Origin of the sequence: Streptomyces sp. NPDC051041, assembly GCF_044456065.1 — a bacterium.
Taxonomy (GTDB): Bacteria; Actinomycetota; Actinomycetes; order Streptomycetales; family Streptomycetaceae; genus Streptomyces; species Streptomyces glaucus.
In genome coordinates this window covers 1-57,251 of record NZ_JBITFM010000007.1, presented here as the reverse complement: position 1 = coordinate 57,251, position 57,251 = coordinate 1, and the positions used below count along the sequence as shown (strand labels likewise).

Below are 57,251 nucleotides of genomic sequence, written 5' to 3'. Positions count from 1 at the left end.
CGGAGACGAAGTGGCGCGGCCGGATGAGGACTTCGGCAGGGATGTCGGCCTCCCGGAGGACCGAGCGCACCTCGTCGGCGACCTCGGCGAGCGGGTCGTCCGCGCGGGCCTCGTTCTCGGCGATCAGCTCCCGTGTGCGCTCGTACTCCCCGGGGTGCAGGATCGCGAAGACGAGGTCCTCCAGTTCGGTCTTGAGCGCCTGGACGCCGAGCCGTTCGGCGAGCGGGATGAGGACGTCGCGGGTGACCTTGGCGATGCGCGCCTGTTTCTCGGGGCGCATCACGCCGAGGGTGCGCATGTTGTGCAGCCGGTCGGCGAGTTTGATCGACATCACGCGGACGTCGTTGCCGGTGGCGACGAGCATCTTGCGGAAGGTCTCGGGCTCGGCGGCGGCGCCGTAGTCGACCTTCTCCAGTTTGGTGACGCCGTCGACGAGATAGCGGACCTCCTCGCCGAACTGCTCGCCGACCTGGTCCAGGGTCACGTCCGTGTCCTCGACGGTGTCGTGGAGCAGGGAGGCCGTCAACGTCGTGGTCTCGGCGCCGAGTTCGGCGAGGATGAGGGTCACGGCGAGCGGATGGGTGATGTACGGCTCGCCGCTCTTGCGCATCTGGCCGCGGTGCGAGGACTCGGCCAGCAGGTAGGCGCGGCGCAGGGGTTCGAGGTCGGCGTCGGGGTGGTGGGCGCGGTGGGCCTCGACGACGTGGCCGATGGCGTCGGGCAGCCGGTCGCGGGCGGCGGGGCCGAGCAGTGCGGCGCGGCCCAGGCGGCGCAGGTCGATCCGGGCGCGGGCCTTTCTGCGGGGCGCTGCCGGCGTCGTCGCGCCCGGTGCGACCGGGCTCGGCGTGACCGGGCCCGATCTCACCGGGCCTGGGCTCGCAGGGTTCGTGACCTCCGCGCTCATGGGCACCTCCGGCTGCGTGGACCGGCGGACGGGTACCCCTGGCGCACGGGTCCAGGGGATGGTGTCGGTCCCCCGTCCGGGCCGGTGCTTGATGCTACCGAGCCCATCACGTCCCGCTGACCGGCTCTCGCCGAGCCCGAAACGGATCACCCATTCGAGCGAAGGCGGGTGGGTTCGCGTTTTCGCCCCGTCTGACCTGCGGCGAGGCGTGGTTTCCGGCCAGGCGGCCGTGCGGCGACCGCTCCCGCGAGGCGCTCCGCCCTGCGTCGGAGATCACAGTTCCGGGCCCGGGGAGGGAGGCCGTCAGGCCCTGCGGCGGGCGGCGTCCGCCAGCCACTCCGCGTCGATCTCGCCCTCGGCGACGATCACGGCGGGACCCGTCATCTCGATCTCGCCGTCGGGCCGCTCGGTGATCACGAGGGTGCCGCCGGGGAGGTCGACGGTGTAGGTGGCCGGGGTGCCGGTGACCGCCGGGTCGGCGCCGTCCCGGCGGGCGGTGGCGACGGCGACCGCGCACGCGCCCGTGCCGCAGGAGCGGGTCTCCCCGGAGCCGCGCTCGTGCACGCGCATCGCGACGTGTCCGGGGCCGCGGTCCACCACGAACTCGACGTTCACGCCGTCCGGGTAGGCGGAGGCCGGGCTGTACGGCGGCGGCGAGAGCAGGTCGCCGGCGTGGGCGAGGTCGGCCACGAAGGCGACCGCGTGCGGGTTGCCCATGTTCACGTTCCGCGCGGGCCAGCTGTGCTCGCCGACGCGGACCGTGACCTCCCCCTCGGGGAGCAGGGCCTTGCCCATGCCGACGGTGATGTCGCCGTCCTCGGCGATGTGCACGGTCTTCACGCCCCCGCGCGTGGCCACCGCGATGTCCCCCTCCGCCACGTGCCCGGCGCGCTGGAGGTAGCGCGCGAACACCCGTACGCCGTTGCCGCACATCTCGGCGACCGAGCCGTCGCCGTTGCGGTAGTCCATGAACCACTCCGCCTCGGCCGCCATGTCCTCGGCCTCGGGATGGGCGGCGGACCGCACCACGTGCAGCACTCCGTCACCGCCGATGCCCGCGCGGCGGTCGCACAGGGCGGCGACGGCGGCCGGGGAGAGGTCGATGACGTTCTCGGGGTCCGGGACGATCACGAAGTCGTTCTCGGTGCCGTGCCCCTTGAGGAAGGCGATCCGCGTGCTCATGCCCCGATCGTACGGGGTGGGGGCGACGGCGCGGCGGGCCCGTCGACGGCCTCAGCCCCGCAGCCGGGCCACCCGCCACACGGCCAGGACGACCACCGCGGCGACCACCACGACGTACGCGAGGATCACCCGCCAGTCCGGGCGGCGTCCGGAGCCGCGCTGCGGCAGGCCCGGCCAGGTGTAGCCCACCCGGCGGGCGGCCATCATGCCCCAGCCGGCCGCGCACGAGCAGATCAGCAGCCCCAGCATCGCGATCACGGCTCCGCTGTCGCCGAAGTCGAACGCCAGCGGGAAGGCGAACATCAGGGAACCGACCGCGGCCAGGCCGACGATGGGCGCGAGCTGCCAGATGCGCAGCCGGCGCTGCGGCCGCAGCTCGACCTCGACCTCGTCGCCGCCCGCGTACATCTCCTCGGGCTCCGGGCCGTCGGCGGTCACACCGTCCTGCGTCTCGTCGGGCCCGTCCGGGCTGAGACGGCCGCCGTCCGGCTCCGGTTCGCCGGGGCCGGCGGTGAGGTGCTCGGTGCCTTGTGCGGTGTCGCGAGGGCCGGCCTCCATCGCCACGCGCCCTCCCAACTCAGGACTCCACTTGGTCGATCGAAGCTCGATGATGGCACGGCGCCGGAGGCCGGGATGGCGGCCTGGGCGTCCCGATGCCATCACGTGATCAGGCTGTAACCGGTCGTTCGACCAACGACAGGGCGAGGTGCGGGAGATCCGTGCGATCGGCCGCGGCCCCGCTCAACCAGTGCACCCGGGGATCGCGCCTGAACCACGAGTCCTGGCGGCGCGCGAAGCGTTTGGTGGCACGCACCGTCTCGGCCCGGGCCTCCTCCAGCGTGCACTCCCCGGCGAGCGCCGCGAGAACCTGCTGGTAGCCGAGCGCGCGCGAGGCCGTACGCCCTTCGCGCAACCCCTGCGCCTCCAGAGCGCGCACCTCGTCGACGAGGCCCGCCTCCCACATCCGGTCGACCCGGCGCGCGATGCGCTCGTCCAGTTCGGGGCGGGAGACGTCGACGCCGATCTGGAGGGTGTCGTAGACGGAGTCGTGGCCGGGGAGGTTGGCGGTGAAGGGCTTGCCGGTGATCTCGATGACCTCCAGGGCCCGGACGATCCGGCGGCCGTTGCTGGGCAGGATGGCCCGCGCCGCCTCGGGGTCGGCGGCGGCGAGCCGGGCGTGCAGCGCCCCGGAGCCGCGCAGCGTGAGCTCCTCCTCCAGCCGGGCCCTCACCTCCGGGTCGGTACCGGGGAACTCCAGGTTGTCGACGGCGCCCCGGACGTAGAGACCGGAGCCGCCGACGAGGATCGGCCAGCGTCCGGCGGCGAGCAGCGCGTCGATCCGCTCCCGGGCCAGCCGCTGGTACTCGGCGACGGAGGCGGTGACGGTCACGTCCCAGACGTCCAGGAGGTGGTGCGGGACGCCGCCGCGTTCCTCGGGTGTCAGCTTGGCGGTGCCGATGTCCATTCCGCGGTAGAGCTGCATGGAGTCGGCGTTGACGACCTCGCCGCCGAGCCGTTGGGCCAGGAAGACGCCCAGATCGGACTTTCCGGCCGCGGTCGGCCCGACGACGGCGATGACGCGGGGGGCGGGGGGTGCGCTGCTCACCGCCCCAGTCTCGCAAACCTCGCACCGTGCCCTCGAACGAGTTATGTGACGGTGCGACCGCGGGGTCGTTGCCCGTTGCGGGGTCTCCGTCCGGCCGCCGCAGGCGGCGGCGCGCCGGACGCCCCACCGGGTCCGGTCGGACGGGGGACGCCCCGAGCTGCGCGGGAAGTCATCCGCACGAGTAACGTAGGGAGTTGGCATGGGCGTTTTTGCACGTTTTTTCCGGAGGTCGAGGAGCGCGGAGGAGGCGACGGCCGCCGGGACCGGGGCGCGGGACGGGGGACCGGCGGCGACGGGGACCGCCGGTGCCGCCGCCGCGGGGAGCCCGGGGATCCCCAGGCAGCGGTCCGCCGGCACGGCGACCGACCGCGGGGCGGGCAGGAGCGCCCGCACCTGACCGCCCCGTCGGAGAAGGCTAACCACGGGAAAGGTGAGCCATGGGTCTGCTGGACAGCATGAAGGACAGGCTGGGCCCGGCGAAGGACAGGGTCTCGGACCTCGCACAGCGGCACGAGGGCAGGATCCGGCACGGCCTCGACAAGGCCGCGCGGGTCGTCGACGAGAGGACCGGGGGCAAGTACAGCGACAGGATCCAGCGGGGCACGGGCAGGGCCAAGGAGGCCGTGGACCGGCTCGCGCACAAGGGCGGCCCCGGGGCCGGGGCGCACGGGCCGGTCCCGGAAGCGGACACGGACGGCAGCGCGCCGCCTCCGTCCGCACCGCCGCCGGTTTCCTGACCGGCATCGGGTTTCCCGGCCGGCGCAGCGGCGGACGGCCGCGGGGCAGGACGCCCCCGGCCGTCCGCCGTTCCCCGCGGCGGGCGGCACGCCCCGGCCGGACTACGGCCGGTGCCCCACCGGGATTTCGCTCCGGGACCAGGTGGCCACGAGGTACCCCACTCCGTACGGGGCGTCCTCGTACAGCAGCGCGCCGTCGAGGGCCGTGTCCTCCGCCGCGCCGGCGAGGACCTGCCAGGGTGCCCTGCCGGACGCCCGCAGTGCGCGGGCGAGCCCGGCGTCCAGCGCCGCGAGGGCGGGCGTGTCCGCCGCGCCCAGCGCACGCGCGACCGCCGCGTCGAAGGGCGCCGCCCGCTCGTCGAGGTATCCGGGGGCCTTGAGCGTGCGGCACGCGCTGGCGTCGCCCATCACCAGCAGCGCCACCCGCCCGGCCCGCGCGGCGATCTCCCGGCCGGCGCCGAGGCACCGCTCGGCCGCGAGGGCCTCCCCCACCGCCAGTCCCTCGACCGGGGCAGCGGCCCACCCGGCCCGCTCCAGCAGCCAGGCGGCCACGGCGAGCGCGTACGGCAGCTCCGGCCCGGCTCCCGCGTCCCGGTCCGGCCGTCCCAGCCGTACGCCGAGATCCACGCCGAAGCCGCGGAACGACCCCCGGGCGCCCTCCGGATACGTCCGCGGCCCGGCGTCCCCGGGCCCGGCGCCGTCGTCCGGCCCGACGACCACGAGCCGGTCAGGCCGGGCGGCGGCGAGCACGTCCAGCGCGTCCGCGCACGCGGCACGCGCGGTGTCCAGCTCGGGCGCGGCGCCCGCGGCGATCTCGGGCACCAGAAGCGGCGGACAGGGGCAGACTGCTGCGGCGACAAGCATGATCGGCAGCGTAACCCCGTACGGCCGCCCCCACGCATCCGGCACCCGCCGCGTCCGGGGCCGCCGCTGCTCCGTCAGTCCTCGATCAGCACGTCCGTCAGGTCGATCAGGGTCAGGACGAGCACCACGAGTTTGCCGTCACTGATCACGTACTCCACGAACAGGTTCCGGGACAGGGCGATCTCGCGGGTCGACTCGTCGTCGCCCACCGGGTGCGAGAACTTGTGGCGCGGGTCGGCGACCAGGATGGCGAGTCCCCGCTCCAGCACCTCGCGCCGGTCGGCGGGGAGGCTGTCCCGCACGCGTGCCGCGCGCTCCGTGTACTCCACGCTGTACGGCATGGGGCTCTCCTTCCCGCCGTGCTCCGGGATCAGTCGCAGCCGCAGCCGCTCGCCGCGACCGGCAGCGGCTCGGGCGCGCCGATCTTCGGCAGGCCCAGCATCACGCCCGTCGGCCCGGCCTTCTGCGCGGCGTTGCGCTTCTCCCAGGCGTCGCCCGCGCGCGTGCGGCGGACGCTGCGCACCGGGCCCTCGGCGAGGAGGTGGTGCGGGGCCGCGTAGGTGACCTCGACCGTCACCACGTCGCCGGGGCGCACCTGCTGCTCCGGCTTGGTGAAGTGCACCAGGCGGTTGTCGGGGGCGCGGCCGGAGAGGCGGTGGGTGGTGCCGTCCTTGCGGCCCTCGCCCTCGGCGACCATCAGCTCCAGGGTGCGGCCGACCTGCTTCTTGTTCTCCTCCCAGGAGATCTCCTCCTGGAGGGCGACGAGCCGCTCGTAGCGCGCCTGGACGACCTCCTTGGGGATCTGGCCGTCCATCTCGGCGGCCGGGGTGCCGGGCCGCTTGGAGTACTGGAAGGTGAACGCCTGCGCGAACCGCGCCTCGCGCACCACGTGCAGCGTCTGCTCGAAGTCCGCCTCGGTCTCACCGGGGAAGCCCACGATGATGTCGGTGGTGATCGCCGCGTCCGGGATGGCGGCCCGGACCTTCTCGATGATCCCGAGGTAGCGCTCCTGGCGGTAGGAGCGGCGCATCGCCCTCAGGACCGTGTCCGAGCCGGACTGCAGCGGCATGTGCAGCTGCGGCATCACGTTCGGCGTCTCGGCCATGGCGGCGATGACGTCGTCGGTGAAGTCGCGCGGGTGCGGGGAGGTGAAGCGCACGCGCTCCAGGCCGTCGATCGTCCCGCAAGCCCGCAGCAGCTTGCTGAACGCCTCCCGGTCGCCGATGTCGGAGCCGTACGCGTTGACGTTCTGGCCGAGCAGGGTGATCTCCGAGACGCCCTCGGCGACCAGGGCCTCGATCTCGGCGAGGATGTCGCCGGGGCGGCGGTCCTTCTCCTTGCCGCGCAGCGCCGGGACGATGCAGAAGGTGCAGGTGTTGTTGCAGCCGACGGAGATGGAGACCCAGGCCGCGTAGGCGCTCTCGCGCCGGGTCGGCAGCGTCGAGGGGAACGCCTCCAGCGACTCGGCGATCTCGACCTGCGCCTCCTGCTGCACGCGCGCGCGTTCCAGCAGGACGGGCAGCTTGCCGATGTTGTGCGTGCCGAAGACGACGTCCACCCAGGGCGCCCGCTTGACGATGGTGTCGCGGTCCTTCTGCGCGAGGCAGCCGCCGACCGCGATCTGCATGCCGGGGCGCCTGGCCTTCTTGGGCGCGAGGTGGCCGAGGTTGCCGTACAGCTTGTTGTCGGCGTTCTCGCGGACCGCGCAGGTGTTGAAGACGACGACGTCCGCGTCGCCGTCGGAGCCCTCGGGGGCGCGGACGTAGCCCGCGTCCTCCAGCAGCCCGGCCAATCGCTCGGAGTCGTGGACGTTCATCTGGCACCCGTAGGTGCGGATCTCGTACGTCATGGTGTTTCGAACGTCCACTGCCGGGCTCCGGTCGCTGCTGCTGGTCATGGCTCAAGAGTAGGCGGTGACCGAAGGGCCCCGTCCCGGCCGTGGCCGGTACGGGGCTTCCCCCGGCGGTCCGCGTCGGGGGCGCCGGGGCGGACCGGCGGCGAACGCGCCGCCCCGCCGCGGGCGGCCGTCGGCCCGGTCGCCGGCGGTGCGGCGCGTTCGCCGGTCCCGGACGAGGACCGCGGCGGGCAGTTTGGGCGGTCCCGGACGAGGGACTTGCCCCTTACCAGGAGGGGCGGCTTCCGGAAAGTCCGCCGGTCAGCCGGAGGGAACACCGCCCGAGATCCGCAGGCACGCCGGCGCAGAAAGGACGTGCTCATGTCCGAGGAAAAGACCAGGACACAGGTACCGCAGCACGAGACGCTGCCGCTGCCGGACTACGACCACCTTCCGCTGGGCAGTCTCCAGCACCGCATCCGCACCCTCGACGAGCCGGGCCTGCGCGAGGTGCTCGCCTACGAGGAGGCGCACGGCAACCGGCTCCCCGTGGTGCAGGCCCTCCGGACCCGGCTCCAGGAACTGGAGGGGGGCGCGCAGCCGTCGGAGGGCTCGCCGCTGGCGCCCGCTCCCGAGCACGCGCCCGCCGCCGACACCGGGTCCTCGGTGTCGCCCGTCACCTCGGGGCCGAAGATGAACCCGCCGTCCCAGGGCGCCCCGGAGAACCCGACACAGCCCCGCTCCACGGGCTGACGCGCGCGGACCGCCCGCTCGCGGTGCCGAAGGCGTCCCGGGCCCGGGCGGGACCGCGCCCGCCACCGCGCCCGGGCGGACGGCACGCCGCCCGGCTCCTGTCACACACGCACCTCGCACGCCGTACCGGACCGAACCCGGCCGCGGTGGGCGGGCGGCGACGGCCCCGCCCCGGCCCGGCGCAAGCGCGTCGCGGGCGTGCCCCGGTCCGGACAGCGGGCCGGGCGGCACGGCGACGGCCGGGCGGACCGCACCGCGTGTCCCGCGCCTCCCGTCGGGCACTCGGCTCATCGGCCGGAACGGCTCCCGAGATCCGGAATGCACAAGGAGGAATCGTGCACCTGTCATTCCTGCAACCGCTCTTCGAGCGTCGCGGCCCGTGGGCCACGGTGTACTTCGATCCCGCCCAGAACGACGAGACGGGGGCCAAGCAGCGCGAGCTGCTGGTCCGGCAGGCCTGCCGGACGCTGGAGGAGGAAGGCGCCGACGCGGCGACCGTCGAGGCGGTGCGTGCCGCCCTGATGAGCGTCTCCCCCGAGGAGGACCCCGCGGGGCGGGTCTTCTTCGCCACCGGCGGGGAGGTGGTGCTCAGCCACCGTCTCTCCCGGCCGCCGCAGCGCCCGCTCGCCTGCTGGGCCCCGCTGCCGCGCCTGACGCCGCTGCTGGAGCTGTCCGGCCAGGACCCGGCCTGCCTGGTGGCGTACATCGACCGCACCGGCGCCGACTTCGAACTGCGCGCGGCGGCCGGCCCGCAGGACGCCGGGCAGGTCGAGGGGCGGCAGCACCCCGTGCACCGCACGGGCTCGGCCCAGTGGAACGAGCGGCACTTCCAGCTCAAGGTCGAGAACACCTGGGAGCACAACGCCGGCGAGATCGCCGAAGCGCTGGCCGCCGCGTTCGAGGAGTGCGGAGCCGACCTGGTCGTCCTCGCGGGGGATCCGCGGGAGCGGTCCTCCGTGTACGACAGGCTCCCGGAGACGATCCGCAAGGTGGCGATCGGGACCGAGCACGGGGGCCGGGCCGCCGGCTCCGACTCCGTCCCCCTGGAGGAGGTCATCGAACAGGCCCGTCGGCAGTACATGCACCGCCGGGTGGAGGAGGCACTGGAGCGCTTCCGCGCCGGACGGGTGGGCACCGACCGGCCGACGGACGCGGTGGAAGGGGTTCCGGCCCTGGTGGAGGCCGCGCAGGAACACCGCATCGACACGCTGCTGATCCGGCCCGACGGGGCGGAGCTGGCCCGTGAGACGTGGGTGGGGGCCGAGCCCGACCAGGTCGCGGTCCGCCGCACCGACGCGCAGACCCTGGGCGAGAGCGAACCCATCCTGGTGCGCGCCGACGACGCGCTGCTGAGGGTGGCCGCCGTCACGGCCGCCGACGTCCTGGTCGTCCCTCCGGCGGAGGAGCGGGAGGACGACTCGGACCTTCCCACGGGGGGCCTCGGCGCACTGCTGCGCTGGACCTACGAGCCGACCGGCGCGTGACAGGGGGCGGTCCCGCCGGCATCCGCCGACGAGCCGGGAGGCGCGGTGCCGGCGGGCGGCGCGGCGTGCCGGGGCACGGCGGACGGGAAGCCCCGGCCGGCTCGGGGGAGGGCCGGCCGGGGCGGTCGGGGGCGGGGCGGAGGGCGGTCGCCTCGCGGCGAGTGGCTCCGTGGGGCTTCAGCCGAACGATCGTCCCCACGGGCGATAGGTGAGGCCCGGGGACACTGTCCCCTCCGCACCCGCACACAGTTGAACCATGAACCAAAGTCGTTTCTTTCCCCGAAGGGTGTGAGCCGCGCCACCCCTCCCCCGTCCGCCGTGGCCGGTCACGGCCCGCTGCGCGCCCGCGGCGGTCGGCGGCCCGCCACCCGCGGGCGCGCCCCTCGTGCGCGCGTGCCGCCCGGGACGGGTCCGCCGCCCCGCCCGCGTACGGTGCGCCCCTCGTGCGCGCGTGCCGCCCGCCGGCCGATGCGCCTCGCCGCGCGGCGTCCTCACGGCTCGATGAGCCCGGCGCGGATCGCGTAGCGGGTGAGTTCCAGGCGGTCGCGCACGCCGAGTTTGCGGAGCAGGTTCGCACGGTGGCGTTCGACGGTCCTGGCGCTGATGAACAGGAGTTCGCCGATCTCCCTGGAGGTGTGCCCCTCCGCGACCAGCTTGAGGATCTCCTCCTCGCGCTCGGTGACGGCCCGGGCCGGCAGGCCGTCGCCGCGGTGGAGGCGGTCCAGGTAGGAGCGGACGAGGGCGCGTTCGGCGCCCGGGTAGATGAACGGTTCGTCGCGTACGGCCGCCCGGCACGCCTCGACCAGGTCGCGGTCGGCGACGGACTTGAGGACGTATCCGCAGGCGCCGGCGCGCAGCGCCTCGAAGAAGTACTCCTCGTTGTCGTACATGGTCAGGATCAGGATGCGCAGGGCGGGCAGGCGGCGGGAGAGTTCCCGGGCCGCCTGCAGGCCGGTCATGCGGGGCATGGCGATGTCCAGGACGGCCAGGTCCACGGCGGTCTCCCGGGCGCGGGTCACCGCCTCGGCCCCGTCCCCGGCCTCGGCGACGACCTCCAGGTCCGGTTCGCCGTCCAGGATGAGCCGCACCCCGCGGCGGACGAGCGTGTGGTCGTCGGCGAGCAGGACGCGGACCGGCGCGGTCACCGGCCGGCCTCCGCGCCCGCCGGTATTCGCGGGCGCGTGCGGGCGGGCGCGGGGCCGGCCGGCACGCGCAGCCGCACGTCGGTGCCGCGCCCGGGGGCCGGTCCGAGCGAGAGGGCCGCCCCGGTCAGCAGGGCCCGCTCGCGCATACCGCGTATCCCGGCCCCCTCCGGGGCCGCGCCCAGACCGGTGCCGTTGTCGCGCACGAGGAGTTCGACGCCGCCGGGAAGCGGCCGAAGGTACAGGTCGGCGCGGTCGGCGGCGGCGTGCCGGGCCGTGTTGGTCAGGCTCTCCTGCGCCACCCGGTACAGGACGAGTTCCGATTCCGCGTCGAGCGGGGGCAGGTCGCCGGAGAGGTGGTGGCGCACGGTGAGCCCGTGGGTGGTGAACTCGGTCGCGAGCGAGCGCAGCGCGCTGGCCAGGCCCAGCTCCTCCAGGACGCCGGGGCGCAGCCGGCGCGCGATGCGGCGGATCTCCTCCAGGCCGGCCCGGGTCGCCTCCTGCGCCTGGCCGACCTCCTCGCGCAGGTCCGCGGGGACGCGGTCGGCGACACGCTTGAGCTGCAGGAGGACGGCGGTGAGGGTCTGGCCGACCTCGTCGTGGAGTTCGCGTGCGACGCGGTGGCGTTCGCGTTCCTGGGCGCCGAGGGCGCGGGCGGCCCCCGCGGCGCGTTCGGCTTCGAGCCGGTCGAGCATGGTGTTGTACGTCGTGATCAGTTCGGCCGCCTCCGCCGGACCGGCGACCGCCGCGCGGACCCCGGGGCGCAGCAGGTCCGCGGCGGCCATGGCCCGGCCCAGCCTCCTCAGCGGGGCGAGGCCGAGCCGCAGGACGACCGCGTTGCCGGCCAGCAGCAGCACGAGGCCCGCCAGGAGCAGCAGGGCCTCCCCGGGCAGGACGGGGGTGGACACGGTGACCGGGCCGAGCAGCAGCGCGGTGGCGGCGACCAGGCCCGCGGCGTTGAGCGAGAAGATCCGCCAGAACAACGACACGGTTCCGTTCCCGCTCCCTCCGGCCCGCGCGCACGACGCCGCCGGGCCCAGTCTCGCCGCCGCCCGCCGGTCGCGTATATCCGTGATGACACCCATGTCGCCACCGTACGGGCGGATGACACCATGCGAGGACGCCGAGGTGATCACCGGCGTCACCCGCCTCGTCCACCTCGGCGACGAACCAGAGGTGCGCCGAGCGCGCCGCACGCGAGGAACAAGGGGAAGAAACGTGTCCGCTCCACGTCTGAAGGCGACGCCGCTGCCGGGAATCGGGGTTCAGTACGACCTGGTCACCCGGGAACACCGCCACCTGTCGGTCGTGGCGCACCGGGACGGCACCCGCACGGTGAGCGTGTACCGGGCCGACGACCCTGATTCCTGCGCCCAGTCCCTGCGGCTGACCGGTTCGGAGGCGAGCGCCCTGATCGACGCGCTGAAGCCGTCCCACCACAGCGCGAGCCTGCTGTACACCTCGGACCTGGGGCTCGTCGCCGAGCGGATCGAGGTGGGCGCCACCTCCCGCTGGAACGGGCGGGTGCTGGGCGACACCCGGATGCGGACCGAGACGGGCGCGTCGGTGGTGGCGGTGCTGCGGCGCGCGGAGGCGATCCCGTCGCCGGCGCCGGACTTCCGGCTGGTGGGCGGTGACACGCTCATCGTCATCGGCACCCGCGAGGGCGTGGACGCGGCCGCGGCGATCCTCGGACAGGGGTGATCCGGATGCACTCGTCCGCGGTCCTGCTGATCGAGTTCGGTTCCATCATCCTCGGTCTCGGCCTGCTCGGCCGGTTCGCCGCCCGCTTCCGTCTCTCGCCCATCCCGCTGTATCTGCTCGCCGGTCTCGCCTTCGGCGAGGGCGGGCTGCTGCCGCTCGGCGCGAGCGAGGAGTTCATCGCCATCGGCGCCGAGATCGGTGTGATCCTGCTGCTGCTGATGCTGGGGCTGGAGTACACGGCCGGTGACCTGGTGACCAACCTCAAGGCGCACTATCCGGCGGGTCTGGTCGACTGCGCGCTCAACGCCCTGCCGGGCGCGGCGGCGGCGCTGCTGCTCGGCTGGGGACCGGTGGCCGCGGTCGTCCTGGCCGGTGTCACCTGGATCTCGTCGTCCGGCGTGATCGCGAAGGTGCTCGGCGATCTCGGCCGGGTCGGCAACCGGGAGACGCCGGTGATCCTCAGCGTGCTGGTCCTGGAGGACCTGGCGATGGCGGTGTACCTGCCCATCGTCACGGCGCTGGTGGCCGGGGCCGGGCTGCTGACCGGGAGCCTGACGCTGGCGATCGCGCTGGGCGCGGCGGGGCTGGTGCTGTTCGTGGCGGTGCGCTACGGGCGGGTGCTCTCCCGGTTCGTCTCCAGCGACGACCCGGAGAAGCTGCTGCTGGTGGTGCTGGGCCTGACGATCCTGGTCGCGGGCGTGGCGCAGCAGGTGCAGGTGTCGGCGGCGGTCGGTGCGTTCCTGGTGGGCATCGCGCTGTCCGGGGAGGTCGCCGAGGGCGCGCACACGCTGCTGAGCCCGCTGCGCGACCTGTTCGCCGCCGTCTTCTTCGTCTTCTTCGGGCTGCACACGGACCCGGCCAGCATCCCGCCGGTCCTGCTGCCCGCCCTCGCGCTGGCCGTCGTCACGGCCGCGACGAAGATCGCCACCGGGTACTGGGCGGCGCGGCGGGCCGGGATATCCGTCAGGGGACGCTGGCGGACGGGCGGCTCCCTGGTGGCGCGCGGCGAGTTCTCGATCGTCATCGCCGGGCTGGCGGTGACGGCCGGCGTCGAGTCGTCCCTGGGTCCCCTGGCCACGGCGTACGTGCTCATCCTGGTGATCCTCGGGCCCCTCACCGCCCGCTTCACCGAGCCCCTGGCGACCCGCTGGACCCGCCGCCGCGCCGCCGGGAGCGGGCGGACGGGCGAGAGCGCACCGCGGCCGGCGGAGGCGGAGGCGTCCGTGGGGGACTGACGGCGGCACCGCGTACGGCCCCGTCCGGGCGGCGGTGCGGCGTGCCCGGGCCCCGGCGGGCGGCCGTACGGCCCACGCGGGTCGCGGCCGGTGCGCGTACGGCGGCCGCGGCCGCCGGCAGGCCACCGCCCGGCGTACGCGGCTGCCGTCGGCGGCCCCGCCGCGGCCCGGCGTCAGGCGTCCCCGCCCGGTGTCCACCCCTGCCGGCGCAGCACCCCCGCCACGTCCGGCGCCTCGTAGTGCTCGCCCTTGAGGACCTTGCCGTCGGGGCGGCGGGCGATCTGGCCGTCGGGACCCCGCTTGGTCATGTTGGAGCGGTGGACCTCGGCGATCACCGCGTCGAGGTCGATGCCGTGGACGAGGGCGGTGCCGTACGCGACGTAGACGACGTCGGCGAGTTCGTGCGCCAGCCGGTCCAGCGGGCCGGTGACGGAGACCTCGGCGACCTCGGCGGCCTCCTCGGCGAGCAGCTCCGCGCGGTGGGCCGCCACCTCCGGCGGGACCCGCGTGGGCGTGCTGCGGACGTCCAGCCCGAAGGCGAGGTGGAAGGCGCGGACCAGTTCGGCGGGTGAGGAACTCATGCGCCGACTGTAACGACCGCGGCCGGCGGCCTTCGCCCCCGGCCGCGGCGCCCCTGCCCCGCCCACGGCCCGCGTCCGGTCCCGCCCTGGTCAGCTCCCCGCCCCACCTGGCAGGATCGCGCGCATGTCCAAGGTGTTCCCCCGGATCGGCGGGCGCCGGGCCCTGCAGGGCGCGGCCGCCGGCGCCGTCGCGCTCGGGCTGCTGCTGTGGTGGCTGCTGCCGCTGGGCGAGAAGCCGCCGAGCGGGACGATCACGTTCAGCACGGGAACGCGCGCCGGCGTCTACCAGGAGTACGGCGAACGGCTGCGCACCGCTCTCGCCGAGGACATGCCGGACCTGAGGGTGCGGCTGCTGACCAGCGCGGGGTCGCAGGAGAACGTCGAGCGCGTGGCGACCGGGAAGGCCGACTTCACGATCGCCGCGGCCGACGCGGTGCAGACGTACGCGCTCGACGGCCGGCCCGGCGCCGGCCGGCTGCGCGGTGTCGCCCGCCTGTACGACGACTACGTGCAGCTCGCCGTCCCGGCGGACTCGGACATCCGGTCCGTGGAGGACCTGCGCGGCAAGCGGGTGGCGGTCGGGCTGCCGGACTCGGGGGTCCGGCTGATCGCCGACCGGGTGCTCAGGGCGGCGGGCATCGACCCGGAGAAGGACATCACGCCCCGGTCCGACGGCATCGACACCGGACCCGAGCGGCTCGGCCACGGGCTGGACGCGTTCTTCTGGTCGGGCGGGCTGCCGACGGACGGGCTCAAGCGCGTCGCCGAGACCTCCGGTCTGCGGTTCGTGCCGATCGGCGCCGACCTCGTCGCCGAACTGCACGAGCAGGGCGGCGCCACCCGCCACTACCGCGCCACGCAGATGCCGGAGTCGGCCTACCCCGCCGTGCAGAACGGTTCCGCCGTGCCGACGCTCGCGGTGTCCAACCTGCTGATGACCCGCGAGGACACCGATCCCCGGCTCACCGAGTGGCTGACCCGGACCGTGATCAGGAGCCGGGACGGCATCGGCGCCCACGTGCACTCGGCGCAGCTGGTGGACGTGCGCACCGCGATCTACACCCAGCCGCTCGCCCTGCACGACGGCGCCCGGCGCTACTACCGCTCGGTCAAGCCGTAGGACCGTTGCGGGGCACGGCCACGGTCACCTTCAGCCCGCGCGGCTCGTGGTGGTCGTAGGCGATCGAGCCGCCGCCCGCGGCGAGCAGTGCGCGGCAGATGGACAGGCCGAGGCCGGAGCCCTTGACGTTCTGGTGGCGGCCGCTGCGCCAGAAGCGGTCGCCGACGCGGGCGAGCTCCTCGTCGGTCAGGCCGGGGCCGTCGTCGGTGACGACGACGGTCGAGGTGGCGCCGTTGGAGGCGACGGCCACCGTCACGGTCCCGTCCTCGGGCGTGAACTTGACCGCGTTGTCGATGACCGCGTCCAGGGCGCTGGACAGCGCCACCGGGTCGGCCCACGCCGTGGTCGCCGGGCAGCTCCCCACCAGCCGGACGCCCTTGGCCGCGGCGGTGGGCGCCCAGGCCGCCACCCGTTCGGCGGCGAGGGCGCCGATGTCGATGAGTCCCAGGTCGGCCTCGGTGTGCTCGGCCAGGGCCAGGTCGAGCAGGTCGTCCAGGACCCGCGCCAGGCGCTTGCCCTCGGCCTGTACCGAGGCGATCTCCTCGTTGCCCTCGGGCAGTTCGAGGGCGAGCAGCTCGATGCGCAGCAGCAGCGCCGCCAGCGGGTTGCGCAACTGGTGCGAGGCGTCGGCGACGAAGGCGCGCTGCTGCTCCAGCACGCTCTCCACGTTGTCCGCCATCTCGTTGAACGACCGGGCCAGGCGCCTGAGTTCCGGCGGGCCCCCGGTGGCCGCGACCCGGGACTTGAGCCGCCCGGTGGCGATGTCGTGGGTGGTGGCGTCCAGCACCCGTACCGGTTTGAGCACCCAGCCGGTCAGCCGCAGCGCGGCGCCGACGGCCAGCAGCATCGCGCCGGCCTCGCCCGCGCCGATGACCAGCCAGCCGTGCAGGATCCGCGACCGCATCGGCCCGGTGGGCGAGTCCGTCACGACGACCGCGACGACGTCCCCGTCCCGGATGACCGGCGAGGCGACGACGAGGCGGCTGCGCTGCCAGGGCCACACCTGTTCCGGATCGTGGCTGCGGCGGCTGAGCAGCGCCTCGTCGAAGGCCGCGCGCACCTCGCCGTGCTCGGGCAGGAACCAGTCCTCCGGCGCGTTGGCCATGCGCACGTCGTTGCGGTAGAAGACGCCCGCCCGGATGCCGTAGACCTCGTAGTAGCTGGCCAGCTCGCTGCGCAGGGTCTCCAGGCGCTCGTCGGGGCTGGTGGTCCTGGAGCCGTAGGGGGAGTCGGTGACGTACTGGGCGAGCGCGGCGAAGCGCGCGGTGTCGTCGATCCGGTCGACGACGACCTTCTGCTGCTGGGCCGCCGCGACGCTGGCGGCGAGCGGGATGCCGAGCGCGAGCAGCACGGCCGCCATCAGGACGATGAGCAGCGGCAGGAGACGCGTGCGCACCCGGACCCGCTACGAGCCCGGGGCGACGAGGCGGTAACCCACGCCGCGTACGGTCTCGATGAGCGCCGGCATGCGCAGCTTGGCGCGCAGGGACGCCACATGCACCTCCAGGGTGCGCCCGGTCCCCTCCCAGCTGGTGCGCCAGACCTCGCTGATGATCTGCTCCCGCCGGAAGACCACCCCGGGCCGCTGGGCGAGCAGGGCCAGCAGGTCGAACTCCTTGCGGGTGAGCTGGACGACCGAACCGTCCACGCTGACCTGGCGCGTCGGCAGCTCGATGCGGACGGGGCCGAGGCGCACCACGGTCCCGTCGGCCCCCGGGGCGTCCTCGTGGACGGTGCGCCGGCTGACGGCGTGGATCCGGGCGAGCAGCTCTCCGGTGTCGTACGGCTTGACCACGTAGTCGTCGGCGCCGAGGTTGAGGCCGTGGATGCGGGAGCGGACGTCGGAGCGGGCGGTGACCATGATCACCGGGGTGCTGGTCCGCTTGCGGATCTTGCTGCAGACCTCGTAGCCGTCCTGGTCGGGCAGGCCCAGGTCGAGGAGGACGACGCCGAAGCCGTTGCCCTCGGGGACGAGTGCCTGGAGGGCCTCCTCACCGCTGCGCGCGTGCGTGACGTCGAACCCGTGCCGCGCCAGGACCGCCGACAGGGCGGCGGCGACGTGGTTGTCGTCCTCGACGAGCAGCAGTCTCATCCGGGCCCCCTTCGGTTCATCGGTCGTACGATCGGGACGTGTACACATCGGTGTGCACGCGCGCGTGTTCCTCGTGCAGTCACGCTGATGGAAGAGGACGGCGTCAAGAGGGTTCCGGTTGCTCGCCGGTTCCGTTATCCGGCCGATATGCGCCCTGCTCACAAGTGCTACGACATGTGTCCGATTGCTATCGGATCGTGATGCTCAGATTCCCCTCAGATGTAATGACGCAGGTCGCAACGCGTTACTACTGTCCTCCGGAAACCGAGGAGGACGGAGCCTGAGAGCGATGACCGAAGTATCGGTGGCCGAGAAGGATGTGGCCGCGACCGACGAGCTGGTCGTCCTGAAGAGCGTCAACAAGCACTTCGGCGCGTTGCACGTACTCCAGGACATCGATCTGACGATCGCCCGCGGCGAGGTCGTCGTGGTCATCGGACCCTCCGGGTCCGGGAAGTCCACCCTGTGCCGCACCATCAACCGTCTGGAGACGATCGACTCGGGCTCGATCACGATCGACGGCAAGCCGCTGCCCCACGAGGGCAAGGAGCTGGCCCGGCTGCGCGCCGACGTCGGCATGGTCTTCCAGTCCTTCAACCTCTTCGCGCACAAGACCGTGCTGGAGAACGTGACCCTGGGCCAGGTCAAGGTCCGCAAGGCCGACAAGCGGAAGGCCGAGGAGAAGGCCCGCGCCCTGCTCGACCGGGTCGGCGTCGCCACGCAGGCGGACAAGTACCCCGCACAGCTCTCGGGCGGCCAGCAGCAGCGCGTCGCCATCGCCCGGGCGCTGGCCATGGACCCGAAGGTCATGCTCTTCGACGAGCCGACGTCGGCTCTCGACCCGGAGATGATCAACGAGGTCCTGGAGGTCATGCAGCAGCTCGCCCGCGACGGCATGACCATGATCGTCGTCACCCACGAGATGGGGTTCGCCCGCTCGGCCGCCAACCGCGTGGTCTTCATGGCGGACGGCCGCATCGTCGAACAGGCCACGCCGGACCAGTTCTTCAGCAATCCGCGCAGTGACCGCGCCAAGGACTTCCTGTCGAAGATCCTGCACCACTGACCGTCCGTCCCGATCCGTCGTCCGACCGCCCGCACGGATCCGTCACCGACGGCCCTCGTCTCTTCATCACCCAAGGATGTGCACCATGAAGCTCCGCAAGGTCACCGCCGCCTCGGCCACCGTGCTCGTGCTCGCCCTCACCGCCACCGCGTGCGGCTCCGGGGACGGCGACGACAACGGCTCCGGCTCCGGCTCCGGCGGCGGCAAGAAGATCGCCATCGGCATCAAGTTCGACCAGCCCGGCCTCGGCCAGAAGACCCCGCAGGGCTACGCCGGCTTCGACGTCGACGTCGCCACGTACGTCGCCAAGAAGCTCGGCTACAGCGAGGACCAGATCGAGTGGAAGGAGTCGAAGAGCGCCGACCGCGAGACCATGCTGCAGCGCGGTGACGTCGACTTCATCGCCGCGACCTACTCGATCACCCCGGAGCGCCAGGAGAAGGTCGACTTCGCCGGCCCGTACCTGCTGGCCCACCAGGACGTGCTGATCCGCGCCGACGACGACTCCATCAAGTCGCCGGAGGACCTGAACGACAAGAAGCTGTGTTCGGTGACCGGCTCGACCTCGGCGCAGAACATCAAGGACAAGCTGGCGCCCAAGGCCCAGCTGCAGCCGTACCCGACGTACTCGGCCTGCCTGCCCGGTCTGCAGAACGGCGCCATCGACGCGCTCACCACCGACGACTCGATCCTCGCCGGTTACGCCGCCCAGGCGCAGTTCAAGGGCAAGTTCAAGCTCGGCGGTTTCAAGATGACCAACGAGAACTACGGCATCGGCGTCAAGAAGGGCAGCGACCTCAAGGCGAAGATCAACGACGCGCTGGAGGCCATGGTCTCCGACGGCTCCTGGGAGAAGGCCGTGAAGGACAACTTCGGCCCGGCCGACTACAAGTACGAGCCCGCGCCGAAGATCGGCGACATCAAGAGCTGAGGCAGCGCCTGACAGGGTGCGCCGTCCCGGGCGAGGGAGGCGCACCGGGGCGGGTATCCCTACACGCGGAAGCGCGGGAGATCGTGTTCGACTTTCTTGGAGATTACGACCTGCTGGGAGCCTTCTGGACGACAGTGCAGCTCGCCGTGCTGTCGGCCGTCGGCTCCCTGATCTGGGGCACTCTGCTGGCCGCCATGCGCGTCAGCCCGGTGCCGCTGATGCGCGGTTTCGGCACCGCGTACGTGAACACCGTGCGGAACATCCCGCTCACCGTCATCATCCTGTTCACCTCGCTGGGCCTGAACCAGACGCTGGGGGTCTCTCTCGGCGCGGACAGGGTCGAGACGATCAACTTCCGGCTCGCCGTCCTCGGTCTGGCGCTCTACACCTCGGCCTTCGTGTGCGAGGCGCTGCGCTCCGGCATCAACACGGTGCCGGTCGGGCAGGCGGAGGCGGCCCGCGCGATCGGTCTCAGCTTCCGCCAGGTACTGGGTCTGGTGGTGCTGCCCCAGGCGTTCCGCTCGTCCGTCGGCCCGCTGGCGAACGTGCTCATCGCGCTCATCAAGAACACCACCGTGGCCGCCGCGATCGGCGTCGCCGAGGCGGCGGTGCTGATGAAGGAGATGGTCGAGAACGAGGCGCAGCTGCTGCTGATCTCCACGGTCATCGCGTTCGGCTTCGTGGTTCTGACGCTGCCGACCGGCCTGGTCCTCGGCTGGGTGGGCAAGAAGGTGGCGGTGAAGCGATGAGCTCCGTTCTGTACGACGCCCAGGGCCCCCGCGCCAAGCGGCGGAACATCGTCCTCACCGTGGTCTTCGTGGTCGCCCTCGCGGCCCTGCTGTGGTGGGTGTTCGGCACGCTCAAGGACAAGGGCCAGCTGGAATGGGTCCTGTGGGAGCCGTTCTTCACGAGCGGCGAGGCCTGGTCCACCTACATCTGGCCGGGCCTGGAGAACACCCTGAAGGCCGCCGCGCTCGCGATGATCATCGCGTTGCCGCTCGGCGCCGTCCTCGGCATCGCCCGGCTGTCGGACCACGTCTGGATCCGGGTGCCGGCCGCGGTCGTGGTCGAGTTCTTCCGGGCCATCCCGGTGCTGGTCCTGATGATCTTCGGCCTCGCCCTGTTCGCCGAGTACACCGACGTCAGCTCCGACGACCGCCCGCTGTACGCGGTCGTCACCGGTCTGGTGCTGTACAACGCCTCGGTCCTCGCGGAGATCGTCCGGGCGGGCATCCTGTCGCTGCCCAGGGGACAGTCCGAGGCGGCGGCGGCGATCGGCCTGCGCAAGAACCAGGTGATGCGGCTGATCCTGCTGCCGCAGGCGGTCACCGCGATGCTCCCGGCCATCGTCAGCCAACTCGTCGTGATCGTGAAGGACACCGCCCTCGGCGGCGCCGTCCTCACCTTCCCGGAACTGCTCTCGTCGGCCAACACGATGAGCGGCTACTACGGCGCCAACGTCATCGCCAGCTTCACCGTCGTGTCCGTGATCTTCATCGTGATCAACTTCTCGCTCACGTCCTTCGCTAGCTGGCTGGAGGGCCGGCTGCGACGGGGCAAGAAGTCGACGGGCGCGGTGGTCGGCGCCGGCGCGGTCGAGGAACTCGCGGCCCCCGGCGAGCACGAGGAGCTGCAGAAGACGACCTGACGGCGGATCAGGCCGCCGGACGGGACGGCAGGGACTCGGGAGGCAGTGGGCATGATCGCCACTGCCTCCTTCGCTTGACGCGAGCTGCGGCAATGGGTTGCATACGTTCTGTGATCGTGCACCCTGCTCCGACTTCCTGTTCATCCACGTTCCTCACCAGGACGCCGCCGCGGGCAGGGGGCGCCGCACCGTGGACCCGGTGATCATCGCCGGAGCGGGGCCCGTCGGGCTCACGCTCGCCCTGGCGCTGGCGCGTCAGGAGGTGCCGTGCGTCCTCCTCGACGAGGGGCCGGGCACGGACGAGCCCCGTCCCGCGCGCACCGTCGTCCTGCACGAGGACACCGCCGCCCTCGTGCAGCGGCTCAGCGGCGTACCGCTGACGCGGGCCGGGTTCCGCTGGGCCGGATGGCGGTCGATGCGGCGCAGGCAGGTGATGCGCGAGATCGCGTTCGACGACACCGACCCCGCTCCCCTGCACATCGCCCAGCACGTCCTGACCGGCGCCCTGCGCGCGGCCCTGGCCCGCGAACCCCTGGTGAGGATCGCCGTGGACAGCCGCCTGGACGGAGTCGAGCAGGAGGCCTCCGGCGTCACTGCCCGCACGCGCGGCCCCAAGGGCACCTGGTGGCGCGGCAGTTACCTGGTCGGCTGCGACGGCCCCCGCTCCACCGTGCGCAAGCTCCAGGACATCCGCTTCCCCGGCCGTACGGCGGTGGAGCGGCACGCCGTCGCCGCGCTGCGCACGGAACTCCCCTGGCAGGACCAGGCGTTGCTGCACCGGGCGCCGCCGTGGCGGACGTCCGGCCCGTCGGCCGGGGAGATCACCGCCCGTCCCCTCCCGGACGGCGTCTGGCGGGTGGACTGGCTGCTGCCGCCGGGCAAGGACCTGGTCACGCCCGAACTGGTGGTGGCCCGGATCCGCGAGACGCTGGCCGGCTGGACCGGCGGCTCGGTCCCGCCGTACGAGCTGGTGGACACCGGCGTCCACACCGTCCACCACCGCCTGGCCCGCCGCTGGCGGGTCGGCCGGGTGTTCCTCGCCGGGGACGCCGCGCACCTGCTCGGCGCGCTGGGCACCCAGGGCCTCGACGAAGGACTCCGGGACGCCGACAACCTCGCCTGGAAGCTGGCGCTCGCCTGGCACCACGGGCCGCACGAGGCGCTGCTCGACAGCTACCAGACCGAACGGCGCGCGGTCGTCGCCGCCCGGCTGCGCGCCGCCGACCAGGCGCTGCCGCTGCTGCGCGGCGGCAAAGGGCTGCGGTCGGTGGTGCCCGGCTCCGCCCGCGGGCACGACGCGCTGCTCACCGACGGTCACCTGGGGCGCGGGTCGCTGGGCGCGCCGGGGGCGTACGCCGACTCGCCGCTGATGCCTCCGCGCCTCGAAGGGGAGGTCCCCGTCGAGACACCGCCCGGCTGGCCCGTCGCGGACGTCGTGGTCACGGCGGAGGACGGCTCCTTCGTACGGCTGCGGGACCGGCTCGGCCGCGGGGCGCTGCTGGTGGTGCTGGTCGCGCCGGGCACAGGGGTGTGGGAGCGCAGGCACTGGGCGAGCGCCGGCATCATGCCCCGGCTGGCCGCCGCGGTGGACTCGCTGCCGCGCCCCGCCGAGCTGCTGGTCGCCGAGAGCTACCCGGGCGCGGCCGCCCACACGGTGCTGCTGGTACGGCCCGACGGCCACCTGGTCACGGCGCTGAGCGGGGTGCGCCCCGCCGACCTGCACGCGGCGGCGGAGGCCGCACTGGGCGGGGCCGGGCGGACGGCCGAGGAGGCGGAGGCCGGGGCGGGCGCCGGAACGCACTGAAGGAGCGGGTGAGAGGCGGCCGCGGAACGGGCGCCGGGGACCCGTCGGGGACGTGCGCACCGGCACCGCGTCGGCCGCGCGGCGGGGCGAGGCCATGTGATCCGTACGGTGACGGCGCCGTCCGCCCGGTGCCGATGGGTTTGACCGGTGGGCACCGGCGTGGTGTACTCCGGATCGTGATCGACACCTGCGTGCGCCTGTGGCGGAGGGTCCACATGGACCTCGTCCGCTACGCGGGCTGCGTGTGTCGCCCGTCCTGCTGAACTCGCATCGCTCCCCCGCGCGCTCTGCTCCCGCATCCTCGCGCGCCCTTCGCGAACACTCCTCAGGACGGTACCCGTGTCTGCCTCTCCCGCCGCGTCCACCACCGCATCCCCTGCGGCGTCCTCCGCCGCTGCCGCCTCCGTTCCCCCGCCCGATCAGGCCGACCTGCTCGACTTCGTACGGCGTGCCGCCGCCGACGCCGAGCTGATCGCCTCGCTCCCGCTCGACCCGCGGGGCCGCACCTGGGTACGGCTGGAGGGGCCCGGCGGCAGCGAGGCCTGGCTGATCGGCTGGCCGCCCGGCACGGGCACCGGCTGGCACGACCACGCCGACTCGGTCGGCGCGTTCGTGACCGCGTCGGGGGAGCTGAGGGAGAACTCGCTCGCCGCCCGGCTGCCCACCGACGGCTGGAAGACCCTGGAGCTCACCGACGGCGTGGACCGGGAACGCCGGCTGCCGGCCGGGAGCGGCCGCGCCTTCGGCCGGCACCATGTCCACGAGGTGCTCAACGAGTCCCCCGACCGGCACGCCGTCTCCGTCCACGCCTACCACCCGCCCCTCCCGCGGATCCGCCGCTACAGCCGCAGCGGGCGGATTCTGCGCCTGGAGCAGGTCGAGCGCCCCGAGGACTGGCGGTGAGCGGCACGGGTGAACGGCCCGTCGGCATCGACGAGCTGCTGGAACGCGTACGCGCCGGCTACGCGCGGATCGGGCCCCGCGAGGCGTACGAGGCCGCCCGGGCGGGCGAGGCGCTGCTCGTGGACATCCGGTACGCCGCGCTGCGCGAACGGGACGGCCTGATCCCGGGCGCCCTGGTGATCGAGCGCAACGAACTGGAGTGGCGGCTGGACCCCCGAGGCAGCCACCGCGTCCCCGAGGCCACCAGCCACGACCTGCGCGTCGTCGTGATCTGCAACGAGGGCTACGCCTCCAGCCTGGCGGCGGAGTCCCTGCACCGGCTGGGCCTGCACCGGGCGACCGATCTGGCCGGTGGGTTCCAGGCGTGGCGAGCGGCGGGACTGCCGGTTGCGGCGTAGAACCCCGGCGCTCCGGCGTCGTGCGGTCGCCCGGGAACGGCACCGTGTCCAGGCCCGGAGGGCGGTGCAGCGGTGCCGTGTCCGCGTTGGCCCCGGTGCTGAGGAGGGGCCGGCGGAAGCCGCCCCCGGTCCGCACCGCGCACGCCCGCACGGGAGCGCGCCCCGGCATGCGCGACACGTGTCCTCGTCGGGAATGCCCGTGTCCGCGCGGAACCGTTCAGAACCCCTCGTCCTGCGGGAACTCCGTGTCCTCGCCCTCCTCCTCCAGCGCCTGCCGGACCACGCGCAGGGCCATGCCCTCGGAGTAGCCCTTGCGGGCGAGCATGCCGGCGAGGCGGCGCAGGCGCTTGTCGCGGTCGAGGCCGCGGGTGGCCCGCAGCTTGCGGGCGACGAGTTCGCGCGCGGTCGCCTCCTCCTGCTCGGAGTCCAGCCGGGCGACGGCCGCGTCGATCAGCGTCGCGTCGACGCCCTTGGTCCGCAGTTCCCGGGCGAGGGCGCGCCGGGCCAGTCCGCGGCCGTGGTGCCGGGACTCCACCCAGGCGTCCGCGAAGGCACCGTCGTCGATCAGGCCGACCTCTTCGAACCGCGACAGCACCTCCTCGGCGGCGTCGTCCGGGATCTGCCGCTTGCGCAGCGCGTCCGCGAGCTGCTTCCGCGTGCGCGGGGTCCCGGTGAGCAGGCGCAGGCAGATCGCCCGTGCCTGCTCCACCGGGTCCCCCGGAGACCCCGCCTCCTCGGCCCTCGACGAGGAGGGGGCGCCTCCGTCCTCTCCGGACGGTTCCCCACGGCCGCGCCGGCGGTCTGCGCGTGGGCCGTCCGCGCCACGGAGCCCGGCGCCGCCCCGCCGCGGCGAGCCGCCGCCCGCGGAACCGGCGCCGCGCTCCGCGCCGCCGTCCGGCCACGGTCCGCCGTCCGGCTCGTCGCCGCGCGTCCCGTACCGCTCGTCCGTGCCGTACGGCGCCGCGCGGCCGTGTCCCCGGCCCGCGCCGCGCGGCACGTCTCCCCCGTACGCGCCGTCTCCCGCCCCGGCGGAGCCGGCGTCGTCCTGACCGGCACCGCCCGCCCCGGCGGAGCCGGTGCCGCCCGCCCCGGCGTGCGCGCGCACGGCGGCGTCCGGGTAGGCGTACTCGGCCCAGTCGGTTCGTCGTGTCACGGGTCAGCTCTTGGCTGCCGCGGCCTTGGACTTGACCGCCTTGGCCGCCGGTGCGGGCACCGCCGCGGCGGTCTCGGCCGGAGCGGCGGCGACCGCGGCGTCCGTGTCCGGCTCGGCGGCCGGCTCCTCGGGCCGCACGCCGACGCCCAGCTTCTCCTTGATCTTCCTCTCGATCTCGTTGGCCAGGTCGGGGTTGTCCTTCAGGAAGTTGCGCGCGTTCTCCTTGCCCTGGCCGAGCTGGTCGCCCTCGTAGGTGTACCAGGCGCCGGCCTTGCGGACGAAGCCGTGTTCCACGCCCATGTCGATCAGGCCGCCCTCGCGGCTGATGCCCTGGCCGTAGAGGATGTCGAACTCGGCCTGCTTGAAGGGCGGCGCGACCTTGTTCTTGACGACCTTGACCCGGGTGCGGTTGCCGACCGCCTCCGTGCCGTCCTTCAGGGTCTCGATACGGCGGATGTCCAGGCGCACCGAGGCGTAGAACTTCAGCGCGCGGCCACCGGTCGTGGTCTCCGGCGAGCCGAACATCACGCCGACCTTCTCGCGGAGCTGGTTGATGAAGATCGCGGTGGTCTTGGACTGGTTGAGCGCACCGGTGATCTTCCGGAGGGCCTGGCTCATCAGGCGGGCCTGCAGACCCACGTGGCTGTCGCCCATCTCACCCTCGATCTCCGCGCGCGGGACGAGCGCGGCGACGGAGTCGATGACGATGAGGTCGAGGGCGCCGGAGCGGACCAGCATGTCGACGATCTCCAGCGCCTGCTCGCCGTTGTCCGGCTGGGAGAGGATCAGCTGGTCGATGTCGACGCCGAGCTTCTTGGCGTACTCGGGGTCGAGGGCGTGCTCCGCGTCCACGAAGGCGACCGTGCCGCCCGCCTTCTGCGCGTTGGCCACGGCGTGCAGGGTCAGGGTGGTCTTGCCGGAGGACTCCGGGCCGTAGACCTCCACCACACGGCCGCGCGGCAGGCCGCCCACGCCCAGGGCCACGTCGAGCGCGGTCGACCCGGTCGGGATGACCTCGATGGGCTCCTGCGAGCGCTCGCCCATGCGCATGACCGCGCCCTTGCCGAATTGCCGTTCAATCTGTGCGAGTGCGGCGTCCAGGGCCTTCTCGCGGTCGGTTCCTGCCATGGGTTCCACCCGGTTTGCTTGAGTCGATCGCTTCACGTCAAAGACGCTAACGCCTGCCACTGACAATGCGCCCCGACGCAGGCCGGCCTGTGGATAACTCGGGCATATCTCCACCAGAACCGCGGCGAAACGCCCTCGTCAGCCATGCCGGAGCCTTCATAAGAATAGATGTTCGATTTTTGTGTCAAGTGCGTCACACGGCGCGCGGAAGCCCCGTCCGCACCGCCGCGGTGCTGCGGCGGTGCGGGGACGTCAGGAGGGCGTCCCGCCGGGGTCCGCCGGCCCCGGCGGCGTCTGCGGCCGCCGCCCCCACAGCCGCCGGGTGCGCGTGAGCAGGCCGGCGCCCGGCCCCCGTCCCCCTCCCCGGTGCCCGTGGACGCGGGGATCGTCCGTGACGGCGTACCGCTTCACGTACGCCCCCAGGAACGCCTGCAGCGTGGCCACCGCGGGGATGGCGATCAGCGCGCCGACGGCACCGAGCAGGGCGGTGCCCGCGATGACCGAGCCGAAGGCGACCGCAGGATGGATGTCGACGGTCTTCGAGGTCAGCTTGGGCTGCAGCACGTAGTTCTCGAACTGCTGGTAGACCACGACGAAGATCAGCACCCACAGCGCGTACCAGGGATCGACCGTGAAGGCGATCAGCATGGCCAGGGCGCCCGCGAGATAGGTGCCGATGGTGGGGATGAACTGCGACACCAGCCCCACCCACACGGCGAGCACGGGCGCGTAGGGCACCTCCAGGACCTGCAGCAGGACGTAGTGCGCTATGCCGGAGATCAGCGCCATCAGACCGCGCGAGTACAGATAACCGCCGGTCTTGTTGACGGCGATCTCCCACGCGCGCAGCACCTCCGCCTGCCGGGCGGGCGGCAGCACGGAGCACAGCGCGCGGCGCAGCCGCGGACCGTCGGCGGCGAAGTAGAAGGAGAACAGCGTGACCGTCAGCAGCTGGAAGAGGCCGCCGAGGACCTGCGCGGACACGTCCAGGACGCCGGTGGCGCTGTTCTGCACGTAGGTGCGCAGCCAGTCCGAGCGGAGTAGGCCCTCCTGGACGTCCACCCGGCGCAGCTCGGTGTTGAAGTGGATGTTGACCCAGTTGATGACGGAGTCGAGGTAGGCCGGGAAGTTCTCGACCATCGTGATGATCTGGCCCGCGAGCATGGAGCTGAGCAGGGTGACGAAGCCCGCGGACGCGATCATCACGGCCAGGAAGACGATGCCGGTGGCCAGCCCCCGGCGCAGACCGCGCGCGGCCATCCAGCTCACCGCGGGCTCGATGGCGAGGGCCAGGAAGAACGCGATGAGAATGTTGATCAGCAGGCCGGTGAGCTGGTGGAAGGCCCAGCTGCCCAGCTGGAACACGGCGTAGAGCGCGAGCGCGAGCACCAGGGCGCGCGGCAGCCAGCGGGGCATCCGGGCGTCCGGACCGGCGGTGCCGGGGGCCGGGGGCCGGGGGCCGGGCGGCGTCGTGCCGGACGGGGAAGTGTGCGGGGCTGCCTGCCCGGTCTCGTCAGTCGGTGCCACGGTGCAAGTCTCGCCCACGTCACCGGCGGCCGGCGGCCGTCCCGCGATCTTCGTGACCGATCAGCGCCTGTCCTGTGGCACGTTCATGACCGTGCAGACCACGCGCCACACGTCCTTGGCCGCCCAGCCGGCGTCCAGGGCCTCCAGCACCGTGCGCCCGCCGAGCTCCGACATCACGTGATCGCGCGCGAAGGTGTCGGCGTAGCCCGGACCGAAATGGTCCGCCATCCGCTGCCAGAAGACCGTCAACCGCATGCCTCCAGTATCCCGCCCCCGGGGTGGGCCTGCGCCGGGGCCCCTCGCCGGGAGCGCTTTCCGCCCTACGGTCTGACGCATGGCCGAAACAGGAGTTTCCGCGCTCCCCCCGACGCCGTCGGCGTCCACCCCGCTCGCGCGTGCCGAGCACTTCGTCTGGCTCACCGCACGCGTGCTGGAGCAGCGCCTCTTCGCGCACCACTTCCGGGGCGGCGACGCGGACCCGGTGGAGACGGCGCTGGACGCCTACCGCAACGAGGACGGCGGGTACGGTCACGCGCTGGAGCCCGATCTGCGCGGCCCGGACAGCCGGCCCCTGCACACCGTGCACGCGCTGCGCGTCCTGGACTCCATCGGCCGCTGCGGCGGACAGCGCGTGGAGCGCCTGTGCCGCTACCTGACCTCCGTGTCGACGCCGGACGGCGCCCTTCCGGCGTTCCCGCCCGGCCGGGACGGCTGTCCGGCCGCCCCCTTCGCCCGGGGCGCCGGCGCCCCGTCCGGTGATCTCCTCGCCACCGGCCCGGTGGTGGGCCTGCTGCACCGCAACGAGGTGTGGCACGCCTGGCTGTTCCGGGCCACGGACTTCTGCTGGCAGGCGGTCGAGTCGCTGCGGACGGCCCGCCCGCACGAGGTCGAGGCCGCCGTGGCCTTCCTGGACTCCGCTCCCGACCGTCCGCGCGCGGAGGCGGCCGCCGACCGCCTGGGGCGTCTGGTGCGCGAACAGCGGCTCGCGGTCCTGGACCCGGACCGCCTCGGCGCCGGTCCCGTCCCGCCCGGCGACGTCCCCGGCGAGCCCCGCCTCCCGCACGACTACGCGAGGACGCCGCGCTCCCTGGCGCGCGCGTGGTTCACGGACGCGGAGATGAACCGCTCCCTGGACTTCCTCGCCGCCGCGCAGCAGCAGGACGGCGGCTGGCCCGCCCGCCGGCGCCGGCGGGCTCCGGCCCCCGTCCCGGAGGCCCGCTCCATGGCGACGGTCGAGGCCCTGCGCACCCTCCGGGCGTACGGCCGCGACCTCGGCTGACCCGGCACGGCCCCCTCAACCGACCAGGGCCCGCACCCCGGCGGTCACCACCACCGCCACCCCGACGACCAGCAGGAACGGGGCGCGCAGCACCAGCGCCACGGCGGCCGCGGCGACCCCCGCGACCCGGGCGTCCAGCACGAGCGCGGTCCCGTCGGCGAAGGTCTGCTGGGCGGTGAGCGCGGCGAGGAGGGCGACGGGCAGCAGGGCGGCCAGCCGCTTGACGAGCGGCCTCTCCAGGGCGGCCGCGGGCACCAGCAGCCCGGCCAGTTTGACGGCGTAGCACCCGAGGGCGGTCGCGCCGATCGCGATCCAGGTGCTCACCGTCCCCCCTCCCGCGCGCCGCCCCCGCGGCGTCCCTCCGCCCACAGCACGGCCGGCGCCGCCAGCGCGGCCACCAGGACCGGCGTCCCGGCGGGCAGCACCGGCAGCAGGCCGAGCCCCAGGAGCACGGCGAGACCGGCGACGGCCCGTTCGGCCGCGGTCTTCAGCATCGGCGCGAGCAGCGCCAGGAAGACCGCGGGGCCCGCCGCGTCCAGTCCCCACGCCCCGGTGTCCCCGACGGCCTCCGCGCCCAGCGCGCCCAGCAGCGTGGTGAGGTTCCACAGCACGTACAGGCTGAGTCCCGTCACGACGAATCCGATCCGGGCGCCGCGCCGCGTGGTCTGCGCGAGCGCGACGGCGGCCGTCTCGTCGATCACCCACTGGGCGGCCGGCGGCCGCACCGCGCGCGGGAGGGCCAGCAGCTGCGACAGGCGCAGCCCGTAGAAGGCGTTCCGCACGCCCAGGAAGAAGGCCCCCGCGGCCGCCGTCAGCGGGTTGCCGCCGGCCGCGAGCGCCCCGACCAGCGCGAACTGCGAGGCCCCGGTGAACACCAGGAGGCTGAGCGCGCAGGTCTGCCCCAGGGTCAGTCCGCTGCCCGCCGAGGTCACCCCGAAGGCGAACCCGGACAGTCCCACCGCGACGCCGACTCCGAGGGCGTCCCGTACGACGGCGCTGTCCGGCCTTTCCCCGTCATGCGGGCGTATGTCTGGAAGAGTTGTCCGTTCTGCCACGGGCCGGACGGTAGGGCATCCGCTGCCGGACGTCTTGTACGTTCTTGCGCTCCCGCTGGTAGGCCCCCGGGGGCACGCCGACGATCCGGGTGAAGTGCCGGTTCAGGTGCGGCTGGTCGGTGAACCCCACGGCCACGGCCGCCTCGGCCGGTGACGTGCCCGCGTCCAGCAGCCGCCGCGCCCGGCGCACCCGCGCATCCGTCAGCCAGGCGTGGGGCGGCATGCCGTAGGCGTCCCGGAAGGCCCGCAGCAGCGCGAACGGGCTGGTGGCGAACTCGGCGGCCAGCTGTTCCAGGCTCGGCGGGTCGGCCAGCCGCTCCTCCAGCACGGCACGCGCGCGTGCCGCGGTCCGGGCCCCCGCCGTCCGCGCCTCCCGCCGCGGCAGCGGCCCGCCGTTCAGCCGCAGCAGCCGGGTCACGGCGACCCGCAGCAACGTGTCGGCGGCCAGCGCGTTCCCTTCGTCCGCCGCCCGCAGCACCCGGTGCACCAGGCCGGCCGTGTACGGGTCGTCGACCACCGGCCGGACGAACCCCGGCGTGCCCCGCAGCGTGGTGGTCTCGGCCGCGATCCCGGCCACCACCTCGGGCGACGGGTAGACGGCCCCGTACCGCCACCCCTCGGGCACCCCGGCCCGCCCGGTGTGCGGGGTGTCCGGATTGATCAGCGCCAGGGCCCCGGCGCCCGCGTACTGATCGGCCCCGTGGTGGTGGAAGACCTCGACCCCGTCGGCGATGGCGGCGATCACGAAGTGCTCGTGCGTGTGCCGCACGAACGTCTTTCGGATGTAGCGGGCGCGCAGCAGATCGACCCCGGGCAGCTCGGCGTACCGCCAGTGCCGTGCCCGCTCGCCAGAACCTGCCATGAGGCCATTCTCCGTGCGGCCCGCCGCAGGGTCCGACCCGCGTCCGCGGCCGGCCGCGGCGGGAGGGGGCGTGCCGGGGCGTCCACCCGGCGGCGGGCGGCGTCCGGCACGGCCGCCATCGGGCCGGCGGCCCCGCCGGACGCCCCGTTCGCGCGGGCCGGCCGGATTGTCAGTGCCCGGGTGCACGATGGACGCATGGTCAGCGACACGCACCCGGCCCTGGACGGCTTCTCCCCCGCGACCCGCAGCTGGTTCACGGGGACCTTCGCCGCGCCCACCGCGGCCCAGGCGGGCGCGTGGCAGGCCATCCGCGCGGGCTCGGACGTGCTGGTCGTCGCCCCCACCGGCTCCGGCAAGACCCTGGCCGCCTTCCTCGCCGCCCTGGACCAGCTGACCTCGGCGCCCCCGCCCGCGGACCCGAGGAAGCGCTGCCGCGTCCTGTACGTCTCCCCCCTCAAGGCCCTGGCCGTCGACGTCGAGCGCAACCTCCGCAGCCCGCTGACCGGCATCCGCCACGAATCCGTCCGCCTGGGCCTGCCCGAGCCCGAGGTGACGGTGGGCATCCGCTCCGGCGACACCCCCGCCGCCGAGCGCCGCGCCCTGTCCACCCGTCCCCCGGACATCCTGATCACCACGCCGGAGTCGCTGTTCCTGATGCTCACCTCGGCCACGCGCGAGGCGCTGACCGGCGTGGAGACGGTCATCCTCGACGAGGTGCACGCGGTCGCCGGCACCAAGCGGGGCGCCCACCTCGCCCTCTCCCTGGAGCGGCTCGACGAGCTCCTCCCCCGGCCCGCCCGGCGCGTCGGCCTGTCCGCGACGGTCCGCCCGGTCGACGAGGTCGCCCGCTTCCTCTCCCCCCGCCGCAAGGTCGAGATCGTCCAGCCGGAGTCGGGCAAGGAGTTCGACCTCTCGGTCGTGGTGCCGGTCGAGGACCTGGGCGAACTGGGCGGCTCCCCGGTCGCCGACGGCGGCGAGGGCGCGGAACGCCCGTCGATCTGGCCGCACGTGGAGGAGCGGATCGCCGACCTGGTCCAGTCCCACCGGTCCACCATCGTCTTCGCGAACTCCCGCCGTCTCGCGGAGCGCCTGTGCAACCGCCTCAACGAGATCGCGTACGAGCGGGCCACCGGCGAGCCCCTGGGGGAGCACCACTCCCCCGCGGACCTCATGGGCAACTCCGGAGCCGCCCGGGGCGCGCCCCCGGTCATCGCCCGCGCCCACCACGGCTCGGTCTCCAAGGAGCAGCGCGCCCTCGTCGAGGAGGACCTCAAGGCGGGCCGCCTGCCCGCCGTGGTCGCCACCTCCAGCCTGGAGCTCGGCATCGACATGGGCGCGGTCGACCTCGTCGTGCAGGTGGAGTCCCCGCCCTCCGTCGCGTCGGGCCTGCAGCGCGTGGGCCGCGCGGGCCACCAGGTCGGCGCGGTGTCCACCGGCGTCGTCTTCCCCAAGTACCGCGGCGACCTGGTGCAGGCCGCCGTCGTCACCGAGCGGATGCGCGCCGGCGCCATCGAGTCCCTGAGGATCCCCGCCAACCCCTTGGACGTCCTGGCCCAGCAGCTCGTCGCCATGACGGCGATGGACACCTGGCACGTCGACGACCTGCTCGCCACGGTCCGCCGCGCCGCCCCCTTCGCGTCGCTGCCCGAGTCGGCGTTCACGGCCGTCCTGGACATGCTCGCGGGCCGCTACCCGTCCGACGCCTTCGCCGAGCTGCGCCCGCGCGTGGTGTGGGACCGGATCGCGGGCACGGTCTCCGGCCGCCCCGGCGCGCAGCGCCTCGCCGTCACCTCCGGGGGCACGATCCCCGACCGCGGGCTCTTCGGGGTCTTCCTCGCCGGGGCCGACCCGAAGAAGGGCGGCGGCCGGGTCGGCGAACTCGACGAGGAGATGGTGTACGAGTCCCGCGTGGGCGACGTCTTCACGCTCGGCACCAGTTCCTGGCGCATCGAGGACATCACGCGCGACCGCGTCCTGGTCTCGCCCGCCCCGGGCGTGCCGGGCAGGCTGCCGTTCTGGAAGGGCGACCAGCTGGGCCGCCCGCTGGAACTGGGCCGCGCGGTGGGCGCGTTCCTGCGCGAGATCGGCTCGCTGCCCGAGGAGGACGCCCGGCTGCGCCTCCTCGCCGCGGGCCTGGACGCCCGGGCCGCCGGCAACGTGCTCTCCTACCTCGACGAGCAGCGCCGGGCCTGCGGCCACGTCCCGGACGACCGCACGATCGTCGTGGAGCGGTTCCGCGACGAGCTCGGCGACTGGCGGGTCGTCGTGCACTCCCCGTTCGGCGCCCAGGTGCACGCCCCGTGGGCCCTCGCCCTCGGCGCCCGGCTCTCCGAGCGGTACGGCATGGACGCGCAGGTCATGCACGCCGACGACGGCATCGTCCTGCGGCTGCCCGACGCCGACCTCATGGGCCTGGACCTGCTCGACCAGGAGCCGGTGCCGACCGGCCCGGAGTACGACGCGGACCGGGCGCCCGTCGGCGCGGCGGACGTCGTCTTCGACCCCGGCGAGGTCGACCGGGTCGTCACCGACCAGGTGGGCGGCTCGGCCCTGTTCGCCTCCCGGTTCCGCGAGTGCGCCGCCCGCGCGCTGCTGCTGCCGCGCCGCAACCCCGGCAAGCGCACCCCGCTGTGGCAGCAGCGCCAGCGCGCCGCCCAGCTGCTGCAGGTGGCGAGCGAGTTCGGTTCGTTCCCGATCGTGCTCGAGGCGGTCCGCGAGTGCCTCCAGGACGTCTTCGACGTCCCCGGCCTGATCGAGCTGATGGGCGACCTGGAGTCCCGCAGGGTCCGCCTCGTCGAGGTCACCACCCCCGAGCCGTCCCCGTTCGCGCGCTCCCTGCTGTTCGGATACGTCGCCCAGTTCCTGTACGAGGGCGACTCGCCGCTCGCCGAGCGCCGCGCCGCCGCCCTGTCGCTGGACTCGCGGCTGCTGGCCGAGCTGCTCGGCCAGGCGGAGCTGCGCGAACTGCTCGACGCGGACGTCCTGGCCGAGCTGGAGCGCGAGCTGCAGTGGCGCACCGAGGACCGCCGCGTCAAGGACGCCGAGGGGGTCGCCGACCTGCTGCGGCTGCTCGGCCCGCTCACCGACGCCGAACTGGCGGAGCGGGGCGCACAGCCGCAGTGGGCCCGGGAGCTGGCCGGCGCCCGCCGGGCGATCCAGGTACGTATCGCCGGCGCCGACCACTGGGCGGCGATCGAGGACGCGGGCCGGCTGCGGGACGCGCTCGGCACCGCGCTGCCCGTGGGCGTCCCGGAGGCCTTCACCGAACCGGTGAAGGACCCGCTCGGCGACCTCCTGGCCCGCTACGCCCGTACGCACGGCCCGTTCACGTCGGCCGCGGCGGCGGCCCGCTTCGGCCTAGGCGTCGCCGTCACCGAGGGCGCCCTGCACCGGCTGGCGGCGGCGGGCAGGGTCGTCCAGGGCGAGTTCCACCCGGCCGGGATCGGCCAGGAGTGGTGCGACGCGGCCGTGCTGCGCCGCCTGCGCCGCCGGTCGCTCGCCGCTCTGCGGCACGAGCTGGAGCCGGTGCCGCCGGCCGCGCTCGCCCAGTTCCTGCCGCAGTGGCAGCACGTCGGCCGGGGGCACGCGCTGCGCGGCGTCGACGGGCTGGTGCGCGCCGTCGAGCAGCTGCAGGGCGCCGCCGTGCCCGCGTCCGCCCTGGAGAGGCTCGTCCTGCCGTCCCGGGTGACGGACTACACCCCGGCGATGCTCGACGAACTCACGGCCGCAGGGGAGGTGGTGTGGGCCGGGGCCGGCGCCCTCCCCGGCAAGGACGGCTGGATCTCCCTGTACCTGGCGGACGCGGCCCCGCTGCTGCTGCCCTCCCCGCACCCCCTGGAGCCGACCGCCCTCCACCAGTCCGTCCTGGACGCCCTCTCCGGGGGCTACGGCCTGTTCTTCCGCCAGATCGCCGACCAGGTCCGCGCCACCACGCACCCCGACGTCACCGACCCGCAACTGGCCGACGCCCTGTGGGACCTGGCCTGGTCCGGGCGGCTCACCAACGACACGCTCGCGCCCCTGCGCTCCCTGCTGGGCTCCGGCCGCACCGCGGGCGCCACGGCCCACCGCGCCAGGCGCGCGGTCCCGCGCGGGCGCTACGGCTCCCTGACGGCCGCCGCCCGTCCCGCCTCCCGCGGCGGGCCGCCGACCGTCGCCGGCCGCTGGTCCCTGCTGCCCGCCCGTGAGGCCGACCCCACGGTGCGCGCCCACGCCCTGGCCCGCACGCTCCTCGACCGGCACGGCGTGGTGACCCGGGGCGCCGTCACGGCCGAGGGCGTCGAGGGCGGTTTCTCCGCGGCGTACCGCGTCCTGTCCGCCTTCGAGGAGAGCGGTCAGGCCCGGCGCGGTTACGTGGTGGAGGGGCTCGGCGCCGCGCAGTTCGCCATGGACGGCGCGGTGGACCGCCTCCGCGCGGTGGCCGGCGCCCGCGAGCGCGGCGACGACCTGCCGGGGCCCGGCTTCGGCAGCCGGCCCCCCGAGGGCTCCGCAGCCGTGTCCGCCGGCTTCGGACCGCCCGGTGCCCGCGACGCCTCCGGCCCCCTGGACGACTGGGACACCTCCGCCCCCGGCGCCGGCCGAGCCGGCTCCGCTCACGACGGGCACGGCGAACACGACAGGTACGACGAGCACGACACCACCGGCCTCGACGAGGACCTCGCCTGGACGGCTCCCGGCCCGTCCGCCCCCGGCGATCACATCTCGCCCCGTGCGTACGCCTCCCCCGACGGCACCGGCCCGGGGAGCGGCCTCCCGTACGGCACCGACGGCCCGGGCGGCACCGGCCGCCGCACCTCCGGCAACGGCTTCGCCGGCCACCACCGCGCCCGCTCCTCCGCCGGCTCCGGAGCCGTCGTCCTCGCCGCCGCCGACCCCGCGAACGCCTACGGGGCGGCGCTCCCCTGGCCCGAGCCCCCGACCGGCGCCGGGCACAAGCCGGGCCGGAAGGCGGGCTCCCTCGTGGTGCTCGTCGCCGGCGATCTCGCGCTCTACGTGGAGCGCGGCGGCAAGACACTGCTGGCCTGGCCCTCCGACCCGGACCAGGAGCCCGCCGACGACGCCCGCCTGCGGGCAGCCGCCGAGGCCCTCGCGGAGGCCGCCCGCGCCGGCCGCCTGGGCACGGTCACGGTGGAGCGTGTCAACGGCATCCCGGCCCTGACCTCCCCCCTCGGCGCCCTCCTGGAAGCAGCGGGCTTCGTCGCCACTCCTCGGGGCTTGCGCCTGCGCGCGTGAGCGGGGGCCATCCGCAGCACCGGGGAAAGCCCTCAAGGACGCACCCGGCCGCGGCACCGGGGGACACCTCAAGGACACGCCCGCCCCGCGGAGCCCGCGAATCCGGGAGGACGCCCGCGTCAGGGCATCCCCGCTCCCGGCCGTGCCACCCTTGAACCATGCCCGAAGGAGACACGGTCTGGCAGACCGCGAGGCGGCTGCACGGCGCCCTCGCGGGCAAGGTGCTGACCCACAGCGACCTCCGGGTGCCCAGGTACGCCACGGCCGACCTCACGGGGCGTGCCGTCCTGGACGTCACCCCGCGCGGCAAGCACCTCCTCACCCGCGTCGAGGGCGGCCTGACCCTCCACTCGCACCTGCGGATGGACGGTGCCTGGAAGGTGTATCCCCACGGCCGGCGCTGGAGCGGCGGCCCGGGCCATCAGATCCGCGCGGTCCTCGGCAACACCGAGCACACGGCCGTCGGCTACCGCCTTCCCGTCCTCGAACTTCTCCGCACCACCGACGAACACCGCGCCGTGGGCCATCTGGGCCCCGACCTGCTGGGGCCGGACTGGGACCCCGGCCGCGCCCTCGCCAACCTCCTCGCCGACCCCGCCCGCCCCCTCGGCGAGGCCCTCCTCGACCAGCGCAATCTCGCCGGCATCGGCAACATCTACAAGTGCGAGCTGTGCTTCCTGCTCGGCGTCACCCCCTGGCTCCCCGTCGGTGAACTTCCCGCCGAGCACGCCGGCAGGCTCCCCGCACTGGCCAAGAAGCTCCTGGAGGCCAACCGTGACCGCCCGGTCCGCACCACGACGGGCCGCCGCGGCCAGGAACTGTTCGTGTACGGCCGCGCGCCCCGTCCCTGCCTGCGCTGCCACACGCCCGTCCGCGTGGGTGAGCAGGGCGACGGCTCCCGCGAACGCCCCACGTACTGGTGCCCGGCCTGCCAGCGGGGCCCGGCCCCGCGAACCCCGCACCCCCGGCGGGGGAACCGGCGCCACACCCCCCGCTGACCCGCCCGGCCGCACCCGCCCACACCGGCCCGGGCCCGGCGCGCCCCCGCCGCGGGGGTGCGCTTCTCGACCGCCTGCCGGGAAAGCCGCCCTCTTCCCGGCCGTGCCGGACCGACGGGGCGGAGGACGCCGCCGCACCGTCTGCCGCCGGCCCGTCCCTGCACCCTGCCGCGCCTTCCGCAGCCGGTCGCGCCCCCGGCAGCCGCCCCGGGCCCGCCCGCCTCACAACCGGCCGGATCATCCGGCCGGACGGCGGCGCGACGATCCCCCGGCGGCCGCCCGCCGGCCCTGCCACGCCCGCCGCCACCGTCCCGCGGCCAAGGCCCCTGCCGCCCGGTCGCCGGGCGCGCAGTGCACCGGCAGCACGCTCAGCCCCCATCCCCCGGCGGCGACCACCCCCTCGACCGCTCCCGCGCCGGGCACCAGCGCGAGCCGCAGCACGGCCCACCACCACAGCCCTCCGAACCCCAGAACGGCTCCCCAGCGCACGATCCGCCCCGACATGGCCCGCCACCACCTCCAGCCCGACGCCGAACGGACCCCGGCGTTCCGGGAGGGTGCGCCGAGGACACACGGGCGCACCACCCGCCGGGCCGGCGCCGACCGACCGGGACCAGCCCGCCCGGTACCCCGGAGAGCGGCGGCCGGCGCCTGGGCACGGCCCCCTCCCGGACGATCCGCCCGGCGCCCCGGGCGATTTCCGCCGAGGACGCCCGGCCGGCCCTCGGCAGACCCCGCCCGGAGCCGCCCGCCCGGAGCAGTCGGACGCCCGCGGCACCCCGTCCGAACCGCGGCAAGAACCCGGCCGCCGCGGTCCCGGCGCCGCCCCGCCAGCCGCCGCACGGCGGGCGTCAGCCGTTCCCGGCCTGGAACATCCAGTGCTGCTTCTCCAGGTCCGCCGTGATCCGGACGAGGACGTCCCGACTCACCGGATCCACCTCCCCGGTCGCCCGGATCCGTTCCCGCATCCGGGCGATCACCGCCCCCAGCGCCTCGACCAGCGTGCCGACCGCGGCCGAGTCGTCCACCCATCCCTCGGGCGTCACCCCGATCCCGCTGCCGACCGCCACCGTCGCCGCGCGCCCGTCCGGCGGGACCCCCAGCGCCGCGGCGCGCTCGGCCACGGTGTCGGAGTGGACGCGCGCGAAGTCCACGACCTCGTCGAGCTGCGTGTACACGGAGCGAAAGCGCGGCCCGACCACGTTCCACTGGATCTGCTTCGCCACGAGGGCGAGGTCCACCAGGTCGACCAGGGCGCCCTGCAGCGCCTCGGCCACGGTCTTCAGGTCCACGTCGGACAGGGGGCTCTTCACGACGTACATCCGCACCTCCTCGGGGGTCCCCGCCAGATCCCTCCACGATGACGGGGCCGCCCGGACCCGGCAAACGCACCGCGGCGGCCTTCGGCGCGCCCGGAGCCGCCCTCGCCGCCGGCGCATGCGAAAGCCCCGGCCGCGTCCCTCCGGGTCTGCCCGGAGAGGCCCCGGCCGGGGCCTCACACGTCGTTCAACGCCGCGTCGGCATCAGGGATGCCGCACAGGTGCGGTTCGGCGCCGCGCTCACGCGGCGACGACGTCCACCGCCTCGGAGGGCGCCTTGATGGTCACCCGTTCCGGTGGCACACCGGTCACCGACACGGAGCCCAGCATCGGACGAACCGGCGTGGGCACGGGCTCGCTGGGGGTGGCCGCAGCGGACTGGGCCAGTTCGGCGAGGGCGAGTTCGTCGCTCACTTCCCGCATGAGTTCGGACATCCGTACGTCCAGCGCGTCGCAGATGGCGGCGAGCAGTTCGGAGGAAGCCTCCTTCTGCCCCCGCTCCACCTCGGAGAGATAGCCGAGTGAGACTCGGGCGGACGAGGAGACTTCGCGCAGAGTACGGCCCTGGCGTTGGCGCTGCCGACGCAGCACGTCACCCAGCAGGCGACGGAGCAGAATCATCGGTGGCTCCCTCCTCGGACCGCGTAGCCGCATCCTTCTCGCCCCACCGTACCGCCTCGCGCCGCGGCCGTGCGGGGAGCGATGTCGTGTTCACTCAGGGCTGCAAACATCAAAACCCCCCGTTCCGTTCCGTATCCTGTGCCCGCTCATTCCCGGTCTGTTCGCTCGCAAGCTCCTTCAGGAGCAGTGCGAGTACGCTCCGTACACTCTCTCTACGAATTTCCGCGCGGTCGCCTTTCAACCGCAGGGCCTCCACTTTTCCGCCGGCGGCGGAACCGGATTCCGCTCCGAACGGGCCGTCCACGGCCACGAAGACCGTCCCGACGGGCTTGCCGTCCTGCGGCTCCGGACCCGCGACACCCGTCGTCGCGATCCCCCAGTCCGCACCGAGCGCCTTGCGCACGCCGGCCGCCATCTGGAGCGCGACCTGCGGATCCACCGCTCCACGTGCCGCCAGCAGGCCGGCGTCGACGCCGAGCAGTTCCTGCTTCAGTTCGGTGGCGTAGGCGGTGACCGAGCCCCGGAACACCTGGGACGCCCCGGGAACCGAGGTGATCTCCGCCGCGACCAGACCGCCGGTCAGTGACTCGGCGACCGCGAGGGTCCCACCCCTCACCGCCAGTAGTCGCACCAGGTCGACGGCCGGGGAACTCACGCTTCCGTCTCCTCCAACGCGCCTTCGCGCTCGGCGATTCCCCGCCTGCGCAACACAATGGCTTGTCTCACATAGTCCAGTCCGGTCACGACCGTCAAAACGACCGCCACCGCCATCACCCAGAACCTCAGGGTCGCCAGCGGTCCCGTCAGCGCCAGCACGTACATCCCCACGGCGATGCCCTGGGTGAGGGTCTTGAGCTTGCCGCCGCGGCTCGCGGGGATGACGCCGTACCGAATGACCACAAAACGCAGCAGCGTGATACCGAGTTCCCGGCCGAGGATCACCGCGGTCACCCACCACGGCAGATCGCCCAGGGCGGAGAGGCAGATCAGCGCCGCCCCCATGATCGCCTTGTCGGCGATGGGGTCGGCGATCTTCCCGAAGTCGGTGACCAGGTTGTAGGTGCGCGCCAGGTGCCCGTCGAAGAGGTCGGTGATCATGGCGATGGCGAAGGCCGCCCAGGCGAGCGAGCGCCAGGCCGGGTCGTAGCCGCCGTCGGCCAGCATCAGCGCGACGAAGGCCGGCACGAGGACCAGCCGGAGCATCGTCAGGAGGTTGGCGACGTTCCAGACGCTGGCCTGGTCGACGGCCGCGGCGGCCAGCTTCGCCCCGCGCGCCGGCCGGGCGCCGCCCGCCGTACCGGAGGCTGCGCCGGAGACGGTCCCCGAAGCGTCCGCGGCATCCGGGGCGCGTCCGGAGCCGACGGTCCCGGACGTGTCCCCGGAAGCGGTCCCCTGGCTCCCCGGCGCCCCACCGCCGGTTCCCGGGACTCCGCCGCTCCCCGCCCCACCGGCGCCCGGGGTCCCACCGGAGCCGGACGTCCGCCCGCCGGGCTGCTCGGCAGCGGCCCGCGCGGCGGTCCCGCCCGAGGCCGCACGCCCCACCGCCCCCGGCACGGCACCCGATGCCGCGCCCGGAGCGGCCCTCCGCGCGCCGGAGGCGCCTCCCGCCGCGGACGCCGGAACTCCGGTCATCTGCCCGCCTCCTCACTCCACGCGTACGAGCCCTGGAGCGGCTCGGCGACCAGGTCGACACCTTCCGTACCGACCACCTTCGCCTCGACCATACGGCCGACGCTCAAGCCCGCGCCGCCCGTGAGCAGCACCTGGCCGTCCGTCTCGGGCGCCTGGTGCGCCGCACGGCCCTGGACGCCCTCCTCGCCGTCCACGGACTCCACGAGGACGCGCACGGTCTCGCCCACGCGCTCCTCGGCCCGCTGCGAGACCAGTTCCTCCGCCAGCCGGGAGATGTGGGCGAGCCGCTCGGCGACGACGTCCTCGTCGAGCTTGTTGTCGTACGTCGCCGCCTCCGTGCCCTCCTCGTCGGAGTAGCCGAAGACGCCGATGGCGTCCAGCCGCGCGTGGTTCAGGAACCGCTCCAGCTCGGCGAGGTCGGCCTCCGACTCGCCGGGGAAGCCCACGATGAAGTTGGACCGCACGCCGGCCTCGGGGGCCTTGCCGCGGATGGTGTCCAGCAGCTCCAGGAAGCGGTCGGTGTCGCCGAAGCGGCGCATCGCGCGCAGCACGCCGGGCGCGGAGTGCTGGAAGGACAGGTCGAAGTAGGGGGCGACCTTCGGGGTCGAGGTCAGCACGTCGATGAGGCCGGGCCGCATCTCGGCCGGCTGGAGGTAGCTGACCCGCACCCGCTCGATGCCGTCGACCTCGGCGAGTTCGGGCAGCAGTGCCTCCAGCAGGCGGATGTCGCCCAGGTCCTTGCCGTAGGAGGTGTTGTTCTCGGAGACCAGCATGATCTCCTTCACGCCCTGCTCGGCCAGCCATCGCGTCTCGTTGAGCACGTCGCTCGGGCGGCGCGAGATGAAGGAGCCGCGGAAGGACGGGATGGCGCAGAAGGAGCAGCGCCGGTCGCAGCCGGAGGCGAGCTTGACCGAGGCGACCGGGGAGCCGTCCAGGCGGCGGCGCAGGGGCGCGCGGGGGCCGGAGGCCGGAGCGACGCCTTCCGGGAGGTCGGCCGGCCCGTGCCCCGGAATCGCCACCTCCGTGCCCGCTCCCTGCCGCTCGACCGGGCTGATCGGCAGCAGCTTGCGCCGGTCGCGCGGGGTGTGCGCGGCGTGGATGCCGCCGTTCAGGATGGTCTGGAGCCGGTCCGAGATGTTCGCGTAGTCGTCGAAGCCGAGCACGCCGTCGGCCTCGGGGAGGGCCTCGGCCAGTTCCTTGCCGTAGCGCTCGGCCATGCAGCCCACCGCCACCACGGCCTGCGTTCTGCCGTGTCCCTTGAGGTCGTTGGCCTCCAGGAGGGCGTCGACGGAGTCCTTCTTGGCGGCTTCGACGAACCCGCAGGTGTTCACGACCGCGACGTCCGCGTCCGCGGCGTCCTCCACGAGCTGCCAGCCGTCCGCCTCCAAACGACCTGCGAGCTCCTCCGAGTCCACCTCGTTACGGGCGCAGCCAAGGGTGACGAGTGCGACGGTACGGCGTTCAGGCATGGGCTCAAGACTACTTCGTCCCGCTGACGGCCCACGCCGACGGGGCTGGCGCCCGCTCCCGCGGACCGGCACGGGCCCGCGGGAGCGGGCGCCGTCCGTGTTCCCCGCCCGGTCCGGCCGGCTCCGCCCGGTCGCGGCGACCGGGCTCCGCCGGCCGGGCCGCGGCCCCGCTCCCGCGCGCACCGACACCCCCGGGACCGCTCACCCGGCCTCGGGGTCGCCCTTGGTGTAGGTCAGACGCTCCACGGACCCCGGCTGAAAGTCGTCCTCGATCTTCTTGCCGTTCACGTACAGCTCGATCGCCCCGGCGTCGCCCAGGACGAGGTTGACCTCGGAGCTGTCCTGGAAGGTCCTGGACTCGCCCTGCTTGAGCAGCCCGTCGAAGAGCAGTCGGCCGTTGTGGTCCTTGGCGGAGATCCAGCTGCGCCCGTCGGTGGCGCTGACCCGGACGGTCACCTTGTCCTGCGGCGCGGCCGCGATCGCGCTGTCCGTCGGTTCCGGCTTCGGGTCGGTGGGCTCGCCGGACTCCGGCGTGGGCGAGGCGGACGTGTCACTGGTCGGCGCGGTTCCCCCGGCGACCGGCGTCCGGTCGCCGCCGTCGCCCTTGAACGCCGTGAACGCCACGAAGCCGATCACGGCGACGATCGCGGCGACCATGGCGGCGGTCCAGTTGGGCCCGCGCCGTTCGGGACGGATGCGTTCCGCCTCGAACAGGGGTGCGGCCGGGGTCGGGGCCGGGTGCCCGCCGCGCTCGGCGTCGTACTGGGCGAGCAACGGGGCCGGATCGAGGTGCACGGCCTTGGCCAGGGTCCGGATGTGCCCACGGGCGTAGACGTCCCCGCCGCACGGAGCGAAGTCGTCCGCCTCGATGGCGCGCACGATCGCGATGCGGACCCGGGTGGCGGTGCTGATGTCGTCGACGGTCAGCCCGGCGGCGATGCGCGCCTGCCGCAGGGCGGTGCCGATGGAGGGGCGGTCTTCCTCGCGGTCGTCTTCGACGCGGTGGTCTTCGAACGGACGCTCGTCTTCAGGGGAGTTGCCGATGGACACGGGGGCGCCTTTCGAGCGTGTAGCCGCCTGTGCTGGACGTTCAGTCTAGGGGGGGTGCAAAAGGGTGGGGCAACCGGGCGGTCGGACTTTGTACGCCATCGGAATGGCCCGACCTCCCGATGGTGGAGTGGCTGTTTGTCGCTTCCCTCAACTTGACGTACGGCGGGGGGAAACGGTTGCCCAATGATCCCTTACGGATGGGTCACGACCGCCCCGGCCGGGGCGCCGCGTCCCGCTCCCGTGGGGCGACCACCGCGTTCCGTCTCCCTACCCCTCGGACTCCCCCCGGATCATCGCCAGCACACCGTCCAGCTCGTCGGGTTTCACCAGAACGTCACGCGCCTTCGACCCCTCGCTCGGGCCGACGATGTTCCGCGACTCCATGAGGTCCATCAGCCGCCCGGCCTTGGCGAAGCCGACGCGCAGCTTGCGCTGGAGCATGGAGGTCGACCCGAACTGCGTGGAGACGACCAGTTCGGCCGCCTGGCACAGCAGGTCGAGGTCGTCGCCGATGTCCTCGTCGATCTCCTTCTTCTGCTTGCCGCCGACGACGACGTCGTCCCGGAAGACGGGCGCCATCTGGTCCTTGCAGTGCTGGACGACGGCCGCGACCTCCTCCTCGGTCACGAACGCGCCCTGCATGCGGATCGGCTTGTTCGCGCCCATCGGCAGGAACAGCCCGTCGCCCTTGCCGATCAGCTTCTCCGCGCCCGGCTGGTCGAGGATGACCCGCGAGTCCGCCAGCGAGGACGTGGCGAAGGCGAGCCGCGACGGCACGTTGGCCTTGATCAGGCCGGTGACGACGTCGACGGACGGACGCTGCGTGGCGAGCACCAGGTGGATGCCGGCCGCGCGCGCGAGCTGGGTGATCCGCACGATCGCGTCCTCGACGTCGCGCGGCGCGACCATCATCAGGTCGGCCAGCTCGTCGACGATCACCAGCAGGTACGGGTACGGCTGCAGCTCGCGCTCGCTGCCCTCGGGCGCCTTGACCTTGCCCTCGCGCACGGCCCGGTTGAAGTCGTCGATGTGCCGGTAGCCGTACGCCGCGAGGTCGTCGTAGCGCATGTCCATCTCGCGTACGACCCACTGGAGCGCCTCGGCGGCCCGCTTGGGGTTGGTGATGATCGGCGTGATCAGGTGCGGGATGCCCTCGTAGGCGGTCAGCTCGACGCGCTTGGGGTCGACCAGGATCATCCGGACGTCCTCCGGGGTCGCCCGCATCATGACCGAGGTGATCAGGCAGTTGATGCAGGACGACTTGCCGGACCCGGTGGCGCCGGCGACCAGCATGTGCGGCATCTTCGCCAGCGAGTGCATGACGTAGCCGCCCTCGACGTCCTTGCCGAAGGCGACCAGCATCGGGTCGTCGTCCTCCGCGGACTCCGCGAGGCGCAGCACGTCACCGAGGTTGACCATCTCCCGGTCGGTGTTCGGGATCTCGATGCCGACCGCCGACTTGCCGGGGATCGGGCTGATGATCCGTACGTCCGGGCTGGCGACGGCGTACGCGATGTTCTTGGTCAGCGCGGTGATCCGCTCGACCTTCACGGCGGGGCCGAGCTCGACCTCGTAGCGCGTGACCGTCGGCCCGCGCGTGAAGCCGGTGACCCGGGCGTCGACCTTGAACTCGGTGAAGACGGTGGTGAGCGCCTCGACGATGGCGTCGTTGGCGGCGCTGCGCGCCTTGCCGGGGCCTCCGCGCCGGAGGAGGTCCAGGGACGGCAGGGCGTAGGTGATGTCGCCGGACAGCTGGAGCTGCTCGGCGCGCGGCGGCAGCTCGCGGGTCTGGGCGGGCGGGGTCTTCGTGAGGTCGGGCACCGCCGTCGTCGGCTGCTTCCGCGGGGGCTCCTCCTGCCGGGGGCGCGCGGCCGGCGCGGGCGTCGGGACCGGCGCGGTCGGCTCGCGGTCCCCCGCGCGCACGCCCTGGGTGAGGTCGGCGACGACCGGCGAGGGCGGCATGCCGTGCAGGACGGCGCCGTCGAGCGCGGCGGCGGCCGCCGCCGCGACGTCCACGGCGTCCATGGGCCGGTCCGCGCCGGGCTGCGGCGCCGCCGCGGACCGCCGCGGACGGCGGCGCCGGGACAGGGCCTCCTGCTCCGCGCGGTCGGGTTCGTACGCCTCCGGAGCGGGCCCGCGCCTGCGGGGCCCGGCGGGCAGTGCCTCGCGCCACTGCTGCTCGTACCGCTCGTCGTCCTCGCCGTACGCCTCCGCCCCGGGGTCGTGCACCAGGCCGAGGCGCACACCGAGCAGCCGCAGCCGCTGCGGGATGGCGTTGACCGGCGTGGCCGTGACCACCAGCAGCCCGAAGACCGTCAGCAGCACGAGCAGCGGTACGGCGAGGACGTCGGTCACGGTGTACGACAGCGGGGTCGCCGCCGCCCAGCCGATGAGGCCGCCGGCGTCCCTTATCGCCTGCATGCCGCCGTCGCGGGCGGGCGAGCCGCAGGCGATGTGCACCTGCCCGAGCACGCCGATGACCAGCGCGGACAGGCCGATCACGATGCGGCCGTTGGCCTCGGGCTTCTCCGGGTGCCGGATGAGGCGGACGGCGACGACCGCGAGCAGGATCGGCACGAGCAGGTCGAGCCGGCCGAAGGCGCCGGTGACGAGGATCTCGACCAGGTCGCCGACGGGCCCCTCCAGATCGGCCCAGGTGCCCGCGGCGACGATCAGGGCGATGCCGAGCAGGAGCAGCGCGACGCCGTCCTTGCGGTGCGCCGGGTCGAGGTTCCTGGCCCCCTGCCCTATGCCGCGGAACACGGCCCCGACGGCGTGCGCGAGGCCGAGCCAGAGCGCGCGCACGAGCCGGAAGACGCCCGCCGTGGGGCTGGGCGCCGGTCTGGGCGCGGGCTTCCTCGCCGCGGCCTTCCTGGCGGGCGGCCGCTTAGCGGGGGCCTTCTTCGCGGGGACCCTTGGGGCAGCGGCCTTCCTCGCCGGAGCCTTCGCGGAAGCGGCCGCCTTCTTCGCGGGCGGCTTCTTGGCTGCGGAGGGACGTGAGGCCATGGGTGTGAGGTTACCGGGGGAGACGACGGCGGACACGTGTGCCCACGGCTTCACCCGTTCGTGTCGCTCTGCCGAAGGGGCGGAACTGGCGCGTCCGACGTGGCTGGTGACGCGACTTCACCGGAGGCGCCCGGAAGCACCGGCGAACCGTCCAGGCCCGGCCGCGTGGCACCGGCCCGCGCCCCGGCGCGACGGACCGCCCCGGCCCGCAGCGACCGGCGTCAGTTCACCGCGGCCTGGCCACCGGAGGTCCCCGGTTCCAGTGCGTCCAGCGCTCGCCGCAATCCGGTGAGCTTGCGTTCCAGATGGGCGGCCGTGGCCACCGCCGCCGCGTCCGTCGACTCGTCGTTGAGCTGCTTGGACAGCGCCTCGGCCTGCTCCTCGACCGCCGCGAGCCGCGCCGACAGCTCGGCGAGCAGCCCCGCCGACTCCTTCGCCTCACCGTCCGCGTCCTTGCCGCTGCCCTCCAACTGGAGCCGCAGCAGCGCCGCCTGCTCCCGCAGCTGGCAGTTCTTCATGTACAGCTCGACGAAGACGGAGACCTTCGCGCGCAGCACCCACGGGTCGAACGGCTTGGAGATGTAGTCCACCGCGCCCGCCGCATACCCGCGGAAGGTGTGGTGCGGACCGTGGTTGATCGCGGTGAGGAAGATGATCGGGATGTCCCGGGTCCGCTCCCGCCGTTTGATGTGCGCGGCGGTCTCGAACCCGTCCATGCCCGGCATCTGGACGTCCAGCAGAATGACCGCGAAATCGTCCGTGAGCAGTGCTTTGAGCGCTTCCTCCCCGGACGATGCCCGCACCAGCGTCTGATCGAGCGCAGAGAGGATCGCCTCCAGCGCCAGCAGATTCTCCGGCCGGTCATCGACCAGGAGGATCTTGGCCTTCTGCACCATGGCCCGCCCTCCTCGCCCCGGCTTGGGGCCTCCCCGGTCCGCAGGACTTGGGGAAACACCGGTGGGTGCCGCCCCGGGGGACGACTCCCTTGCGCCGCCCGTCCTTGTGCCGGTCATCGTAGTCGCACCCCACCCTTCGCCACACCCTGTCACCACGATGTCACTGTGCACGTAGCAGAAACGTGGCGGGAGACCAGAAGGTTCCCCGAATCATCTACTTCTACACGACGCCGGACGCGCCGGGTCAGCGACCGCGCGCGCACACCAAAGGTTCCCGCCACCTGCGCACGGCCTTCGGACACTCCCCTCACTCTCCTCGCATCCACCGCTCCATCACCGACAGCAGGTGATCGGGGTCGACCGGTTTCGTCACGTAGTCCGAGGCGCCCGACTCGAGCGCCTTCTCCCGGTCGCCCTTCATCGCCTTGGCGGTCAGCGCGATGATCGGCAGCCCGGCGAACTGCGGCATCCTGCGGATCGCCGTGGTCGTGGCGTACCCGTCCATCTCGGGCATCATGATGTCCATCAGGACGACCGCCACGTCGTCGTGCTGCTCCAGGACCTCGATGCCCTCGCGGCCGTTCTCGGCGTACAGCACGGACAGGCCGTGCTGCTCCAGGACGCTGGTGAGCGCGAAGACGTTGCGGATGTCGTCGTCGACGATCAGCACCTTCTGGCCGCCGAACCGGATGCTCCGGCGTGCCTGCGGCGCCGCCTCCTGCTCCGCCATCGGCCACTGCTCCTGCTGCCGCCCGGCGCGCTGCTCGCCGAACGGCGAGGTCCTGCGCCGGCGCCGGAAGAGCGCGGCGGGACCGTTCTGCGTCTCCTGGTACGACTTCACCTCGGCCGGCGTCTCGATCTCCACGTCGGACAGCTCGGACGTCCCGGCCGCCGACGCCACCAGCTCACCGGCCTCCAGGGCGGGCACGGGCTGCTGGTAGCCCTGCGGCGGCAGCTCGGCCGGGTGCAGCGGCAGGTAGAGCGTGAACGTCGAGCCGCGGCCCGGCTCGCTCTGCGCGTGGATCTCACCGCCGAGCAACTGCGCGATCTCCCGCGAGATGGACAGCCCGAGCCCGGTGCCGCCGTACTTGCGGCTGGTGGTGCCGTCGGCCTGCTTGAACGCCTCGAAGATCACCCGCATCTTGCTGGCCGCGATGCCGATACCGGTGTCGGTCACCGAGAACGCGATCAGGTCCGCGTCCGGGTCGGCCAGCGAACCGGCCTCCAGCAGCTGCTCCCGGATCTGCTGCGGGACGTCGTCCCGCGCGGGCCGGATGACCAGCTCCACCGATCCGGAGTCGGTGAACTTCACCGCGTTGGACAGCAGGTTGCGCAGCACCTGCAGCAGCCGCTGCTCGTCGGTGTGCAGGGTGGCCGGCAGCTCCGGCGACACCCGGACGGACAGGTCCAGGCCCTTCTCGGCGGTCAGCGGCCGGAAGGTGGCCTCCACGTAGTCCACGAGCTGGACGAGCGCGATCCGCGTCGGGGAGACGTCCATCTTGCCCGCCTCGACCTTCGACAGGTCGAGGATGTCGTTGATGAGCTGGAGCAGGTCGGAGCCGGCACCGTGGATGGTCTCGGCGAACTCGACCTGCTTCGGGGAGAGGTTGCCCTCCGCGTTGTCGGCGAGCAGCTTGGCCAGGATCAGCAGCGAGTTGAGCGGGGTGCGCAGCTCGTGCGACATGTTGGCCAGGAACTCGCTCTTGTACCGCATCGACACGGCGAGCTGCTCGGCGCGCTCCTCCAGGACCTGCCGCGCCTCCTCGATCTCGGTGTTCTTCACCTCGATGTCGCGGTTCTGCCGGGCCAGCAGCTCGGCCTTCTCCTCCAGTTCGGCGTTGGACGCCTGCAGGGCCTTCTGCCGCTGCTCCAACTCGGCCGACCTCTCCCGCAGCTGCTCGGTCAGCTCCTGCGACTGCTTCAGCAGCTGCTCCGTCTTGGTGTTGACGGAGATGGTGTTGACGCTCGTCGCGATCATCTCGGCGATCTGGTTGAGGAAGTCCTTCTGGATCTGCGTGAACGGCGTGAAGGACGCCAGCTCGATGACGCCGAGCACCTTCCCCTCGAACAGCACGGGAAGCACGATCACCTGGGCGGGCGGCGCCTCCCCGAGACCCGAGGAGATCTTCAGGTAACCGGTCGGCGCGTTCTCCACCAGGATCGTGCGCTTCTCCTTGGCCGCCGTCCCGACCAGCGCCTCCCCCGGCCGGAAGGACGTCGGCATGGAGCCCATGGAGTAGCCGTACGAGCCGAGCATGCGCAGCTCGTACTGGTCGTCGCCCGCGACGCCCGCGTCCTGGCCGTCGACCAGCGGCATCGCCAGGAAGAACGCGCCGTGCTGCGCCGAGACCACCGGGGTCAGCTCGCTCATGATCAGCGAGGCGACGTCCTCCAGGTCGCGGCGGCCCTGCATCAGCGCCGAGATACGGGCGAGGTTGCCCTTGAGCCAGTCCTGCTCCTCGTTGGCGATCGTGGTGTCGCGCAGGTTGGCGATCATCTTGTTGATGTAGTCCTGCAGTTCCTGGATCTCGCCGGACGCGTCGACGTCGATCTTCAGGTTCAGGTCGCCGCGGGTCACCGCGGTCGCCACGCGCGCGATGGCGCGCACCTGCCGGGTCAGGTTCCCGGCCATCTCGTTCACGGACTCCGTCAGGTCCCGCCAGGTGCCGTCGACGTCCCGCACCCGGGCCTGACCGCCGAGCCGGCCCTCCGTGCCCACCTCGCGGGCCACCCGCGTGACCTCCTCCGCGAAGGAGGACAGCTGGTCGACCATCGTGTTGATGGTGGTCTTCAGCTCCAGGATCTCCCCGCGCGCGTCGATGTCGATCTTCTTGGTCAGGTCGCCCTTGGCGATGGCCGTGGTCACCATGGCGATGTTGCGGACCTGGCCGGTCAGGTTGGACGCCATCTGGTTCACCGACTCGGTGAGGTCCTTCCACGTGCCGGCCACACCCGGTACGTGCGCCTGCCCGCCGAGGATGCCGTCCGTACCCACCTCGCGGGCCACCTTGGTGACCTGGTCGGCGAACGAACTGAGCGTCTTCACCATCGTGTTGATGGTGTCCGCGAGCTGCGCGACCTCACCGCGCGCCTCGATCGTCACCGTCCGCGTCAGGTCGCCGTTGGCGACCGCGGCGGCCACCTGGGAGATGTTCCGCACCTGCACGGTGAGGTTCTTCGCCATCAGGTTGACGTTGTCGCTGAGGTCCTTCCAGATGCCCGTGACGCCGGGCACGTTCGCCTGCCCGCCGAGGATGCCCTCGGTGCCCACCTCGCGGGCCACCCGGGTCACCTGCTCGGCGAACGAGGACAGCTGGTCGACCATCGTGTTGACGGTGGTGACGAGTTCGAGGATCTCGCCCTTGGCGTCGACGGTGATCTTCTTCGACAGGTCGCCCTTGGCGACGGCGGTGGTGACCTCGGCGATGTTGCGCACCTGCATGGTCAGGTTGTTGGCCATGCCGTTCACGGACTGCGTGAGGTCCTTCCAGGTGCCGGCGACGCCCTGCACCTCGGCCTGGCCGCCGAGGATGCCCTCGGTACCGACCTCCCGGGCCACCCGCGTGACCTCCTGGGCGAACGATGACAGCTGGTCCACCATCGTGTTCAGGGTGTTCTTCAGCTCCAGGATCTCCCCGCGCGCGTCCACGGTGATCTTCTGGGAGAGGTCGCCGCGGGCCACGGCGGTGGCGACCTGCGCGATGTTGCGCACCTGCGCGGTCAGGTTGCCCGCCATGCCGTTCACGGAGTCGGTCAGGTCGCGCCACACCCCGGCGACGCCGTCCACCCTGGCCTGACCGCCGAGCCGGCCCTCCGTGCCCACCTCCCGGGCCACCCGGGTCACCTGGTCGGCGAAGGCGGAGAGCTGGTCGACCATCGTGTTGATGGTGTTCTTCAGCTCCAGGATCTCCCCGCGCGCGTCGACGTCGATCTTCTGGGAGAGGTCGCCCCGCGCCACCGCCGTCGTCACCTGGGCGATCTGCCGCACCTGGGAGGTGAGGTTGCCCGCCATGAAGTTGACGGAGTCGGTGAGCTCCTTCCACGTCCCGGACACGCCCGGCACCACCGCCTGACCGCCCAGGCGGCCCTCGGTGCCCACGTCCCGGGCCATGCGGGTGACCTGGTCGGCGAACGACGACAGCTGGTCCACCATCGTGTTCACGGTGTTCTTCAGCTGGAGCATCTCGCCGGAGACGTCCACGGTGACCTTCTGCGACAGATCGCCGTTGGCCACCGCCGTCGTCACCTGGGCGATGTTCCTCACCTGTCCGGTGAGATTGCGGAACGCCGTGTTGACGGAGTCCGTCAGGTCCTTCCACGTGCCCGCCGCGCCCGGCACCTGCGCCTGCCCGCCGAGCTCGCCCTCGACACCGACCTCGCGGGCCACCCGCGTGACCTCGGAGCCGAACGCCGAGAGCTGGTCCACCATCCCGTTGACGGTGTTCTTCAGCTCCAGCATCTCCCCGGCCACGTCCACGGTGACCTTCTGCGACAGATCGCCGTTGGCCACCGCCGTGGTGACGGCGGCGATGTCCCGCACCTGGGTCGTCAGGTTCCGGAACACGGTGTTGACGGAGTCCGTCAGGTCCTTCCACGTCCCGGCCGCGCCCGGCACGTTCGCCTGCCCGCCGAGCCGCCCCTCGGCGCCGACCTCGTTGGCCACGCGCGTGACCTCGTCCGCGAAGATCCGCAGCGTCTCGGTCATCTGGTTGATGGTCTCGGCGAGCTGCGCGACCTCGCCGCGCGCCGGCACGGTCACCTTCCGCGACAGGTCGCCGTTGGCGACCGCCGTCGTCACCTCGGAGATCCCGCGCACCTGGGCGGTGAGGTTCCCGGCCATGGTGTTGACGGAGTCGGTGAGCTCCTTCCACACGCCGGCCACCCCGGGCACCTGCGCCTGACCGCCCAGCGCGCCCTCGGTGCCCACCTCGCGCGCGACCCGCGTCACCTCCGAGGAGAACGCGGAGAGCTGGTCGACCATCGTGTTGACGGTGTTCTTCAGCTCCAGCATCTCCCCGGCCACGTGCACCGTGACCTTGCGCGACAGGTCCCCCTTGGCGACCGCCGTCGTCACCAGCGCGATGTCCCGGACCTGGGCCGTCAGCCGGTGCGCCATCGTGTTGACGGACTCCGTGAGGTCCTTCCACGAACCGGACATGCCGCGCACCCGGGCCTGCCCGCCCAGCTTGCCCTCGGTCCCCACCTCACTGGCCACCCGCGTGACCTCGTCGGTGAACGTGGACAACTGGTCGACCAGGTTGTTCACCGTACGGGCGACCTTGAGGAACTCGCCCCGCAGGGGATGCCCGGTCCCGTCCGGCCCCTGCGTCCGCAGCTCCATGCGCGGCGACAGGTCGCCCTCCGCCACCGCGGACAGCACCCGGCCGACCTCGGAGACGGGCTGTACCAGGTCGTCCACCAGCGCGTTCGAGTTGTCGATCGCGGCCGCCCAGGACCCCTCGCAGGCGCCCGTCTCCAACCGCTCGGTGAGCTTTCCCTCACGTCCGACCATGCGCCGCACCCGCGCCAGCTCACCCGTGAGGTGGAGATTGCGGTCGGCCACCTCGTTGAAGACCGCCGCGATCTCGGACATCACGCCGTCCCCGGACACCGTGAGCCGTTTGCGGAAGTTCCCGTCCCGCATGGCCGTCAGAGCCGCCAGCAGCCGGTTCAGGGCAGCGGTGTCCACCGTAGTGGTGCCATTGCGCGTACTGCGCCGGTTGTTCAGGGACGGTCCGCCTTTCGCGCGCGTCTTCGTGCCCCGCGTCGCTGCGCCAGACTCCACTGTGTCCCTCCCGCAGGGGTCGACCATTACCGCCGTGCCCGGGTACCGCCGCTCGGCGTACCGGTTACTACCGCGTGTTTTCCGTACTGCTGTGTGTTCCCGCCCGGCCCGGCGGGCCGCCGCCGGGGCTGCTGCCCGCTCCGCACGCAAGACACTCGGCGCGCCCGGACCTTCACAGGAACCCTGCCCAGTGTTTCACTCCCGCCGAACCAGGCCATAACAGTTCGGCAGCTTCGCACATCGTCCGCACTCCCTCGGGCGGAAACACCGCGGACCGGCATCCGCACGGACGGCGAAGGTAAGTAACCTTGCTTGCGGCTGTCCAGCCACGCCGGTCCGTCCGGCCTGGGCGGTGGCACGGAGACGAGCGGGCATCGGAGGGGCGGCCGGACACATGACCACCGGACTGATCCCGGGGGGACAGCCCCCGGACCCCGGGCCGGCGGACGGCCTGCCGCAGCAGCGGCACGAACCGGCCGGCGTCGAAGCCCTGCACGTGGAGAAAGAGTCGAGGAGTTCTGTGATCACCGCGCGCGCGGCCGCCAGCTTCGAGCCCGTCGGACGATCGGTCGCGAGCGCCCGCTCCTTCGTCCGGGACACCCTGCAGGGCTGGGGCTTCGCCGACGTCGTCGACGACGCCGTCGTTCTCACCAGCGAGCTGGTGACCAACGCCGTGGTGCACGCCGGCACCTCCGCGGAGGTCGTGTGCCTGCGCAGCGACGGCGGCGTACGGATCGAGGTCTCCGACCGCTACCCGGAACGTGAGATTCCTCTCCAGGGGGCGGCCGTCAACATGGGCAGCCCCGACTGCGAGGGCGGCCGCGGTCTCCAGCTGTGCGCGGCCCTGGCCGAACGCTGGGGCGTCGACTACACGCCCACCCACAAGAACGTCTGGTTCCAGCTCGACCTCCCCGAACGCCCGGTCGGCACCCGCACCGCGGGCCCCTCCCTCCCGGTCGAACTCCTCCCGCTCGCCGACGGCCGCGTCCGCGTCGCCGTCGTCCAGATCGACCGCACGGGCGCCATCAGCGCCTGGAACGAGGACGCCGAGGAGCTCTTCGGCTACCCGGCCGAGCAGGTCGTCGGCAAGCCCCTGACCGACCTCGCGGCCTGGCCGCACACCCCGGGCACCGGCACCGGCATCGCCGAGGCGCTCCAACTCTCCCGCTGGGAGGGCAGCTACGGCATCCGCGCCGCCAACGGCCGGGTGACACCGGTGTACGCCTCCCACCTGCGTGTCCGCGACACCGGCGGTGAACCGTCGACGGTCTGCCTCCTGGTCCGGGACCACGAGCGCGCCGTCCTGCAGACGCCGTCGCGCGTCCCGGCGTCCGACGCGGGCGGCGCCTCGGAGAAGCAGAGCACCGATCCCTTCGAGCTGTTCATCGGCTCTCCGGCACCGGACGACCTCGACGGCCTGCTCCAGCGCACGGTGGAACGCGCCCGCGACATGCTCGACGGCGACGCCGCCTTCCTGCTCCTGGCCACCGACGACGAAACCGAACTGGAGGTCCGCGCCTCCACGGGCCTGCCCTCCGCCCGCCAGCGCTTCGCCCGCGTCCCCGTCGAGGCGGGCCCCGGCCGTTACGGCTCCGCCCGTATGCCCGCCGTCCATGACGACCTCACGGCCGTACCCGGCGCCGTACCGCTGCTCAACGGCACCGGCATGCGCTCGGTCGTCACCGTCCCCCTGAAGGTCGAGGGCCGTCTCACCGGTTCCCTCGGCGTCGCCGCCGAGGCCCCGCGGCGCTACTCCAACGAGGAGGCGCTGCGCCTGCAGTTCGCCGCCGACCGCATCGCCCTGGCCGTCGAGTCGGCCCGTCTGGGCGAGCTGGAGCGCCTGCGCCGCGGCTCGCTGAGCTTCCTGGTCGAGGCCTCCGACCTCCTCGCGGGCACCCTGGACCGCGACCAGACACTGGCCCTGATGGCCCAGATGACGGTTCCGACGCTGGCCACCTGGTGCGCGGTGTACACGATCGCCGACCAGGCCTCGGAGCCGGACCTGTCGTACGTCCTGCACGAGGACGAGGAACTCATCGACGGCATCAAGCACCTGCTGTCGAGGATTCCTCCGCCCGACCCGGTCCCCACCCCCGGCGCCCGCGTCTGGACGGCCCCCGCCGAGGTCGCGCACCAGGCGGCCCTGCGCAGTTCCATGCGCAGCCTCGGTCTGAACGGCGGCCCGGTCCAGCGGATGGCGTCGGGCATCGGCCCGACCCTGGCCACGGCCTCCGCGGTCGGCGGCGAAACGGTCGTCCTGCCGCTGGTCGCCCGCAACCGCGTCATCGGCATGCTGACGCTCGGCAAGCCGACCGACGAGCACTTCCGCCAGGAGATCCTGGAACTGGCCGAGGACCTGTCCCGCCGGGCGGCCCTGGCTCTGGACAACGCCCGCCTGTACTCGGAGCGCACGGCCATCAGCCAGTCCCTCCAGCGCAGTCTCCTGCCGCCCGAACTCCCCCGGATCCAGGGCGTCGAGGTCGAGGTCATCTACCGCGCGGCCGGCGAGGGCAACGAGGTCGGGGGCGACTTCTACGACGTCTTCCCCATCCGCGACGGCGCCTACGGCTTCGCCATCGGCGACGTCTGCGGTACAGGCCCGAACGCGGCGGCGGTCACGGGCCTCGCCCGGCACGCGCTGCGGCTGCTGGCCCGCGAGGGCCTGAGCGGCCCCGCGGTGCTGGAGCGCCTGAACTCCGCGATCCTCGACGAGGGTGCGCGCAGCCGCTTCCTGACGCTGCTGTACGGCGAGCTGCGGCCGCAGGAGGACGGCGGCGCGGAGCTGAAGGTGGTCTGCGCCGGCCATCCCCTCCCGCTGCGCCTGCGCCAGGACGGCACGGTCGAGCCGGCCGCCGAGCCCCAGCCGCTCCTGGGCGTCATCGACGATCTGGAGCTGTACGAGGAGACGGTCACCCTCGATCCGGGCGATGTCCTGCTGTGCGTCACGGACGGCGTCACCGAGCGCCGCGAGGGTACGCGCATGCTGGGCGACGACGGCCTCGCCGATGTCCTCACGACCTGTACGGGTCTGACGGCCGGCGCGGTGGCCGCCCGCATCATGCGCGCGGTGGAGCGTTTCGCGTCGGACGCCCCGTCCGACGACATGGCGATCCTGGCGATGCGGGTGCCGGAGCCACACAAGGACTGAGCAGGAGTCAGAAACGGATCGGGGAACGAAAAGGCCCCGCCCTGTGATGGGCGGGGCCTTTTCGCTGGAGCCCCCAAACGGAATCGAACCGTTGACCTTCTCCTTACCATGGAGACGCTCTGCCGACTGAGCTATAGGGGCCTGTCGCCTTTTCCGAAGTTTCCCTCGCGGCAACGGAATAGATCATACCCCGAACCGACCCGTGTTCCCAACCACGACCGCCCCGTCACGCCATCCGTTCAGAGGGCCGGCTGGAGCAGTCCCCCCAGCGCGTTGCACGCGGACACGATCCGCTGCATGTCCCTTCTGGTCAACGAGGCGTCGACCGGCAGCGCGAGGGTCTCGGCGGCGGCCCGCTCGGTCTCCGGCAGGGCCACGCACCGCCGGAACTCCGGCAGCCGATGCACCGGCGTCTTCACCGGCACCCGGCACTCGACTCCCCTGGCCCGCACGGCGCGGGCGAAGGCATCCCGGTCCGGCCGCCCGTTGCCCGGTACCCGCACCACGTACTGCTGATAGGTGTGTCCGTCGCCTCCGTCGGGTGTCCGCACCCCCCGCAGCTTCGCGTCGAGGTAGGCGGCCCGCTCCCTGCGCTGCGCGACCTCGTCGTACGGCGCCTCTGACTCCCCCTGTTCCAGTACGAGCAGCCCGTGCCGCTGCGCGAGCGCCCGCAACCGCCCCACATCGGCCGTCCGGCCGAAGCGGTGTACGACGACCACCGCCGCCGTCCGCGGGGTCACCGCCGCCGCCACGGCGGACGGATCCAGGCAGTACGTCACGGGGTCTATGTCGGCGAACGCCGGAAGCGCACCGGTCAGGGCGACGGCCTCGGAGACTTCCACGTTCCCGAAGGCCGGCACGATGACCTCGTCACCGACTCCGACACCGGCGGCCCTGAGCATTGCAGCAGTACCCATGCCCTGGATGCTGGGTGCGCAACGTGAACTTCAAGTGACGCACAGCAAAAAAGGGTTGGACCCGGAACCGAAGTTCGGGGTCCAACCCTTTCACAAATTGTTCGGCGGCGTCCTACTCTCCCACAGGGTCCCCCCTGCAGTACCATCGGCGCTGTAAGGCTTAGCTTCCGGGTTCGGAATGTAACC

Annotated in this window: 48 protein-coding genes, 1 tRNA gene and 1 rRNA gene (1 of these 50 running past the window's edge); 18 read left to right on the top strand and 32 right to left on the bottom strand. The window is 73.4% G+C overall.

Features of this window, described 5'->3' with window-relative positions:
* From ACIBAI_RS14400 to miaA, 4 genes are all read right to left on the bottom strand, one after another.
* A protein-coding gene (locus ACIBAI_RS14400; RefSeq protein WP_399034070.1) for a RelA/SpoT family protein crosses the window boundary here: on the bottom strand, nt 1–904 show its 5' portion. The gene continues 1,331 nt to the left of window position 1, outside the view; only the first 904 of its 2,235 coding nucleotides appear in the window; the start codon lies at nt 902–904; its stop codon lies off the left edge, out of view.
* A 303-nt stretch (nt 905–1,207) separates the two neighbouring features.
* A complete protein-coding gene (gene dapF, locus ACIBAI_RS14395; protein WP_399034068.1) occupies nt 1,208–2,086 on the bottom strand; it encodes a diaminopimelate epimerase in 879 nt (292 codons plus the stop codon).
* A gap of 51 nt (nt 2,087–2,137) precedes the next feature.
* Nucleotides 2,138–2,644: a hypothetical protein gene (locus ACIBAI_RS14390; protein WP_399034067.1), complete on the bottom strand. Its 507-nt coding sequence runs from the start codon at nt 2,642–2,644 to the stop codon at nt 2,138–2,140.
* A 109-nt stretch (nt 2,645–2,753) separates the two neighbouring features.
* Nucleotides 2,754–3,692 carry a tRNA (adenosine(37)-N6)-dimethylallyltransferase MiaA gene (miaA, locus tag ACIBAI_RS14385; protein WP_399034064.1) on the bottom strand — a complete coding sequence of 313 codons (939 nt, stop codon included), beginning with the start codon at nt 3,690–3,692 and terminating at the stop codon, nt 2,754–2,756.
* Nucleotides 3,693–4,129: 437 nt separating this feature from the next.
* Between miaA and ACIBAI_RS14380 the strand changes: the two genes are divergently transcribed.
* Nucleotides 4,130–4,429, top strand: coding sequence for an antitoxin (locus ACIBAI_RS14380; RefSeq protein WP_399034062.1), 300 nt, complete (start codon nt 4,130–4,132; stop codon nt 4,427–4,429).
* Nucleotides 4,430–4,531: 102 nt separating this feature from the next.
* Here the strand turns inward: ACIBAI_RS14380 and ACIBAI_RS14375 are convergent, their stop codons facing one another.
* The 3 genes from ACIBAI_RS14375 to miaB all read right to left on the bottom strand — a co-directional run bounded on the left by ACIBAI_RS14375 (nt 4,532) and on the right by miaB (nt 7,190).
* Nucleotides 4,532–5,293, bottom strand: a complete 762-nt coding sequence (locus ACIBAI_RS14375) for a class III extradiol dioxygenase subunit B-like domain-containing protein (protein ID WP_399034060.1) — start codon at nt 5,291–5,293, stop codon at nt 4,532–4,534.
* A gap of 74 nt (nt 5,294–5,367) precedes the next feature.
* The gene (locus tag ACIBAI_RS14370) at nt 5,368–5,634 is read right to left on the bottom strand and encodes a hypothetical protein (protein WP_344607521.1); all 267 of its coding nucleotides are present in this window, start codon (nt 5,632–5,634) and stop codon (nt 5,368–5,370) included.
* Nucleotides 5,635–5,663: 29 nt separating this feature from the next.
* Nucleotides 5,664–7,190, bottom strand: a complete 1,527-nt coding sequence (miaB, locus tag ACIBAI_RS14365; RefSeq protein WP_399034058.1) for a tRNA (N6-isopentenyl adenosine(37)-C2)-methylthiotransferase MiaB — start codon at nt 7,188–7,190, stop codon at nt 5,664–5,666.
* Nucleotides 7,191–7,508: 318 nt separating this feature from the next.
* Between miaB and ACIBAI_RS14360 the strand changes: the two genes are divergently transcribed.
* On the top strand, nt 7,509–7,880 hold the full coding sequence (locus ACIBAI_RS14360; RefSeq protein ID WP_344607525.1) for a hypothetical protein: 372 nt from the start codon (nt 7,509–7,511) through the stop codon (nt 7,878–7,880).
* 335 nt (nt 7,881–8,215) lie between these two features.
* Nucleotides 8,216–9,364, top strand: a complete 1,149-nt coding sequence (locus tag ACIBAI_RS14355) for a Vms1/Ankzf1 family peptidyl-tRNA hydrolase (protein WP_399034056.1) — start codon at nt 8,216–8,218, stop codon at nt 9,362–9,364.
* A gap of 491 nt (nt 9,365–9,855) precedes the next feature.
* Here ACIBAI_RS14355 and ACIBAI_RS14350 read toward each other — a convergent pair whose 3' ends face one another.
* Together ACIBAI_RS14350 and ACIBAI_RS14345 are read right to left on the bottom strand one after the other, a co-directional pair.
* Nucleotides 9,856–10,509 carry a response regulator gene (locus tag ACIBAI_RS14350; RefSeq protein WP_399034055.1) on the bottom strand — a complete coding sequence of 218 codons (654 nt, stop codon included), beginning with the start codon at nt 10,507–10,509 and terminating at the stop codon, nt 9,856–9,858.
* Nucleotides 10,506–11,495, bottom strand: coding sequence for a sensor histidine kinase (locus ACIBAI_RS14345; RefSeq protein ID WP_399034054.1), 990 nt, complete (start codon nt 11,493–11,495; stop codon nt 10,506–10,508). The genes ACIBAI_RS14350 and ACIBAI_RS14345 overlap by 4 nt, the downstream gene beginning before the upstream one ends.
* Before the next feature lie 229 nt (nt 11,496–11,724).
* Here ACIBAI_RS14345 and ACIBAI_RS14340 point away from each other — a divergent pair, with 229 nt between their 5' ends.
* Together ACIBAI_RS14340 and ACIBAI_RS14335 are read left to right on the top strand one after the other, a co-directional pair.
* Entirely contained in the window at nt 11,725–12,210 is a 486-nt protein-coding gene (locus ACIBAI_RS14340; protein ID WP_399034052.1) for a cation:proton antiporter regulatory subunit, read from the top strand.
* Between the two features lie 5 nt (nt 12,211–12,215).
* Entirely contained in the window at nt 12,216–13,445 is a 1,230-nt protein-coding gene (locus tag ACIBAI_RS14335) for a cation:proton antiporter (RefSeq protein WP_399034051.1), read from the top strand.
* A 173-nt stretch (nt 13,446–13,618) separates the two neighbouring features.
* On the opposite strand, the gene ACIBAI_RS14330 is transcribed toward ACIBAI_RS14335, so the two are convergent.
* Nucleotides 13,619–14,026: a MazG nucleotide pyrophosphohydrolase domain-containing protein gene (locus ACIBAI_RS14330; protein WP_399034049.1), complete on the bottom strand. Its 408-nt coding sequence runs from the start codon at nt 14,024–14,026 to the stop codon at nt 13,619–13,621.
* Between the two features lie 124 nt (nt 14,027–14,150).
* Here ACIBAI_RS14330 and ACIBAI_RS14325 point away from each other — a divergent pair, with 124 nt between their 5' ends.
* A complete protein-coding gene (locus ACIBAI_RS14325; RefSeq protein ID WP_399034047.1) occupies nt 14,151–15,146 on the top strand; it encodes a TAXI family TRAP transporter solute-binding subunit in 996 nt (331 codons plus the stop codon).
* On the opposite strand, the gene ACIBAI_RS14320 is transcribed toward ACIBAI_RS14325, so the two are convergent.
* The gene (locus tag ACIBAI_RS14320) at nt 15,136–16,542 is read right to left on the bottom strand and encodes a sensor histidine kinase (RefSeq protein ID WP_399034045.1); all 1,407 of its coding nucleotides are present in this window, start codon (nt 16,540–16,542) and stop codon (nt 15,136–15,138) included. The genes ACIBAI_RS14325 and ACIBAI_RS14320 overlap by 11 nt on opposite strands.
* A 9-nt stretch (nt 16,543–16,551) precedes the next feature.
* Nucleotides 16,552–17,238: a response regulator transcription factor gene (locus tag ACIBAI_RS14315; protein ID WP_344607543.1), complete on the bottom strand. Its 687-nt coding sequence runs from the start codon at nt 17,236–17,238 to the stop codon at nt 16,552–16,554.
* Between the two features lie 289 nt (nt 17,239–17,527).
* Here ACIBAI_RS14315 and ACIBAI_RS14310 point away from each other — a divergent pair, with 289 nt between their 5' ends.
* The 8 genes from ACIBAI_RS14310 (at nt 17,528) to ACIBAI_RS14275 (ending at nt 23,988) form a co-directional block, all read left to right on the top strand.
* Nucleotides 17,528–18,304, top strand: a complete 777-nt coding sequence (locus ACIBAI_RS14310) for an amino acid ABC transporter ATP-binding protein (protein WP_399034043.1) — start codon at nt 17,528–17,530, stop codon at nt 18,302–18,304.
* Nucleotides 18,305–18,389: 85 nt separating this feature from the next.
* Entirely contained in the window at nt 18,390–19,235 is an 846-nt protein-coding gene (locus tag ACIBAI_RS14305; RefSeq protein WP_399034041.1) for a glutamate ABC transporter substrate-binding protein, read from the top strand.
* An 83-nt stretch (nt 19,236–19,318) separates the two neighbouring features.
* Complete coding sequence (locus ACIBAI_RS14300) at nt 19,319–19,984, top strand: amino acid ABC transporter permease (RefSeq protein ID WP_399034039.1); 666 nt, start codon at nt 19,319–19,321, stop codon at nt 19,982–19,984.
* Complete coding sequence (locus tag ACIBAI_RS14295; RefSeq protein WP_399034037.1) at nt 19,981–20,883, top strand: amino acid ABC transporter permease; 903 nt, start codon at nt 19,981–19,983, stop codon at nt 20,881–20,883. The genes ACIBAI_RS14300 and ACIBAI_RS14295 overlap by 4 nt, the downstream gene beginning before the upstream one ends.
* Before the next feature lie 190 nt (nt 20,884–21,073).
* Nucleotides 21,074–22,687, top strand: a complete 1,614-nt coding sequence (locus tag ACIBAI_RS14290) for an FAD-dependent monooxygenase (RefSeq protein ID WP_399034035.1) — start codon at nt 21,074–21,076, stop codon at nt 22,685–22,687.
* 134 nt (nt 22,688–22,821) lie between these two features.
* Entirely contained in the window at nt 22,822–22,950 is a 129-nt protein-coding gene (locus ACIBAI_RS14285) for a putative leader peptide (protein WP_399034033.1), read from the top strand.
* A 76-nt stretch (nt 22,951–23,026) separates the two neighbouring features.
* Complete coding sequence (locus ACIBAI_RS14280) at nt 23,027–23,590, top strand: cysteine dioxygenase (RefSeq protein WP_399034032.1); 564 nt, start codon at nt 23,027–23,029, stop codon at nt 23,588–23,590.
* The gene (locus ACIBAI_RS14275; protein WP_399034030.1) at nt 23,587–23,988 is read left to right on the top strand and encodes a rhodanese-like domain-containing protein; all 402 of its coding nucleotides are present in this window, start codon (nt 23,587–23,589) and stop codon (nt 23,986–23,988) included. The genes ACIBAI_RS14280 and ACIBAI_RS14275 overlap by 4 nt, the downstream gene beginning before the upstream one ends.
* Before the next feature lie 217 nt (nt 23,989–24,205).
* Here the strand turns inward: ACIBAI_RS14275 and recX are convergent, their stop codons facing one another.
* The 4 genes from recX to ACIBAI_RS14255 all read right to left on the bottom strand — a co-directional run bounded on the left by recX (nt 24,206) and on the right by ACIBAI_RS14255 (nt 28,051).
* Complete coding sequence (gene recX, locus ACIBAI_RS14270) at nt 24,206–25,141, bottom strand: recombination regulator RecX (RefSeq protein ID WP_399034028.1); 936 nt, start codon at nt 25,139–25,141, stop codon at nt 24,206–24,208.
* Nucleotides 25,142–25,144: 3 nt separating this feature from the next.
* Nucleotides 25,145–26,269, bottom strand: coding sequence for a recombinase RecA (gene recA / locus ACIBAI_RS14265; protein ID WP_399034026.1), 1,125 nt, complete (start codon nt 26,267–26,269; stop codon nt 25,145–25,147).
* 252 nt (nt 26,270–26,521) lie between these two features.
* Complete coding sequence (locus tag ACIBAI_RS14260; RefSeq protein WP_399034024.1) at nt 26,522–27,796, bottom strand: AI-2E family transporter; 1,275 nt, start codon at nt 27,794–27,796, stop codon at nt 26,522–26,524.
* Between the two features lie 60 nt (nt 27,797–27,856).
* On the bottom strand, nt 27,857–28,051 hold the full coding sequence (locus ACIBAI_RS14255; protein ID WP_344607565.1) for a DUF3046 domain-containing protein: 195 nt from the start codon (nt 28,049–28,051) through the stop codon (nt 27,857–27,859).
* 79 nt (nt 28,052–28,130) lie between these two features.
* On the opposite strand from ACIBAI_RS14255, the gene ACIBAI_RS14250 reads away from it, so the two are divergent.
* Nucleotides 28,131–29,075 (top strand): hypothetical protein, encoded by a 945-nt coding sequence (locus ACIBAI_RS14250; protein WP_399034022.1) that lies wholly within the window; start codon nt 28,131–28,133, stop codon nt 29,073–29,075.
* A 15-nt stretch (nt 29,076–29,090) separates the two neighbouring features.
* On the opposite strand, the gene ACIBAI_RS14245 is transcribed toward ACIBAI_RS14250, so the two are convergent.
* Genes ACIBAI_RS14245 through ACIBAI_RS14235 form a run of 3 tightly spaced genes read right to left on the bottom strand, consistent with a single transcriptional unit; the run spans nt 29,091 to nt 30,992 of the window.
* Nucleotides 29,091–29,399: an AzlD domain-containing protein gene (locus ACIBAI_RS14245; protein ID WP_399034020.1), complete on the bottom strand. Its 309-nt coding sequence runs from the start codon at nt 29,397–29,399 to the stop codon at nt 29,091–29,093.
* Entirely contained in the window at nt 29,396–30,130 is a 735-nt protein-coding gene (locus ACIBAI_RS14240) for an AzlC family ABC transporter permease (RefSeq protein ID WP_399034019.1), read from the bottom strand. Before ACIBAI_RS14240 ends, ACIBAI_RS14245 begins: the two co-directional genes overlap by 4 nt.
* A complete protein-coding gene (locus tag ACIBAI_RS14235; RefSeq protein WP_399034017.1) occupies nt 30,090–30,992 on the bottom strand; it encodes an AraC family transcriptional regulator in 903 nt (300 codons plus the stop codon). Before ACIBAI_RS14235 ends, ACIBAI_RS14240 begins: the two co-directional genes overlap by 41 nt.
* A 195-nt stretch (nt 30,993–31,187) precedes the next feature.
* On the opposite strand from ACIBAI_RS14235, the gene ACIBAI_RS14230 reads away from it, so the two are divergent.
* Both ACIBAI_RS14230 and ACIBAI_RS14225 read left to right on the top strand, forming a co-directional pair.
* On the top strand, nt 31,188–36,224 hold the full coding sequence (locus ACIBAI_RS14230) for an ATP-dependent helicase (RefSeq protein WP_399034015.1): 5,037 nt from the start codon (nt 31,188–31,190) through the stop codon (nt 36,222–36,224).
* 158 nt (nt 36,225–36,382) lie between these two features.
* Nucleotides 36,383–37,222 (top strand): DNA-formamidopyrimidine glycosylase family protein, encoded by an 840-nt coding sequence (locus ACIBAI_RS14225; RefSeq protein WP_399034013.1) that lies wholly within the window; start codon nt 36,383–36,385, stop codon nt 37,220–37,222.
* A gap of 237 nt (nt 37,223–37,459) precedes the next feature.
* Here ACIBAI_RS14225 and ACIBAI_RS14220 read toward each other — a convergent pair whose 3' ends face one another.
* From ACIBAI_RS14220 to ACIBAI_RS14175, 10 genes are all read right to left on the bottom strand, one after another.
* A complete protein-coding gene (locus ACIBAI_RS14220) occupies nt 37,460–37,726 on the bottom strand; it encodes a hypothetical protein (RefSeq protein WP_399034011.1) in 267 nt (88 codons plus the stop codon).
* Nucleotides 37,727–38,073: 347 nt separating this feature from the next.
* Entirely contained in the window at nt 38,074–38,544 is a 471-nt protein-coding gene (locus ACIBAI_RS14215) for a Dps family protein (protein WP_399034009.1), read from the bottom strand.
* Nucleotides 38,545–38,781: 237 nt separating this feature from the next.
* A complete protein-coding gene (locus tag ACIBAI_RS14210) occupies nt 38,782–39,162 on the bottom strand; it encodes a helix-turn-helix domain-containing protein (RefSeq protein WP_289937380.1) in 381 nt (126 codons plus the stop codon).
* 109 nt (nt 39,163–39,271) lie between these two features.
* Nucleotides 39,272–39,817, bottom strand: coding sequence for a CinA family protein (locus tag ACIBAI_RS14205; protein WP_399034006.1), 546 nt, complete (start codon nt 39,815–39,817; stop codon nt 39,272–39,274).
* Complete coding sequence (gene pgsA / locus ACIBAI_RS14200) at nt 39,814–40,794, bottom strand: CDP-diacylglycerol--glycerol-3-phosphate 3-phosphatidyltransferase (RefSeq protein ID WP_399034004.1); 981 nt, start codon at nt 40,792–40,794, stop codon at nt 39,814–39,816. Before pgsA ends, ACIBAI_RS14205 begins: the two co-directional genes overlap by 4 nt.
* Complete coding sequence (gene rimO, locus ACIBAI_RS14195; RefSeq protein ID WP_399034002.1) at nt 40,791–42,263, bottom strand: 30S ribosomal protein S12 methylthiotransferase RimO; 1,473 nt, start codon at nt 42,261–42,263, stop codon at nt 40,791–40,793. The genes pgsA and rimO overlap by 4 nt, the downstream gene beginning before the upstream one ends.
* A 201-nt stretch (nt 42,264–42,464) precedes the next feature.
* The gene (locus tag ACIBAI_RS14190; protein WP_399034001.1) at nt 42,465–43,313 is read right to left on the bottom strand and encodes a helix-turn-helix domain-containing protein; all 849 of its coding nucleotides are present in this window, start codon (nt 43,311–43,313) and stop codon (nt 42,465–42,467) included.
* Nucleotides 43,314–43,580: 267 nt separating this feature from the next.
* Complete coding sequence (locus ACIBAI_RS14185; RefSeq protein ID WP_399033998.1) at nt 43,581–46,319, bottom strand: DNA translocase FtsK; 2,739 nt, start codon at nt 46,317–46,319, stop codon at nt 43,581–43,583.
* Nucleotides 46,320–46,540: 221 nt separating this feature from the next.
* On the bottom strand, nt 46,541–47,215 hold the full coding sequence (locus ACIBAI_RS14180) for a two-component system response regulator (protein ID WP_399033996.1): 675 nt from the start codon (nt 47,213–47,215) through the stop codon (nt 46,541–46,543).
* A 307-nt stretch (nt 47,216–47,522) separates the two neighbouring features.
* The gene (locus tag ACIBAI_RS14175) at nt 47,523–53,000 is read right to left on the bottom strand and encodes a HAMP domain-containing protein (RefSeq protein ID WP_399033994.1); all 5,478 of its coding nucleotides are present in this window, start codon (nt 52,998–53,000) and stop codon (nt 47,523–47,525) included.
* A gap of 394 nt (nt 53,001–53,394) precedes the next feature.
* Between ACIBAI_RS14175 and ACIBAI_RS14170 the strand changes: the two genes are divergently transcribed.
* Entirely contained in the window at nt 53,395–56,148 is a 2,754-nt protein-coding gene (locus tag ACIBAI_RS14170) for a SpoIIE family protein phosphatase (RefSeq protein ID WP_399033992.1), read from the top strand.
* 65 nt (nt 56,149–56,213) lie between these two features.
* Here ACIBAI_RS14170 and ACIBAI_RS14165 read toward each other — a convergent pair.
* The 3 genes from ACIBAI_RS14165 to rrf form a co-directional block, all read right to left on the bottom strand.
* Nucleotides 56,214–56,289, bottom strand: a tRNA-Thr gene (locus tag ACIBAI_RS14165).
* A 98-nt stretch (nt 56,290–56,387) separates the two neighbouring features.
* On the bottom strand, nt 56,388–57,050 hold the full coding sequence (locus ACIBAI_RS14160) for a DegT/DnrJ/EryC1/StrS family aminotransferase (protein ID WP_399034416.1): 663 nt from the start codon (nt 57,048–57,050) through the stop codon (nt 56,388–56,390).
* A 114-nt stretch (nt 57,051–57,164) separates the two neighbouring features.
* Nucleotides 57,165–57,251: ribosomal RNA gene (rrf, locus tag ACIBAI_RS14155) — 5S ribosomal RNA — on the bottom strand; the annotation flags it as partial.

Bases quoted from the DNA above. Each gene is read 5' to 3' on its own strand.
- dapF (WP_399034068.1), bottom strand. From the start codon at position 2,086: ATGAGCACGCGGATCGCCTTCCTCAAGGGGCACGGCACCGAGAACGAC.
- ACIBAI_RS14390 (WP_399034067.1), bottom strand. From the start codon at position 2,644: ATGGAGGCCGGCCCTCGCGACACCGCACAAGGCACCGAGCACCTCACC.
- ACIBAI_RS14380 (WP_399034062.1), top strand. From the start codon at position 4,130: ATGGGTCTGCTGGACAGCATGAAGGACAGGCTGGGCCCGGCGAAGGAC.
- ACIBAI_RS14375 (WP_399034060.1), bottom strand. From the start codon at position 5,293: ATGCTTGTCGCCGCAGCAGTCTGCCCCTGTCCGCCGCTTCTGGTGCCC.
- ACIBAI_RS14370 (WP_344607521.1), bottom strand. From the start codon at position 5,634: ATGCCGTACAGCGTGGAGTACACGGAGCGCGCGGCACGCGTGCGGGAC.
- miaB (WP_399034058.1), bottom strand. From the start codon at position 7,190: ATGACCAGCAGCAGCGACCGGAGCCCGGCAGTGGACGTTCGAAACACC.
- ACIBAI_RS14360 (WP_344607525.1), top strand. From the start codon at position 7,509: ATGTCCGAGGAAAAGACCAGGACACAGGTACCGCAGCACGAGACGCTG.
- ACIBAI_RS14335 (WP_399034051.1), top strand. From the start codon at position 12,216: ATGCACTCGTCCGCGGTCCTGCTGATCGAGTTCGGTTCCATCATCCTC.
- ACIBAI_RS14330 (WP_399034049.1), bottom strand. From the start codon at position 14,026: ATGAGTTCCTCACCCGCCGAACTGGTCCGCGCCTTCCACCTCGCCTTC.
- ACIBAI_RS14325 (WP_399034047.1), top strand. From the start codon at position 14,151: ATGTCCAAGGTGTTCCCCCGGATCGGCGGGCGCCGGGCCCTGCAGGGC.
- ACIBAI_RS14315 (WP_344607543.1), bottom strand. From the start codon at position 17,238: ATGAGACTGCTGCTCGTCGAGGACGACAACCACGTCGCCGCCGCCCTG.
- ACIBAI_RS14310 (WP_399034043.1), top strand. From the start codon at position 17,528: ATGACCGAAGTATCGGTGGCCGAGAAGGATGTGGCCGCGACCGACGAG.
- ACIBAI_RS14305 (WP_399034041.1), top strand. From the start codon at position 18,390: ATGAAGCTCCGCAAGGTCACCGCCGCCTCGGCCACCGTGCTCGTGCTC.
- ACIBAI_RS14295 (WP_399034037.1), top strand. From the start codon at position 19,981: ATGAGCTCCGTTCTGTACGACGCCCAGGGCCCCCGCGCCAAGCGGCGG.
- ACIBAI_RS14285 (WP_399034033.1), top strand. From the start codon at position 22,822: ATGGGTTTGACCGGTGGGCACCGGCGTGGTGTACTCCGGATCGTGATC.
- recA (WP_399034026.1), bottom strand. From the start codon at position 26,269: ATGGCAGGAACCGACCGCGAGAAGGCCCTGGACGCCGCACTCGCACAG.
- ACIBAI_RS14255 (WP_344607565.1), bottom strand. From the start codon at position 28,051: ATGCGGTTGACGGTCTTCTGGCAGCGGATGGCGGACCATTTCGGTCCG.
- ACIBAI_RS14250 (WP_399034022.1), top strand. From the start codon at position 28,131: ATGGCCGAAACAGGAGTTTCCGCGCTCCCCCCGACGCCGTCGGCGTCC.
- ACIBAI_RS14235 (WP_399034017.1), bottom strand. From the start codon at position 30,992: ATGGCAGGTTCTGGCGAGCGGGCACGGCACTGGCGGTACGCCGAGCTG.
- ACIBAI_RS14230 (WP_399034015.1), top strand. From the start codon at position 31,188: ATGGTCAGCGACACGCACCCGGCCCTGGACGGCTTCTCCCCCGCGACC.
- ACIBAI_RS14225 (WP_399034013.1), top strand. From the start codon at position 36,383: ATGCCCGAAGGAGACACGGTCTGGCAGACCGCGAGGCGGCTGCACGGC.
- ACIBAI_RS14220 (WP_399034011.1), bottom strand. From the start codon at position 37,726: ATGTCGGGGCGGATCGTGCGCTGGGGAGCCGTTCTGGGGTTCGGAGGG.
- ACIBAI_RS14215 (WP_399034009.1), bottom strand. From the start codon at position 38,544: ATGTACGTCGTGAAGAGCCCCCTGTCCGACGTGGACCTGAAGACCGTG.
- ACIBAI_RS14210 (WP_289937380.1), bottom strand. From the start codon at position 39,162: ATGATTCTGCTCCGTCGCCTGCTGGGTGACGTGCTGCGTCGGCAGCGC.
- pgsA (WP_399034004.1), bottom strand. From the start codon at position 40,794: ATGACCGGAGTTCCGGCGTCCGCGGCGGGAGGCGCCTCCGGCGCGCGG.
- rimO (WP_399034002.1), bottom strand. From the start codon at position 42,263: ATGCCTGAACGCCGTACCGTCGCACTCGTCACCCTTGGCTGCGCCCGT.
- ACIBAI_RS14185 (WP_399033998.1), bottom strand. From the start codon at position 46,319: ATGGCCTCACGTCCCTCCGCAGCCAAGAAGCCGCCCGCGAAGAAGGCG.
- ACIBAI_RS14180 (WP_399033996.1), bottom strand. From the start codon at position 47,215: ATGGTGCAGAAGGCCAAGATCCTCCTGGTCGATGACCGGCCGGAGAAT.
- ACIBAI_RS14170 (WP_399033992.1), top strand. From the start codon at position 53,395: ATGACCACCGGACTGATCCCGGGGGGACAGCCCCCGGACCCCGGGCCG.
- ACIBAI_RS14160 (WP_399034416.1), bottom strand. From the start codon at position 57,050: ATGCTCAGGGCCGCCGGTGTCGGAGTCGGTGACGAGGTCATCGTGCCG.